At 71.0% G+C, this 45,345-nt stretch carries 41 protein-coding genes and 2 tRNA genes; 26 read left to right on the forward strand and 17 right to left on the reverse strand.

Features of this window, described 5'->3' with window-relative positions:
• Positions 1-159: 159 nt before the first annotated feature.
• The 3 genes from ACRWK8_RS22955 (at position 160) to ACRWK8_RS22965 (ending at position 2,909) form a co-directional block, all read left to right on the forward strand.
• Positions 160-825: a DUF6758 family protein gene (locus tag ACRWK8_RS22955; protein ID WP_378747881.1), complete on the forward strand. Its 666-nt coding sequence runs from the start codon at positions 160-162 to the stop codon at positions 823-825.
• A 56-nt stretch (positions 826-881) separates the two neighbouring features.
• Positions 882-1,757, forward strand: a complete 876-nt coding sequence (locus tag ACRWK8_RS22960) for a PHP domain-containing protein (RefSeq protein WP_431872825.1) — start codon at positions 882-884, stop codon at positions 1,755-1,757.
• Positions 1,758-1,862: 105 nt separating this feature from the next.
• A complete protein-coding gene (locus tag ACRWK8_RS22965; RefSeq protein ID WP_431872827.1) occupies positions 1,863-2,909 on the forward strand; it encodes an MBL fold metallo-hydrolase in 1,047 nt (348 codons plus the stop codon).
• 94 nt (positions 2,910-3,003) lie between these two features.
• On the opposite strand, the gene ACRWK8_RS22970 is transcribed toward ACRWK8_RS22965, so the two are convergent.
• Both ACRWK8_RS22970 and ACRWK8_RS22975 read right to left on the reverse strand, forming a co-directional pair.
• A complete protein-coding gene (locus ACRWK8_RS22970; protein WP_378747897.1) occupies positions 3,004-3,912 on the reverse strand; it encodes an alpha/beta fold hydrolase in 909 nt (302 codons plus the stop codon).
• A gap of 87 nt (positions 3,913-3,999) precedes the next feature.
• A complete protein-coding gene (locus ACRWK8_RS22975; RefSeq protein ID WP_378747900.1) occupies positions 4,000-5,550 on the reverse strand; it encodes a DEAD/DEAH box helicase in 1,551 nt (516 codons plus the stop codon).
• A 622-nt stretch (positions 5,551-6,172) separates the two neighbouring features.
• Here ACRWK8_RS22975 and ACRWK8_RS22980 point away from each other — a divergent pair.
• From ACRWK8_RS22980 to ACRWK8_RS22990, 3 genes are all read left to right on the forward strand, one after another.
• Entirely contained in the window at positions 6,173-6,871 is a 699-nt protein-coding gene (locus ACRWK8_RS22980; RefSeq protein WP_378747904.1) for a ferritin-like fold-containing protein, read from the forward strand.
• A 174-nt stretch (positions 6,872-7,045) separates the two neighbouring features.
• A complete protein-coding gene (locus ACRWK8_RS22985) occupies positions 7,046-7,357 on the forward strand; it encodes a DUF6401 family natural product biosynthesis protein (RefSeq protein ID WP_378747907.1) in 312 nt (103 codons plus the stop codon).
• A 268-nt stretch (positions 7,358-7,625) separates the two neighbouring features.
• Positions 7,626-7,868, forward strand: a complete 243-nt coding sequence (locus tag ACRWK8_RS22990) for a hypothetical protein (RefSeq protein WP_378747910.1) — start codon at positions 7,626-7,628, stop codon at positions 7,866-7,868.
• An 82-nt stretch (positions 7,869-7,950) separates the two neighbouring features.
• Here the strand turns inward: ACRWK8_RS22990 and ACRWK8_RS22995 are convergent, their stop codons facing one another.
• The 3 genes from ACRWK8_RS22995 to ACRWK8_RS23005 form a co-directional block, all read right to left on the reverse strand.
• Positions 7,951-8,748: a mechanosensitive ion channel family protein gene (locus ACRWK8_RS22995; protein WP_378747913.1), complete on the reverse strand. Its 798-nt coding sequence runs from the start codon at positions 8,746-8,748 to the stop codon at positions 7,951-7,953.
• 294 nt (positions 8,749-9,042) lie between these two features.
• Positions 9,043-9,690, reverse strand: coding sequence for a TetR/AcrR family transcriptional regulator (locus ACRWK8_RS23000; protein ID WP_378747920.1), 648 nt, complete (start codon positions 9,688-9,690; stop codon positions 9,043-9,045).
• Between the two features lie 171 nt (positions 9,691-9,861).
• Positions 9,862-10,086: an Rv3202a family protein gene (locus ACRWK8_RS23005; RefSeq protein ID WP_378747924.1), complete on the reverse strand. Its 225-nt coding sequence runs from the start codon at positions 10,084-10,086 to the stop codon at positions 9,862-9,864.
• A 272-nt stretch (positions 10,087-10,358) separates the two neighbouring features.
• Here ACRWK8_RS23005 and moeZ point away from each other — a divergent pair, with 272 nt between their 5' ends.
• The 5 genes from moeZ (at position 10,359) to ACRWK8_RS23030 (ending at position 19,708) form a co-directional block, all read left to right on the forward strand.
• Positions 10,359-11,522 carry an adenylyltransferase/sulfurtransferase MoeZ gene (moeZ, locus tag ACRWK8_RS23010; protein ID WP_378747928.1) on the forward strand — a complete coding sequence of 388 codons (1,164 nt, stop codon included), beginning with the start codon at positions 10,359-10,361 and terminating at the stop codon, positions 11,520-11,522.
• Positions 11,523-11,715: 193 nt separating this feature from the next.
• On the forward strand, positions 11,716-12,102 hold the full coding sequence (locus ACRWK8_RS23015) for an SPW repeat domain-containing protein (RefSeq protein WP_378747931.1): 387 nt from the start codon (positions 11,716-11,718) through the stop codon (positions 12,100-12,102).
• Positions 12,103-12,163: 61 nt separating this feature from the next.
• Entirely contained in the window at positions 12,164-12,514 is a 351-nt protein-coding gene (locus ACRWK8_RS23020) for an MGMT family protein (RefSeq protein ID WP_431872832.1), read from the forward strand.
• 86 nt (positions 12,515-12,600) lie between these two features.
• Complete coding sequence (locus ACRWK8_RS23025) at positions 12,601-16,038, forward strand: ATP-dependent helicase (RefSeq protein WP_431872857.1); 3,438 nt, start codon at positions 12,601-12,603, stop codon at positions 16,036-16,038.
• Complete coding sequence (locus ACRWK8_RS23030; protein WP_431872834.1) at positions 16,031-19,708, forward strand: ATP-dependent helicase; 3,678 nt, start codon at positions 16,031-16,033, stop codon at positions 19,706-19,708. The genes ACRWK8_RS23025 and ACRWK8_RS23030 overlap by 8 nt, the downstream gene beginning before the upstream one ends.
• Before the next feature lie 68 nt (positions 19,709-19,776).
• Here ACRWK8_RS23030 and ACRWK8_RS23035 read toward each other — a convergent pair whose 3' ends face one another.
• Positions 19,777-20,700: a helix-turn-helix transcriptional regulator gene (locus tag ACRWK8_RS23035; protein ID WP_431872836.1), complete on the reverse strand. Its 924-nt coding sequence runs from the start codon at positions 20,698-20,700 to the stop codon at positions 19,777-19,779.
• Positions 20,701-20,833: 133 nt separating this feature from the next.
• Here ACRWK8_RS23035 and ACRWK8_RS23040 point away from each other — a divergent pair, with 133 nt between their 5' ends.
• The gene (locus tag ACRWK8_RS23040) at positions 20,834-21,877 is read left to right on the forward strand and encodes a zinc-binding dehydrogenase (protein ID WP_431872838.1); all 1,044 of its coding nucleotides are present in this window, start codon (positions 20,834-20,836) and stop codon (positions 21,875-21,877) included.
• Positions 21,878-22,526: 649 nt separating this feature from the next.
• On the opposite strand, the gene ACRWK8_RS23045 is transcribed toward ACRWK8_RS23040, so the two are convergent.
• The 3 genes from ACRWK8_RS23045 to ACRWK8_RS23055 form a co-directional block, all read right to left on the reverse strand.
• Positions 22,527-23,840, reverse strand: a complete 1,314-nt coding sequence (locus tag ACRWK8_RS23045; RefSeq protein ID WP_431872840.1) for an HNH endonuclease signature motif containing protein — start codon at positions 23,838-23,840, stop codon at positions 22,527-22,529.
• A gap of 576 nt (positions 23,841-24,416) precedes the next feature.
• A complete protein-coding gene (locus tag ACRWK8_RS23050) occupies positions 24,417-24,953 on the reverse strand; it encodes an EF-hand domain-containing protein (RefSeq protein WP_378747963.1) in 537 nt (178 codons plus the stop codon).
• A gap of 190 nt (positions 24,954-25,143) precedes the next feature.
• Positions 25,144-25,626 carry an SRPBCC family protein gene (locus ACRWK8_RS23055; protein WP_378747967.1) on the reverse strand — a complete coding sequence of 161 codons (483 nt, stop codon included), beginning with the start codon at positions 25,624-25,626 and terminating at the stop codon, positions 25,144-25,146.
• A 342-nt stretch (positions 25,627-25,968) separates the two neighbouring features.
• Here ACRWK8_RS23055 and ACRWK8_RS23060 point away from each other — a divergent pair, with 342 nt between their 5' ends.
• Together ACRWK8_RS23060 and nudC are read left to right on the forward strand one after the other, a co-directional pair.
• Positions 25,969-27,351 (forward strand): dipeptidase, encoded by a 1,383-nt coding sequence (locus tag ACRWK8_RS23060; RefSeq protein ID WP_431872843.1) that lies wholly within the window; start codon positions 25,969-25,971, stop codon positions 27,349-27,351.
• 128 nt (positions 27,352-27,479) lie between these two features.
• The gene (gene nudC, locus ACRWK8_RS23065) at positions 27,480-28,430 is read left to right on the forward strand and encodes an NAD(+) diphosphatase (RefSeq protein WP_378747979.1); all 951 of its coding nucleotides are present in this window, start codon (positions 27,480-27,482) and stop codon (positions 28,428-28,430) included.
• Between the two features lie 194 nt (positions 28,431-28,624).
• On the opposite strand, the gene ACRWK8_RS23070 is transcribed toward nudC, so the two are convergent.
• Together ACRWK8_RS23070 and ACRWK8_RS23075 are read right to left on the reverse strand one after the other, a co-directional pair.
• On the reverse strand, positions 28,625-29,080 hold the full coding sequence (locus tag ACRWK8_RS23070) for an ANTAR domain-containing response regulator (RefSeq protein WP_378747982.1): 456 nt from the start codon (positions 29,078-29,080) through the stop codon (positions 28,625-28,627).
• A 143-nt stretch (positions 29,081-29,223) separates the two neighbouring features.
• Positions 29,224-29,484 (reverse strand): mycoredoxin, encoded by a 261-nt coding sequence (locus tag ACRWK8_RS23075; protein WP_431872859.1) that lies wholly within the window; start codon positions 29,482-29,484, stop codon positions 29,224-29,226.
• 298 nt (positions 29,485-29,782) lie between these two features.
• Between ACRWK8_RS23075 and ACRWK8_RS23080 the strand changes: the two genes are divergently transcribed.
• The 6 genes from ACRWK8_RS23080 (at position 29,783) to ACRWK8_RS23105 (ending at position 34,842) form a co-directional block, all read left to right on the forward strand.
• Positions 29,783-31,888 (forward strand): ATP-dependent DNA helicase UvrD2, encoded by a 2,106-nt coding sequence (locus tag ACRWK8_RS23080; protein WP_431872846.1) that lies wholly within the window; start codon positions 29,783-29,785, stop codon positions 31,886-31,888.
• A complete protein-coding gene (gene tesB / locus ACRWK8_RS23085; RefSeq protein ID WP_378748005.1) occupies positions 31,881-32,768 on the forward strand; it encodes an acyl-CoA thioesterase II in 888 nt (295 codons plus the stop codon). The genes ACRWK8_RS23080 and tesB overlap by 8 nt, the downstream gene beginning before the upstream one ends.
• Positions 32,769-32,973: 205 nt before the next feature.
• Positions 32,974-33,324 carry a hypothetical protein gene (locus ACRWK8_RS23090; RefSeq protein ID WP_378748009.1) on the forward strand — a complete coding sequence of 117 codons (351 nt, stop codon included), beginning with the start codon at positions 32,974-32,976 and terminating at the stop codon, positions 33,322-33,324.
• A gap of 204 nt (positions 33,325-33,528) precedes the next feature.
• Positions 33,529-33,807, forward strand: a complete 279-nt coding sequence (locus ACRWK8_RS23095) for a WhiB family transcriptional regulator (protein WP_378748014.1) — start codon at positions 33,529-33,531, stop codon at positions 33,805-33,807.
• A 38-nt stretch (positions 33,808-33,845) separates the two neighbouring features.
• Complete coding sequence (locus tag ACRWK8_RS23100; protein ID WP_378748017.1) at positions 33,846-34,004, forward strand: hypothetical protein; 159 nt, start codon at positions 33,846-33,848, stop codon at positions 34,002-34,004.
• 274 nt (positions 34,005-34,278) lie between these two features.
• Entirely contained in the window at positions 34,279-34,842 is a 564-nt protein-coding gene (locus tag ACRWK8_RS23105) for a M48 metallopeptidase family protein (protein WP_378748024.1), read from the forward strand.
• Positions 34,843-34,845: 3 nt separating this feature from the next.
• Here ACRWK8_RS23105 and ACRWK8_RS23110 read toward each other — a convergent pair whose 3' ends face one another.
• From ACRWK8_RS23110 to ACRWK8_RS23130, 5 genes are all read right to left on the reverse strand, one after another.
• Complete coding sequence (locus ACRWK8_RS23110; RefSeq protein ID WP_431872849.1) at positions 34,846-35,106, reverse strand: Txe/YoeB family addiction module toxin; 261 nt, start codon at positions 35,104-35,106, stop codon at positions 34,846-34,848.
• Positions 35,103-35,357 (reverse strand): type II toxin-antitoxin system Phd/YefM family antitoxin, encoded by a 255-nt coding sequence (locus ACRWK8_RS23115; protein WP_431872851.1) that lies wholly within the window; start codon positions 35,355-35,357, stop codon positions 35,103-35,105. Before ACRWK8_RS23115 ends, ACRWK8_RS23110 begins: the two co-directional genes overlap by 4 nt.
• A 76-nt stretch (positions 35,358-35,433) precedes the next feature.
• Positions 35,434-35,805, reverse strand: coding sequence for a hypothetical protein (locus ACRWK8_RS23120; RefSeq protein ID WP_378748027.1), 372 nt, complete (start codon positions 35,803-35,805; stop codon positions 35,434-35,436).
• Between the two features lie 112 nt (positions 35,806-35,917).
• Positions 35,918-36,475, reverse strand: a complete 558-nt coding sequence (locus ACRWK8_RS23125) for an NUDIX hydrolase (RefSeq protein ID WP_431872854.1) — start codon at positions 36,473-36,475, stop codon at positions 35,918-35,920.
• Positions 36,476-37,894, reverse strand: coding sequence for a zinc-dependent metalloprotease (locus tag ACRWK8_RS23130; protein ID WP_378748035.1), 1,419 nt, complete (start codon positions 37,892-37,894; stop codon positions 36,476-36,478).
• Positions 37,895-38,017: 123 nt separating this feature from the next.
• On the opposite strand from ACRWK8_RS23130, the gene ACRWK8_RS23135 reads away from it, so the two are divergent.
• From ACRWK8_RS23135 to ACRWK8_RS23145, 3 genes are read left to right on the forward strand one after another with little or no spacing between them, the layout of a single operon-like run.
• A complete protein-coding gene (locus ACRWK8_RS23135; protein ID WP_378748065.1) occupies positions 38,018-39,085 on the forward strand; it encodes an NAD-dependent epimerase/dehydratase family protein in 1,068 nt (355 codons plus the stop codon).
• 26 nt (positions 39,086-39,111) lie between these two features.
• Positions 39,112-39,549, forward strand: coding sequence for a molybdenum cofactor biosynthesis protein MoaE (locus tag ACRWK8_RS23140; protein ID WP_378748042.1), 438 nt, complete (start codon positions 39,112-39,114; stop codon positions 39,547-39,549).
• Between the two features lie 55 nt (positions 39,550-39,604).
• Complete coding sequence (locus tag ACRWK8_RS23145; protein ID WP_378748066.1) at positions 39,605-40,672, forward strand: YlbL family protein; 1,068 nt, start codon at positions 39,605-39,607, stop codon at positions 40,670-40,672.
• Positions 40,673-40,984: 312 nt separating this feature from the next.
• On the opposite strand, the gene ACRWK8_RS23150 is transcribed toward ACRWK8_RS23145, so the two are convergent.
• Positions 40,985-41,512, reverse strand: coding sequence for a PPA1309 family protein (locus tag ACRWK8_RS23150; protein WP_378748048.1), 528 nt, complete (start codon positions 41,510-41,512; stop codon positions 40,985-40,987).
• 296 nt (positions 41,513-41,808) lie between these two features.
• Between ACRWK8_RS23150 and ACRWK8_RS23155 the strand changes: the two genes are divergently transcribed.
• The 3 genes from ACRWK8_RS23155 (at position 41,809) to ACRWK8_RS23165 (ending at position 45,342) form a co-directional block, all read left to right on the forward strand.
• Positions 41,809-44,739, forward strand: coding sequence for a UPF0182 family membrane protein (locus ACRWK8_RS23155; protein ID WP_378748069.1), 2,931 nt, complete (start codon positions 41,809-41,811; stop codon positions 44,737-44,739).
• Positions 44,740-44,913: 174 nt separating this feature from the next.
• Positions 44,914-44,990, forward strand: a tRNA-Met gene (locus ACRWK8_RS23160).
• Positions 44,991-45,265: 275 nt separating this feature from the next.
• Positions 45,266-45,342: transfer RNA gene (locus ACRWK8_RS23165), tRNA-Met, on the forward strand.
• Positions 45,343-45,345: the final 3 nt, after the last annotated feature.

Here is a 45,345-nt window from a genome sequence, read left to right on the forward strand (position 1 = left end):
GGGGGGGGGGGGGGGGGGGGGGGGGAGGGGGGAGGGAGGGGGGGGGGGGGGGGGGGGGGGGGGGGGGTGTTTTGTGGGGGGGGGGGGGGGGGGGCTCCCCCCCCCCCCCCCCCCCGCTCCGCGTTTTCTCAGGACACCACTCGGGTAAACACGTAGGACATGAAAGCCCAGCCCTCGTGTCCACGTTGCGGACGCGCCGTACAACCCCCGGGGTTGTGGACCAGCGCGTGGAGGTGTGACGCCCACGGGGCGGTCGCACCCCTCCAGGGCGTACGGGCACCCGGCCCCGCCGTACTCGACACCCTCCTCGCACAGGCCGGGGTCCCCGTGTGGGTCCCGTGGCCGTTGCCGACCGGTTGGGTGGTCACCGGGTTCGCGGAGGTCGGTGACGAACGCAGCGGCGCGCTGGCGGTGGCCGTGGCCCTGTCCGGCCCCAACCCGCTCGGCGGCGTGGGTGAGGCGGTGATCGTCGCCGAGGACCCGGGGATCGGCCTGGGCGCGCGCATCGCCGGTCTGGAGGGGCCCGACCCCGGACAGGGCTTCGACTCCGGCCCGCCCGACGCCAAGGTGCGCTTCGACGGGCACGAGGTGGCACTGTGGAACCTCGACGTGGGGCGCGACCGTGCCGCCTACGCCGGTGAGGCGCTCTCCCACTGGCTGTGGCTGGTCTTCGCCTCCGCCGACACCGGGTTGCTGATGTGCGAGGTCAGCTCCCTGCGCGACCTGCGCGACCTCCGGGACGGCGGCGTCGCCCTGGAACCGCCGTTCGGGGCGCCCAGCCCGTTCCTCAGCCGAATCCTGAGGGCCGAGGGCGAACAGGACTGACCGGCCCCGGGCCCCCGTACCGAGCGGGAACGCCCGCGCTTACGTACAATCGCCCGGTGACACGTATCGACCTGCACTCCCACAGCTCGGTCTCCGACGGGACCGACGCCCCAGCCGAGGTCATCGCGTACGCGGTCGCCGCCGGACTCGACGTACTCGCTCTGACCGACCACGACACGGTCGGCGGGATCGCGGAGGCGGCGGAGCACCTGCCGTCCGGGTTCACCCTGGTCCCCGGGATGGAACTGTCCTGCGCCCACGAGGGTTCCAGTGTCCACCTGGTCTCCTACCTGTTCGATCCGGACTCCTCCGGTCTGGCCGCCGAACTCCGCCGTGTCCGGTCGGACCGGGCCTCCCGCGCCGAGGAGATGGTGGCAAAACTCCAGGAGCACGGTGTGGACGTGACCTGGGAGCGGGTGCTGGAGATCGCCGGGGCGGGCGTCGCGGAGTACGCCGACGCCAACACCATCGGCCGCCCCCACCTGGCCCGCGCGGTGGTGGAGGCGGGCGCGGCCCGCGACGTGCAGGACGCCTTCGACAAGTGGATCGGTTCGGGCGGCCCCGCCTACGCGTCCCGGTACGCGATCGACCCCGTCCGCGCCGTCGAGCTGGTCCGGGAGGCGGGCGGGGTCTGCTCGCTGGCCCACCCGGGCAGGGCCGAGGGCGCCACCAACGGCGCGGTGCCGGTGGAGCTGGCCGAGCGCATGGCAGCGGCCGGGCTGGGCGGGATCGAGGCCGATCACCCCTCGCACAACCGGACCCAGCGCAAGTTCTGGCGGGGCGTCGCCGCGGACCTGGGCGTGGTGGTGACCGGGTCCAGTGACGACCACGGATCCCTGACCGGGCGCCGTCTGGGCTGCCGCACCACGGCCCCGGAGGCGTTCGAGGAGCTCACCGCCCCGGCGACCGGGGTGCCGCTGATCGTGGGGTGACCTGCCGCCGGGGCCGGGTCTTCGGTACGGTACGGACCACTGCGCGGGGACGCGAGAATGGTCGCAGCGTTGTAGCACTTACCCCTGGATGAGAGGTCTGTAGCCGTGTTCTGGAAGCGGAAGCCGAAGAAGCAGGACGGCCAGGAGGCCACCGATTCCGCTGCGGAGGTCGCGGAGGACACCACCGAGGAGACCGAGGACGACGCGGTCGCGTCCAAGGACGCCGAGGCGGTGGAGAAGGACGTCACGGTCAAGGACGAGGCCGACGCCAAGGACGTCCCGGCCGACTCCGAGTCGGAGAAGGCCGACTCCGAGGACTCCGAGCCGGAGAAGGCTGACGCCGAGAGGTCCGTGGACGCGGACGCCAGGTCCGACGAGGCCGGTGGCTCCGAGGCCGACGCGGACCGGGACGACGCCAAGGCGGAGGACGGGACCGACGCCGAGGGCTCCGCGTCCGACTCCGACACCGAGTCCGCCGACGCGTCCGAGGACGAGGACGACGTGGTGGAGGTCGGAGTCACCGGCCCCGACTCCGACGGCATCACCCGTGTCCGCACCGCCGGGACCTTCGAGTTCGACGGCGAGAAGTACGACATCATCAGCAACACGTGGATCATCGAGGCCGACAAGGACGGAGTCGTGATCATCGACCCCGCCCACGACGCCGAGGCGATCATGAAGGCCGTCGGTGACCGCGAGGTCTACCTGGTGGCCTGCACCAACGGCTACAGCCCCCACATCAAGTCGGCCCTGGCCATCGCCCAGGAGACCGAGGCCGACATCGCCCTGCACCCCCGCGAGATGCGCGCCTGGCGCCGCCTCCACGGCGCGGAGCACCGCCCCGAGATCGACGTCGAGGGCGAGGGCGCCCTGGACATCGGAGACCTGCACATCGACGTCCTGGCCCTGCCCGGCACCACGAACGGTTCCGTCGGCTACTACGTGAGCCAGCTCGGCGCCGTGTTCAGCGGTGACACCCTCCGCAAGGGGGAGCCCGGCATGGTCGGCAACACCTACATCGACTACACGACCCAGCTCGCCTCCATCGGAGAGGGCCTGCTCTCCCTGCCGCCGGACACCCGCGTCCTCCCGGACCGCGGCCCGTCCACCACGGTCGAGGCCGAGGGCCGCAACTTCGACTCCTGGGTCTGATCCCTCCGGACCACGCACGGCCGGGTGACCGCTCCTCACAGGGGCGGCCACCCGGCCGTTTCCTTCCGGGCACACCGGTCGGGCGGACGCGGTCTCAGCGTCGGCCGACGGACTCGGTCTCGTTCCAGAAGCCCGTGAGCGCGCTCGACGTGGTCTCGGGGGCCTCCACGTTGGGGGAGTGGCCCGCACCGGGGACCACCAGCCGACGCGCGCCCAGGCGCTCGGCCATGCCGTCCTGCTCGGCCAGCGGCCAGGCGTCGTCGTTCTCGCCGTAGAGGACCAGGGCGGGAAGGTCGACTTCGGCCAGCTCGTCGATCCGGTCCCGGGCGCCCAGCAGGTCCTCGGCCATCCGGATGAAGGCCAGGGCGCTCGTGTTCAGGAACCGCTCGCGCAGGAAGTCCACGACCTCGGGCTTGACGGTGCGGGCGCGTGCCTCGGCGGCGAAGCGCTCGTCCCACAGCGTCAGGAGCCGTTCCGGGGACGGGTCCATCGACAGCGCGGCGATGAGGTTGCGTGCCCGGTCGGCGGCGGGGCCGCTCAGGGCGCCGGGGCCGGAGCACATCAGGGTGAGGGAGGCCAGCGGCGCGAGTTCGGTCAGCGCCGCCTCCTGGCAGACCAGACCGCCGAAGGAGTGCCCCACCAGGTGCACGGGGCCGCCGTCACCGACGACGTCGAGGACCTCGCCCACCACCGCGCCCAGGGAGGACAGGCGGTAGTCGGGCGGCTCGACCCCGGGCGGCGGGGTGAGGGTCTCGGGGCCGGGCGAACGGTACGTGCCGGGCAGGTCGATCGCGACCACCTCCCGCCCGGCCTGGGCCAGGCTCTGGAGGAGGGCGATGAAGTCCTCCTTGCTGCCGGTGAAACCGTGCACCAGGACAGCGGGGGCGAGGACGGTGCCGCCGGAGGTGGGCTGGGCCCGGAGTGCGGCCACCGGACCGTACGAAAGACGCAGGTCCGTGCGCCGCACACCCGGCGGCGGATCGAGGAACTCAGGTGTACTCACGTCGGGCCACCCTAGACGATGGGACTACCGGTCCGGGGCTACCCGACGCGGATTCGACCGTTCTCGGATCAGGTGATTCAGGTTGGTTCAGGTGTTCTCGGGGTCGCGGCGCACGGCGCCACGGGTACGACGACGGCGGCGGACCCGACGGGCCCCGTCACCCTCACCGGACTGCTCCGGGCCGCTGGCGGGGGCCTCCGCCCTGACCGTGGCCTTCACCGCGGCCTTCTCCGTCGTGCCCTCGGAGCGACCGACGTTCTCACCGCTGCGGGTGCGTCGGCGCGAACGGCTCCGGTCGCGGTCACGGGAGCCCTTGCGGCCTCCCTGCTCACCGCGCTCACCGCGCTCCTTGCGGTCCCCACGGCCCTTGCGGCCACCCCGGTCGCCGCCGCGCGGCTGCCCGGTGTCACCGATGTCCTCGACCTCCTCGGCCTCCAGACCGGCGTGCTCCCCGCGCTTGTCCATGGCCAGCTTGCCCTTGGTCCCCTTGGGGATGCGCAGCGCCTCGAAGAAGTGCGGCGAGGTGGAGTAGGTCTCCTCGGGCTCGTGGAAGTCGAGGTCGAGCGCGCCGTTGATCAGCTTCCAGCGCGGCATCTCCTGCCAGTCCACGAACGTGACGGCGGTACCGGTACGCCCAGCGCGGCCGGTGCGGCCGATGCGGTGCGTGTAGGTCTTCTCGTCCTCGGGCGTCTCGTAGTTGACCACGTGGGTCACGTCGTCGACGTCCAGTCCGCGGGCGGCCACGTCGGTGGCGACCAGGATGTTGATCTTGCCGTTGCGGAAGGCCCGCAGGGCGCGTTCGCGCTGGCTCTGGCCGAGGTCGCCGTGGACGGCCGCGGCGGCGAAGCCACGGTCCTTGAGCTCACCGGCGACCCGGTCGCAGGCCCGCTTGGTCTGGCAGAACACCATGCTCTGTCCGTGCTCCTCGGACTGGAGGAGACGGGCCAGCATCTCGGGCTTGTCCATCTGGTGGGTGCGGAACGCGTGCTGGGCGATCCGCTTGGTGATGGCCGAACCGTCGATCTCGTTGTCGTCACCGGCCCGCACGTGGGTGGGCTGGCGCAGGTAGTTCCGGGAGAGAGTGACGATCTCGCTCGGCATGGTGGCCGAGAAGAGCATCACCTGGCGCTCGGTCGGGATCTTCTTGAGGATGCGCTCGATGTCCGGGAGGAAACCGAGGTCGAGCATCTTGTCGGCCTCGTCCAGGACCACCGCCGCGACCTCGTCCAGACGCAGGTGCTTCTGGTTCTCCAGGTCGAGCAGACGGCCCGGGGTGCCGACGACGACGTCGACGCCCTCCTTGAGCCCGTTGATCTGCGGCTCGTAGGAGCGACCGCCGTAGACGGTCAGGATGCGTCCGCCGCTGCGCTTGCTCGCGGTGGTGAGGTCGGCGGCCACCTGGATGGCCAGCTCACGGGTGGGGACGACGACCAGGGCGCGGGGCCGCTTGGAGGTGCCCGGCTTGGCCTGCGCGCGCTGGAGCAGGGGAAGACCGAAGGCGAGGGTCTTGCCGGTACCGGTGCGCGCCTGGCCGATGATGTCGCTGCCGTTCAGCGCGATCGGCAGGGCCAGCTCCTGGATGGGGAACGGGGATATGATCCCCTCCGCCTCCAGGGCGTCCGCGATCTCCGGGCTCACGCCCAGGTCGCGGAAGGTGGTCGTGGGTGTCGTTGATTCTTCTGTGCTGCTCAGGGCTCAGGCCTCCATCTAGGCGGGCCGCAGCGTTGTTCGTGGCCGCGGCGGGGTGCGGTCGCGGGCGGCTTCTGACCGCCGCGGAGGGCGCGGCTCACCGGTTCCCGCTTCGGCGAGGGAGACCCGGTGGCGCTGCCGACTGGACCCGCGCGGCCCGGGGGGTTCCCTGGTCACGATGTCTCGGTTCCATCCGCTGGATTGTCGTGTGCGGTGCGTAGCTGGGCGCGTGGGCCGTTGCTCCCTCACGCCGCACTGCTCGTGAGGACACGTTGTGGTGTCCGGCTGACACGTCGCTGGGCGCCCGCGTCCGCGGCGCCGGAAGGCGCGCGGGAGGGCCCGCGTCGCGGGGGTGCGGGACGCGGCGCCGCGATCGTGCGCGCCGGTCATCACGCTGAGTCTAGCTGCTGGTTAGCCCGGTGCACATAGCTGGTCACTGTGCTGTGGACCCCGTCGTGTAGCCGGGCTCCGACGGCCGAGACCGTACCCGCTCCCAGCCGGTGCAACCGTTCCCAGGAGGCGTTTAGTCCCCGATTGGGTGGCGGAGGGGCCGAGCGATACCCTGGCGGGCATGACCCAAGGCTCCTCTGCGCAACCCGGCGTGATCGATCTGCTCGGCCTGCTCGCCTACGCCGAGCTCGGTTCCTTCTTCCGTCTGGCCGACGACGCCGGTCTCGCGCCCTCGCTGCGGACCAAGGGTCAGCTGGCCGGTCTGGCCGCCACCGAACAACAGCACTACCAGGCGCTCCACCGGCGCCTGGCGGAGCTCGGGGTGGACCCCGAGGAGGCCATGGCCCCGTTCGTGCGGCCGCTGGACGGCTGGCACGAGCGCACCGAACCGCAGAGCTGGCTGGAGAGCCTGGTCAAGACCTACGTCGGTGACGGCATCGCGGGCGACTTCTACCGCAGGGTCGCCGAACTGGCCGACGCCGACACCCGCGCCCTCGTCGAGGACGTGCTCGCCGAGACCGAGCGGGCCGAGTTCGTCGCCGAGCAGGTGCGCGCCGCCCTGGTGGAGGACCCCAGGCTGGCCGGACGCCTGTCCCTGTGGGCCCGTCGTCTGGTCGGGGAGGCGCTGAGCCAGGCGCAGGCGGTGGCCGTGGACCGGCCGCAGCTGGCCGCGCTGCTGGCGCGCGACCCGAAGGTCGCCGAGCGGGAGGAGAGAACGGGTGACTCGGGCCTGGGCGACCTCGCCGCCGTCAGCCGGATGTTCGCCTCGCTCACGGAGGGGCACGCGGCGCGACTCTCCGCCATGGGCCTGGCCGAATAGGCGCGCGGATCGCCCGTCCGGTCGTGGTTTCGGCCTTCTCGGGGCTTTGACCGGGACTTGGTCCCACTTGGTCAAGCGCGGGTAATTTCCAACACATTCGTTACGATCCATTGGTCCGGCGCACATAGAGTCGATGGAGTTTCCCGTCTCCTGACCACGCGAGTAGGTACTTCCATGCCCCGTGGGACCTCCGTGCGCCACCCGCTGGCCGGACTCACCCGTGACTTCCACAAGATCGGCCCCCTCGACGCGCCGGTGCCGCCCTGGATGAGCGCTGAGCTGGACCAGCACGCCGCACAGGTGTGCGAGGGCATCGTCTCCGGCGGCGCCGAACTCACCGCCAACACGCTCGGAACGTACCTCCACGGATTCCTCGACGGCTGCCTCGAGCGCGGCTGGGACTCCGAGGACGCCAGCTATGACTGGGAGACACTCCGCATTCTCGCGATCTGCCGACTGGCGAAGGACCGTGGTTTCGTCCGCTAGGTTGGTGACGTCCGCAGGCGGGTGTGATCTGCGACGCGATTCCTCTCGCTGTCATCGCCCTTCTGGTTCTCCGGCGGAAGCCGCCGCTTGGGCGTACGCTGAATTGACACCGGTGAACCACGACGGCCCCCGACCCGGATCGGCGCTCCGCGCCGGTTCCAGTGGCCTGCGGAATGCAACGTGGCATTCTCGGTGTTCCAGGGGCGAGGCGGTACCCGGGCACCGTGACCGGCGGAGCGGCCCGAAGAGCCGCGAGAAAGGAAAGCGAATGAGGAGCGGTCGGCATGGGGCGGCGCGCCCACCGGTCGGCGTCCTGATCCAACAGGATCGCGTCGACTTCGCGCTTTTCGCACTGATCTTCGTCGTCGCACTCGTGTCGATGGTGTTCACCGGGCCTGGAAGCGTCGTCTTCTGGCTGGCGTTCCTACCGATGATCGCCACGGGCGTGCTGGCGTTCCGACGTATCGAGAGTCTGTCCCGGCAGGAGCTGCGGGACTCCGAGTTCCTGTGACGGAGCGCCGCACCGGCGGCGTACACGCGACGAGGGCGAGGCCGTTGGCCCCGCCCTCTCCTGATGCTCCGTGCCCTCGCGGCTACGAGGTGGGCTCACCACCCCTCCCGCGCTGTCCCGGAAGGCTGGAGGCCTCCTCCTTGGAGCCCTGGTCCGCGGTGGCGCCCGGACGGCCCATGGCCGCCTCGCGCCCCGCCTCGTAGCTGCTCGCGCCGCCACTCACACGGGCGGTCTCGCGCTCGGCCGCCTCCAGCCAGTTCGTCCAGCGGGACTGCATCGGCCGGATGAGTCCGCCGCCGACGCCGACCACCAGGATGCCGCCCACGGTGGCGAGCACCGCGACCAGCACCGGCAGGGTGACGGTCGTGGCCACGCCCATCTGGTTCAGCGCGGCGATGACACCGAGGGCCAGCACGGCCACGGCGGCGACGTTGGCCAGGAAGCGGCCGTAGGACAGCGCTCCCAGAGCACCGGTGATCAGGTCCCGGACGGCCTTGGCGATCATGCCCGCCACCACGACGATCACCAGCGCCACGATGCCGTGCGGAATCCAGGCGATGACGTCGTTGAGCAGCGTGCTGATCGGGTTCGGCCCGAAGACGTTGAACGCGAGCGTCAGCACGAACAACAGGCCGACGTAGTAGATGATCTTCCCGCCCAGCTCGCTGGCGGTCCAGCGGCTGCGCTCGAAGTACTCGCCCACGCCTCCGCGGTGCAGTGCGCGGTCCAGACCGACGCTGTGCAGGCCCTTGGCGACGCCCTTCCCCACGAACCAGGCGATGATCCAGCCCAGTACCAGGATCACCAGGAAGCCCAGCAGCAACGGCACGAAGCCCGCCACCGTCTGCCAGGCGTCCATCAGGCCCTGACCGATGTCCATACGTCCTCACCCCCGAATCGCTGGTTCCGCCCGGTTGACCAGTTGCCGGTGCCGGGCGGATACGGCGAAGAGAAGCGCGTTACTTCTCAGTTCCGCGATACCCGTCGCAAGATAATTGAACCGTTCCGAATGCCGGTGTCGAGTTGATTGCCCAGACTTGACACAGGAATGGCTATTCTGTGGTTCTTTTTGGGTTGGATATTCGGGACAATACGCGACGAGAATTGCGGGAGAAGGAAAACGGCCCCCGGAACACGACCGTGTTCCGGGGGCCGCGACGTGTGCGGCCGGGGGTCAGTCCCCGGTCTCGTCCTCGTCCGCGGGCCGGGTGAGGTCCCATCCGCTGATCCCGCGCCAGGCCAGCCGGGCCACCAGCTGCTCGGCGGCGTCCTTGGGGACCGCGCCGTTCCTGTTCAGCCAGTAGCGGGCACTGGTCTCGGCCATGCCGACGAGCGCGATGCTCAGCAGGTGCGCCTCGTCGTCGGAGATGCTCGTGTCCTGGCGGATGACCTTGCCGATGAGTTCCGCGCAGCGCTGGAACGTGTGCTCGCTCTTCTCCCGGACGGCCGGGAGGTTGCGCAGGTCGGACTCGAAGACCAGCCGGAACGCCTCTCCGTCGCCCGCGACGAAGTCGAAGTAGGCCTGGAAGCTGGCGGTGACGCGCTGACGGTTGTCGTCGGTGCTCTCCAGCGCCTCCCGCTGCTTCTCGACCAAGGCCTCGGAGTGTTCCTCCAGAAGGGCCAGGTAGAGCTCCAGCTTCCCAGGGAAGTGCTGGTACAGGACCGGCTTGCTGACTCCCGCGCGGTCCGCGATCTCGTCCATCGCCGCGGCGTGGTACCCGCGGGCGACGAAGACCTCCTGAGCCGCTGCCAGGAGTTGGCGGCGGCGCCGGACCCGGGGCAGACGCGTGCCCCGGGCGCGGGCGTCTGATGGAGCTGTCACACCCACACCCTCCGAACTCGGCATTGCAGATGCACGCCGTTGACCGGACATCTGCGTGGCTGACGCTGTCGGACCCGGCCTCGGCTCTGTGACGCGGCCCGCAGCTCTTTTCGCCCATCCTACTCCGGCGTAGGTTCGGTGTGGGCAGTGAGGACGGAGGGACGCCCGTGGTCAGCGGCGCTCGTCCTCGTCCTGTCCGGCCTCGCGGACCTGCTCGATCACGTCGGCCTCGTCCGCCTGGTCGAAGCTCTCCTCCGAGGCCCGTTCGGTCCAGTCCTCGCGCGGTTCGCCTTCGTCAGCCCGTGTGCGCTGCTCGGCCGCGTCGGCCTCCGGCACGGCCGAGGCGGGGTCCTCCTCCACGGGGGCGGTGCGTCGGTTCCCACTGTCAGTTGCCACCGGGTCCTCCCAACATCGTCGCGGAGCGTACGAGTGACACTACCCGCGCCGGGTGCCAGGGCAAGGGGAGCCGCGCGGCCGACCGTCGCGCACCACGTGGAATGAACACCCGGGCCGTGGTGGTTGAGGGAGGTCAGGAAGCGACGAGTACCACCCCTCCCCGGGGTGGGAATGGAATACCCCACCCGTTAGGTTGGGTATAACTGCAAGCAGCTCCGCGCACCGCTCCCCAGGTGGACGCGGGGCGATCCGAACAGTCATGAGGAGTCACCGTGTCGCTGCCGCCGCTGGTCGAACCAGCCGCCGAGCTGACCGTGGACGAGGTGCGCCGCTACTCGCGCCACCTGATCATCCCCGACGTGGGCATGGACGGCCAGAAGCGCCTGAAGAACGCCAAGGTGCTGGTCGTCGGCGCGGGCGGCCTCGGTTCCCCGGCCCTGCTCTACCTGGCCGCCGCCGGCGTGGGCACGCTCGGCATCATCGACTTCGACGTCGTCGACGAGTCGAACCTCCAGCGCCAGATCATCCACGGGCAGAGCGACGTCGGCCGTCCGAAGGCCGAGTCCGCCCGGGACAGCATCAAGGACGTGAACCCCAACGTCGAGGTCATCCTGCACCAGGACCGCCTGGAGTCCGACAACGCGTTGGACATCCTGGCACCGTACGACCTGATCCTGGACGGCACGGACAACTTCGCCACCCGTTACCTGGTCAACGACGCCGCCGTCATCCTGAACAAGCCCTACGTGTGGGGTTCGATCTACCGGTTCGACGGTCAGGTCAGCGTCTTCTGGAACGAGTACGGGCCGCAGTACCGCGACCTCTACCCCGAGCCCCCGCCGCCCGGCATGGTCCCCTCCTGCGCCGAGGGCGGCGTGCTGGGCGTGCTCTGCGCGTCCATCGGCTCGGTGATGGTCAACGAGGCGATCAAGCTCATCACGGGCATCGGTGACCCGCTGGTCGGCCGTCTGCTCATCTTCGACGCCCTGGAGATGACCTGGCGTGAGGTCAAGGTCCGCAAGGACCCGGACACCGAGCCGGTCACGGAGCTCATCGACTACGAGGCCTTCTGTGGCGCGGTGTCCGAGGAGGCCACCCAGGCCGCCTCCGGCTCCACCATCACCGCTCCGGAGCTCAAGGAGCTGCTGGACAACAAGCCCGACGAGATCTTCCTCGTGGACGTGCGCGAGAAGAACGAGTACGAGATCGTCAGCATCCCGGGCGCCACGCTCATCCCCAAGGGCGAGTTCCTCAACGGCAAGGCCTTCGAGCGCCTGCCGCAGGACAAGCGCGTGGTCCTGCACTGCAAGTCCGGCGTGCGCTCCGCCGAGGCCCTGGCCGCAGTCCAGGCCGCCGGGTTCTCCGACGCCGTGCACGTGGGCGGCGGCGTCCTGGCCTGGATCAACCAGGTAGACCCGAGCCTGCCCGAGTACTAGCGAGCCGGCCCGCACTGCGGGCCGCGAGCGCCTCCCGCGGACGGCGCCGGGTGTTCCCGGCGCCGTCCGCCGCGTTCCGGGGTGGAGTTTTCCGAGGTCCTCGCCCCTATCGAGGTGGACAAGTGGGTACGAAACACCCACGGGGTGCGGTACCGACCTCCGGTGCGGGCCCCTGCCGCGAGGAGGTGGCGTGATGCGTGAGAAGGGACGCTGGGCGGACGTGGCCACGGTCGTCGTCGGACTGGCCGTGGGGCTGAGCTGGATCGTGCACGGGTTGTACGGCTTCTCCGGAGCCACGTTCCTCCTGGTGGGGCTGGCCGTCATCGTCATGGGCGTGATGTCCCTGACCCGCCCCGGCGCGCTGGTGACCGAACTCGCCGTGACGGCCGCCGGTGTGCTGCTGTTCGTCCTGCCCTGGGTGCTGGGCTACGCGCACGTCCTGCCCGCCGCGGTGACGGCGTGGGTCGGTGGTGTGGTCATCGCCGCCCTGGGCGTGAACGGGCTGGTCCAGGCCCGCGCGGCGCGCAGGCGCGATCCCGAACTGGCCTGGGGCAACCACATGAACGTGGTGCCCGAGTAGCCGGGGGAGCGTGAGCGGCCGGAGAAGGTTAAGTGTCGGCGGGGGTGGATAGGCTCGGCGCATGGTCGATCCCCACCCCCGAGAACCCGGCGAGGACGCGTCGGAGCCCGTCGACGAGTACACCGAGGAGGTCCTCTCGGTGGTCGAACGGATCCCGCCGGGCCGGGTCATGAGTTACGGCGACATCGCCGAGTACGTCGGCCAGGGCGGCCCACGGCAGGTGGGGTCGGTGATGTCCCGCTGGGGCGGGGCGGTGCCCTGGTGGCGGGTGGTGCGCTCGGACGGGCGCCCCGCCGAGGGGCACCTCGTACGTGCTCGATCCCACTACGCGGCGGAGGCCACCCCGATGCGTCCGAGCGGCGACCGGGTGGACATGCGGGAAGCCCGATGGGACGGGGGAAGCGGAGCCTGACGGGGATACCGGGCGCCGTCGCGGCGTCCGCGATGGTCGTCGACCTCTGGTGAACTGGAGGCGTGAACACATCCCCGTACCGTCTTGTGCGGCGCGCCCACCAGGTGCTGCCGCCTCCGGTGCTGGACGAGAACCAGCAGCGCGTGGTCGACCACCCGGGCGGCCCGCTCCTGGTCCTGGCGGGCCCCGGGACCGGCAAGACCACCACCATCGTCGAGGCCGTGGTGGACCGTATCGACAACCGGGGCGTGGACCCCTCCCGGATCCTGGTGCTCACCTTCAGCCGCAAGGCCGCCCAGGAGCTGCGCGAGCGCATCACCGCCCGACTGCGGCGCACCACCCGCGAGCCCCTGGCGCTCACCTTCCACAGCTACGCCTACGCCCTGATCCGCCGCGAGTTCCAGCGGATGGGCGACGCGCCGCCCCGGCTGCTGTCCGGGCCCGAGCAGCTCATGGAAGTACGTGAGCTGCTGAAGTGGGAGTTCGAGGACGGTGCGCGGGCGTGGCCCGAGCGGCTGCGCCCGGCCCTGGAGACACGCGGCTTCGCGGAGGAGCTGCGCGACTTCCTCATGCGCGCCCAGGAGCGCGGCCTCGGCCCCGCCGAGCTGGCCCGCGCCGCGGCCGAGCGCGACCGCGACGACTGGACCGCCGCCGCGGGGTTCCTCTCCCGGATGAACGGCCGGTTCGACATCGCGCCGGTCCCCACCCTCAACTACGCCGAGCTCGTGCGGGTGGCCGCGAACATGCTCTCCGACCCCGAGGTGCAGGAGCGCGAGCGCGCCGCCCACGAGGTGGTCTTCGTCGACGAGTACCAGGACACCGACCCCGCCCAGGAGGAGCTGCTGCGCGCCCTGGCCGGGGACGGCCGCGACCTCGTCGCGGTGGGCGACCCGGACCAGTCCATCTACGGTTTCCGTGGCGCCGAGGTGGACAACATCCTCGACTTCCCGCGCCGCTTCCCCACGCTGCGGCGCACCGACGCCCCGGTCGTGGCGCTGCGCACCTGCCGTCGCAGCGGCGCCACCCTGCTCGCGGCCTCACGGGGCCTCACCCGCCGCCTTCCCGCCGTGGCCTCCGCCCGGGGCCGGGTCAACTCCCACCGCGACCTCCTCCCGGCCGAGGGCGTCCCGGACGGCGAGGTGCAGGTCCTGATGGCGGACAGTTCCACGCAGGAGGCCGCGGTCATCGCGGACACGCTGCGCCGCGCCCACCTGGTGGACGGGGTGCCGTGGTCGGACATGGCCGTGCTGGTGCGCTCCTCCAGCCGCCAGCTCCCGGTGCTGCGGCGCGCGCTCGCCGCCGCCTCCGTGCCGGTGGTCGTGGGCTCCGACGACCTCCCGGTGGCGGCCGAGCCGATCGTCCGCCCCCTGCTCGGCCTGATCCGCTACGGCCTGCGCCCGGAGGAGCTGGACGACGACGCCGCCCGCGAGCTCCTGATGAGCCCCTTCGGGGAGGCGGACTCGGTGCGGCTGCGCCGACTGGTGCGCGCCCTGCGCCGCCTGGACCTGGACCGGGTCCGCGACGGTGGTGCCCCCGGGACGCCCGAGCCCGCAGGGGAGGGTGTGCCCACCGGGGAAGGAGTGCTTGCCGGGGAGGACGTAGCCGCTGGGGCTACTGGGACGGCCTGGATCGACGGGTCTGCCGTTGACACAGGGACCCCTGGGGACGTTGGGCCCGTTGTTGAGGGCCTGCCCGCTGGGGGTGCTGGGCCAAACGTGGCTATCGGGTCCGATGGGTCCGCTGGAGACACTGAGCCTGTTGGGGGTGCTGGGTCACCCGTGGCTAACGGGTCCGACGGGGCGTCAGGTGCCACCGAGAGTGCCGAAGAGCCTCGGGAGACCGGATACCGGCCCTCCTCACGGCTCCTCGTGGACGCCCTGCGCGACCCCGGTGAACTCACCCTGGTGGACCCGACCGTGGCCGCCCCGGCCCTGCGCGTGGCCAACGCCCTGCGCACCGTCAGGGAGCTGACCGCCAAGGGGGCCGACGCCGAACAGGTCCTCTGGGAGCTGTGGCGGGACAGCGGCCTCGCGGACCGCTTCATGCGCGCCAGCCTGGCCGGGGGCCGACGGGGCGCCGCCGCCGACCGCGACCTCGACGCCGTGGTGGCGCTCTTCGAGAGCGCCGCCCGCTACTGCGACCGTCTGCCCCCGGGCACCCCGGACGGGTTCCTGGAGGACCTGGCAGCCCAGGAGATCCCCGGCGACAGCCTCGCCGAGCGCGCCCCCGAGGGCGAGGCGGTGCGCATCCTCACCGCCCACCGCTCCAAGGGCCTGGAGTGGGGGCTGGTGGTCGTGGCCGGGGCCCAGGAGGGCGAGTGGCCGGACCTGCGGCTGCGCGGATCCCTGCTCGGCGTGGAGGAGTTGGTGGACTCCGGCAGCCACTCCGCCGACTCCTTCGGCGCCGCCCTGGCCTCCAAGCTCCTGGACGAGGAGCGCCGCCTGTTCTACGTGGCCCTCACCCGGGCCCGCCGCTCCCTGCACGTCACCTGCGTGGGCGGCGAGGACTCCGACGAACGCCCCTCCCGCTTCCTCAACGAGATGGGCCTGGGCGACCCGGAGCCGGTCAGCACCGGCCGTCGCTGGCTCTCCCTGCCCGCGCTCGTCGCGGACCTGCGCTCGGTGGTGACCGACCCCGAGGCGCCGGACCCCCTGCGCACCGCCGCGGCCGGGCATCTGGCCCGCCTGGCCGAGGAGGGCGTCCGGGGCGCCGACCCGGCGGAGTGGTACGCGCTCACCCCCTTCTCCGACGCCCGGCCCCTCTCCGACCCCGAGGACACCATCCGGGTGTCCCCCTCCCAGGTGGAGAGCTTCACCAACTGTCAGCTGCGGTGGCTCCTGGAGCGCGCCGCCGGGGCGTCCTCCGGCGACTCCGCCTCCGCGCTCGGCACCGTCGTGCACGCCGTCGCCGTCCTGGTGGCGGAGGGCGGCACCGCCGAGGAGGTCGGCGCCCGGATGGACGAGATCTGGGCCGACCTCGACTTCGGCGGCCCCTGGCAGTCCGACAAGCAGCGCGACCGCGCCGACGAGATGGTCCGCAAGTTCATCACCTGGGACGCCGCCAACGACCGCGAACTCGTCGTCACCGAGGAGGGCTTCAAGGTGGACGTGGGCGGGATCGAGATCACCGGCCGCGTGGACCGCCTCGAACGCGACTCCGAGGGCCGCGCCGTGGTCGTGGACATCAAGACCGGCGGCACCAAGGCCGACGACCTGGCCCGCCATCCCCAGCTCGGCGTCTACCAGATGGCCGTGCTCAGGGGCGCCTTCGCCAAGCTCGGCCTGGCCGAACCCGGCGGTGCCACCCTCGTCCAGGTCGGCAAGGCCGCACTCAGCAAGAAGGCGCGAGAACAGGTCCAGCCCCCGCTGGGCGAGGACCCCGACCCCGGATGGGCGGGGACCCTCGTCCGCGAGGTCGCCACCGGCATGGGCGGAGCCCGTTTCGCCGCCACCCGCAACACCGGGTGCAACGCGTGCGCCGTGCGCGCCTGCTGCCCGGTCCAGGACGAGGGCAGACATGTCTGAACCCATCCCCGCCCCCTCCGCCCCCGGTTCCCCCGATCCCCACAGGCCCCGCTTCAGCCCCGCCGAACTGGCCCGGCTCCTCAAGCGCCCCGAACCCACCGCCGAGCAGGCCCAGGTCATCTCGGCGCCGCTGGAGCCCGGAGTGGTGATCGCCGGTGCGGGATCGGGCAAGAGTGAGACCATGGCGGCCCGTGTCGTGTGGCTGGTCGCCAACGGCCACGTGCGCCCCGAGCAGGTCCTCGGGCTGACCTTCACCCGCAAGGCCACCGCCGAGCTGGCCGAGCGCGTGCGCAAGCGCCTGGAGCAGCTGCGCGCCACCGAGCAGTTCCCGGACGAACTGCTGGACGGTGAGCCCACCGTCTCCACCTACAACTCCTACGCCGGGCGCATCGTCGCCGACCACGCCCTGCGCGAGGCGGTCGAACCCACGTCGCGCCTGCTCAGCGAGGGTCAGGCCTGGCAGCTGGCCGCCCGGGTCGTCGGTGAGTACGACGGCCCCATGGAGCACGTGAACGTCGGCGCGGACACCGTCACCCGCAGGGTCCTCGACCTGTCCGGGCAGATCTCCGACCACCTCACCACCACCGACCAGGTGCGCGGCGTCGGCCGGTGGATCCAGGCGGGGGTGGACGCGATGTCGCGCAAGCCCACCCAGCCCACCCGGGACCTGGTGGACACCCAGCGCCGCCGCGAACAGCTGCTCCCGCTGGTGGACCGCTACAACCACGCCAAGCACGCCCGCGAGGCCATGGACTTCGGTGACCAGATGGCGCTGGCCGCGCGCATCGCCCAGAACCACGCCGAGGTCGGTCTGATCGAGCGCGGCCGGTTCCGCGTGGTGCTCCTGGACGAGTACCAGGACACCAGCCACGCCCAGCTCGTGCTGCTGCGGGCGCTGTTCGGCGAGGGGCACGCGGTGACCGCCGTGGGAGACCCCTGCCAGTCCATCTACGGATGGCGGGGAGCGATCGCCGCCAACCTCACCAGCTTCCCCACCGACTTCCCGGTCGCGCCCGGACGCCCCGCCCCCGTCCGCCGCCTCACCTTCAGCTTCCGCAACGGAGAACGGGTCCTGCGGGTGGCCGAACGCATCTCCGAACCGCTGCGCGCCGAGGCCGCCGAGGTCCCGGTGCTGCACCCCAGCCAGGCACGGCAGGGGCGCGGCACGGCACGCGCGGGGCTGTTCGCCACGGAGACCGAGGAGGCCGAGTGGATCGCCGACCACGTACGGGACCTGCTCGGAGCCGACGCCGAGCGGCCCGGTGGCCAGGTGTTCGCGCCCGACGGGCTGGTGTGGCCCGAGAGCGAGTCCGGCGGAGACCCCGACGGCGGTGTCAGCCCCGGCGACGTCGCGGTGCTGTGCCGCAAGAGGTCCCAGTTCCCGCCGCTGCGCGACGCCCTGGAGGCGCGCGGCATCCCCGTGGAGGTGGTCGGACTGGGCGGGCTCATGCTCGTGCCCGAGGTCCGCGACATCATCGCCACCCTGCGCGTGGTGCACGACGCCTCCGCGGGGAACGAGCTGGCCCGCCTGCTCACCGGCCCGCGCTGGCGGTTGGGCCCCCGCGACCTCGCCGCTCTGGGCTCCCGTGCCACGGAGCTGGCCCGGCACACCCGCCGCGACCTCACCGGTCCGGCGGCCGAGGAGGGCGCGCACGAGGAGTCGGAGGACCTCCTGCGCCGCACCGTCCTGGACCTGACCGCGGAGAGCGGCAGCCTCGTGGACGCCGTGGACGACCCCGGGCCCGCCGAGAACTACTCGGAGACCGCCCACGAGCGCCTCGGCCGTCTCGCGGAGGAGCTGCGCACCCTGCGCAGACTCGTGGGCCAGCCGCTGCCGGACCTCATCACCGAGATCGAGCGGATGCTGGGCCTGGACATCGAGGTGGGCGCGCGCACCAACCGCGACCCCCTCTCGGCCCGCGCCGACCTGGACGCCTTCGTCGACCACGCCGTCCGTTTCGTCGGCAACTCCGAGGACCCCACCCTGGGGAGCTTCCTCGGCTACCTGAACGCGGCCGAAGAGAACGAGAGCGCGCTCAGCCCAGGGGAGCGGGTGGGCGGCTCGGACAGCGTGAAGCTCATGACCATGCACGGCGCCAAGGGCCTGGAGTGGCCCGTGGTGATCGTGCCCGGGGTGAGCGCGGGCGCCCGCGCCCCGCTGTTCCCCGCCAAGGCGCGCGACTCCCTGGCCTGGGTGAAGGCCGATCACATGCTGCCGTACCCGCTGCGCGGCGACCGCTCCAGCCTGCCCACGCTGCGCGGGGTGGAGAAGGAGGACATCGCCGCGTTCAAGGAGGCGGAGGAAGCCCGCCACCTGATGGAGGAACGACGCCTGGCGTACGTGGCGGTCACCCGGGCCTCCTACGAGCTGGTGTGCACCGGGCACTGGTGGGGGCGGACCGGAAGCACCCCGCGCGGGCCCTCGGAGTTTTTGGAGGAGATCCGGGAGGCCTGCGAGCGGGGCGCCGGGGGAGTGGTGCGCTGGGACCCGCCGCCGGACCCGGAGGACACCAACCCGCACGACGAGGAGGAGTCCTCGGCGGTGTGGCCCCCCGAGGACGTGCCCGCCGTCTCGGGTTCCGCCGAGCCCGCCGCGACGCCGCTGCCGGTCCCGACCGTGCCGGAGCCCGTGCCCGACTTCGAGTTCGGGCCGGAACCGGACTTCGAGTACGAGCCGGAGTACGATCCCGAGTTCGACGACGTGCCGGAGCCCGACTTCGACGCGGCCGTCGACGCCGTGCCCGAGCTTGCTCCCGCTTCCGACCCGGCCCCGGACGCGGACCCGGCCCCGGACGCGGACCCGGGCGCGGCACCGGGCGCGGCACCGGAGCCCGACGCGAATGCGGAGCGGCCCCCCGCCGACTCCCGCCGGGCCCAGGTCCTGGCCGGTGCCGACCTGGTCGAGCGGGCCCGCGCGCGTCTGCGCGAGGGGAAGCCGACCGGACCGAGCAAGACCCCGGAGGGCCTGCGCCGCAGGCTCCAGGGCTGGGAACGCGACACCGAGCTGCTGCTCGCCCACCGCGACCGGGCCGCCGTCGGGCCGGGGGACGGGCCGGTGCAGGTGGAACTGCCCGACCACCTCTCCGTGTCCTCCATGGTCTGGCTGGCGCGCGACCCCTCGGCGCTGGCCCGGCAGATCCGCCGCCCCCTGCCACGGCCGCCCGCGCCGCACACACGCCGGGGCACGGCCTTCCACACGTGGTTGGAGCGGCGGTTCGGCCACAACGCCACGTTGCTCGACGAGCTGCCGGGGGCCGCCGACGAGACCGCCGGTGAGGACGAGGACCTGGCCGAACTCCAGCGCAGGTTCGAGGAGAGCGAGTGGGGCGCGCGGATTCCGGCCGAGGTCGAGGTGCCGTTCGAGACGGTCATCGGTGACCGGCTGATCCGGGGACGCATGGACGCGGTGTTCCATGACGCCGACACCGGCCGGTACGACGTCGTGGACTGGAAGACCGGGCGGCCGCCGGGGAACGACGTGGAGCGCAGGGCCGTCGGCGTGCAGCTGGCCGCCTACCGCCTGGCCTGGGCCGACCTGGCCGGGGTGGAGCTGGAGGAGGTCCGCGCCGCGTTCCACTACGTGCGGGCCGGGGAGACCGTGCGCCCCGCCGACCTGCTGGACGCGGACGGGTTGGCCGCCCTGATCACCACCATCCCCGAACCCGACTGAGGACCGGGGAGCCGGGCCGACGGCCGGGCCCGGCGTGGGCTGGTCGTGGTGGGCGCGGCCGGGGCGTGTCAGTTCCCGCCCGGCCCGTTCTCGGGCGTGGTCAGCGGACCCTGCTGGTCGCGTTCGTGGAAGGCGTCCGGCGCGGCCCAGCTCGCGAGGAGCCTGAGCCGTTCCTCGTCCGAGGTGCCCGGCTCGGCGGTGTACAGGGAGAGGTCGTGCACCGCCCTCGGGGACGTGGGCAGGTCCAGGGACCGGAAGGTCAGCTCCAGGTCGCCCGCCTGTGGGTGGTGGAGGCGCTTGACCCCGCCGTGCAGGATGCGCACGTCGTGCGAGGCCCACAGCGTACGGAACTCGTCGCTGAGAGTGGACAGCTCACCGATGAGTTCCCGCAGCCCCTGGTCGTGGGGCTCACGTCCGGCCTCGGCGCGCAGCAGCGCCACGGTCATCGCCGCCCCCGCCCTCCAGTCGACGAGGAAGTCACGGGAGGCCGGGTCGAGGAAGTGGTAGCGGGCGAAGTTGGCCCGCCCGTGGGCGGCCGTCGTCGGGCTGTCGAACATCGGCGCGTACAACGCCCTCGCCAGGGCGTTGGTCGCGACCACGTCCAGTCGGCCGTTGCGCACGAACGCCGCCGACATCGTGATGGAGTCCAGCATCCACTGGACCGGCGGGGCGAGCGCGACCTCACGGCGGCGGGTGGCCCTGCGGTGCGCCGGGCGCGCGGCGCGGGCCAGGTCGAACAGGTGGGTGCGCTCCTCCTCGTCCAGACGCAGCGCGTGGGCGACGGCGTCGAGAACCTCCTCGGACACGCCCGCGATGTGCCCCTTCTCCAGCCGGGTGTACCACTCGATGCTCACCCCGGCCAGGACGGCGACCTCCTCGCGGCGCAGCCCCGGGACCCGGCGGCGCGAGCCCGGAGGGAGCCCGACCTGTTCCGGGGACAGCTTGGCCCGTCGGCTGGCGAGAAAGCCCCTGATGTCCGCGCGGTTGTCCATGCCGTTCACGATAGGCGCAGGTGAGCGTGTCAGGGGGGTTGAGGTTGTACCCCCACTGACACGACCTTCTCCGTGACGGCCGAGACGGGTGGAGTGGGGGTGACAGCGAGAGCACCACCGAAAGAGACCGATCATGCGCGCCACACTCATGTACCAAGCAGGAGACGTTCGGGTCGAGAACGTGCCCGACTCCCGGATCAAGCACCCCACCGACGCCCTGGTCCGTATCACCGCCTCCTGCGTCTGCGGCAGTGACCTGCATCCGTACCACTCCATGTCCGCCGCCGAGGGCCCCGCCCGGATGGGGCACGAACTCATCGGCGTCGTGGAGGACACCGGGTCCGAGGTCACCACGCTCACCAGGGGAGACCTGGTCGTCTCGCCGTTCGCGATCTCCGACAACACGTGCGCGTTCTGCCGGGAGAACCTCCAGACCTCCTGCGCCCACCACGAGGCCGGGTTCTGGGACGGCATCGCGGACGAGGGCGGCCAGGCCGAGGCGGTCCGTGTGCCGCTGGCCGACGGCACCCTGGTGAAGCTGCCGGTCGCGCCCGACTCGGCGCTCATCCCCTCCCTGCTCACCCTGGCCGACGTACTCGGCACCGGCTACCACGCGGCCAGGGCCGCGCACGTGGCTCCTGGTCAGAGCGTCACCGTGATCGGAGACGGCGCGGTGGGCCTGATGGCCGTGCTCTCGGCCAAGCGCCTGGGGGCCGAGCAGATCGTGCTCATGGGCCGCCACACCGACCGCACCGACCTGGGGCGGGAGTTCGGCGCCACCGATGTCGTCGCCGAGCGCGGTGAGGAGGGTATCGCCCGGGTCCGCGAGCTCACCGGCGGCCACGGATCGCATGCCGTCCTCGAAGCGGTCGGACACATGCCCGCCTACGAACAGGCCGTCGGCGTCGTCCGCCCCGGCGGCGTGGTCAGCCGCGTGGGCGTCCCGCAGTACGAGCAGGCACCCGTCGGCTTCGCCAGCCTGTTCCGGCACAACATCCGCCTGGCGGGCGGGCCCGCTCCCGTGCGCGCCTACATCGAGGAGCTGCTGCCCGACATCCTGGACGGGACCATCGAGCCGGGCAGGGTCTTCGACGCCACCACCGACCTGGACGGCGTGCCCGCCGGCTACCGGGACATGGACGACCGCAGGAGCCTGAAGGTCCTCATCCGGCCCTGACCCCGGCCGCCGTGCCAGAGGGGTTCGCTTCCGTCGTGGTGGTGTGGGCGATCGTCGCATGGTCACCCGCACTACTGGGGTTGGCCCTGCTGGCCTGCTGACTTCTCTGTCCGCCTGGCGGAGGTGGAGAGACGGATTCGATGAGGGTCGGTGGGCCTCGAGCTCTGTGTGGAGCGTGTTTCGTGTCGCGGCCGGTCATTCGCCCGAACGGAACCGCGGCGGCGATGGTGGGTGGGTCCCCAGGTCTGTGCCGAGCGTGTTTCGTGTCGCGGCTGGTCGCTCAGGATGACGGAACTGCGGCGGCGATGGTGGGCGTGTACCCGAGCTCTGTGTGGAGCGTGTTTCGTGTCGCGGCTGGTCATTCGGGCTGACGGAACTGCGGCGGCGATGGTGGGTGGGTCCCCAGGTCTGTGCCGAGCGTGTTTCGTGTCGCGGCTGGTCGCTCAGGATGACGGAACTGCGGCGGCGAAGGTGGGAGTGTACCCGAGTCGGCGCTTCGGCCCCCTTGCCGTGAGTGGAGGTCGGGGCGGGGATGTGGGGTGTGGGCATGACGGGACTCCCTCTCGGCCAAGGGTGTGCGGGCGTGCCAGGGTCGGGCCCCGTGTGCTTCGGGGCGGGGACCCATGGCGGTGGAGTCCGGTGCCGGGGGCTATTCGCGGGGCGGGCGTGGTGCCGGTATCGGGCCTGCTGGGCTGGGTGATCGGCCTCGCTGGCGGCCGGCCCACATCCTCTTGTCCCTGCGTAGCCCCCACCGGTGCTTCAACCGGTTGTGGGTCGAGCACAGCGGCTGGATGTTCTCGACGCTGGTACGTCCGCCCTGCCACCACTCCACGATGTGATCGGCCTGCGTCCACTTCAACGGGACGTCACACCCGTGCTGCCACGCACAGGTGGTGTGTCCCACGAACGCGGCCACCTTGATCTGCGGGGTGGCGATCCGGTACTCGTGTCCCACGTCCAGCACCGCACCCGTGCGGTGCTCCACCATCAGGTGGCGCACCACGCTCTCGCCCAGCAGCTCGCGCACCGCGCTGGTGGGGACCACCCGCCCGTCCTGGGTGGTGGCCGGGTCCTGACCCACACACCCGGCCAGGGTGGTCGCGGGGATCAGGATGTTGATGAGCGCCGCCGGGGAGGAGGGCTTCTCACACTCCTGGTGGGTCTGCGCCCGCCCCACCGCGTTCATGAACCCGTCATAGTCACGCTGGGCCCGGGAGAGCCCGTCGTCGGTGTCGTGGGGGTTGGCGTAGCTCTCCAGGACCGCTTCCAACCGCAGCGCGTCAGCGGCCGATCCCCAGGCCTGGAACAGGAAGCTCCCACCGAAGGTCCGCGACAGGGTGGCGCCTCGCTGGGCGTGGGCGGCCTCGTGGTCGCGTTCGACCCGGTTCGGGTCCAGGCGGGCACCCATCTGGTGGGCGGCCCGGCCCAGACCCGCCACGGAGGTGTTGGGGCGTTCCTGTTTGAAGGCGAGCAGCCCGTGTTCCATTTTCGCGGCGAACAGAACGGGGTCGGGGTTGTCAGTGGAATTCCTTTTCTCCACCGCCCGCTCCACTCCGGCCACCACCGCTGCGGCTTCCCCGAAGGAAAGCTCACCCTCTTCCAGGGCTCGGGTGGTGTCCGGGAAAGTCCCGCGCATCGCGGTGCGCCCCACGGTCGCCATTTCGTTGGCCTGCGTGGCGCTGATGGCGAAGGAGTGTCGCATCCACGTGGCCAGGTCGCGCTGGCCACCCTCGCCGAGGAGCTGCCCGTTGGCCTCGATACGGGCCAGAGCCGTGGCCATGTGGTGCTTGATCTGGTCCAGGTGTTCCCACAGGCGGGTGGCCTGGTCGAGTACCTCACCCTCACACCCGGGCGCCAGCTCGCGGGAGAAGAAGGCGGTGGCCTCTTCCCGGGCAGCGAGCACGGCCACCTCCACCGGGGACAACCCGGTGGAAGAAGCGGGCACTGCGGGAAGGAGGTTCATAATTCCATAGTAAGCCATTCGCTCTTTCGTGGGCTATGGCCAAGTGGTCATAAAAGCCTTTCCGATGGCAAGCATGAATCGCTGATCTGTCATTGTGTATAACCCTGAAAAGGCCGCACAAGTGTGCTACATAGTCCCCGCGCTCACCCTCGCCGCCGCTTTTCGTTACGCACCTTGACCGGCCGCGACACGGTCAGCCGTTCCACACAGACCTGGGGACACCGCTTCTCTCGCTGCCGCTTTTCGTTACGTACCTTGATCGGCCGCGACACGGGCGACCGTTCGCCTCAGACCTGGGGACACCGCTCACCATCGCTGCCGCTTTTTCGTCACGCGCCTTGTCCGGCCGCGACACGGTCAACCGTTCATCGCAGACCCGAGGACATCGCTCACCCTCGCTGCCGCTTTTCGTTACGCACCTTGACCGGCCGCGACACGTGGCCCGTTCCACACCTGACCAGGAGGGAACACCCACCAGGAGTGTCAGAGGGAACCCCCGGAGCAGATCGCGCCCCGCTCGGGTGGCGCGGACCACCCGACCGGACCACCTGACCGGGGCGCGCGCCCGCCGACGAACTAGACCACGCCGAAGACGAACCCGCCGGGGGAGTCGACGTCGTCACCGAACAGGTACAGGCGGGCCGACTGCACGAACTCCTCGCGGCTCATGTCGCCGTCCCCGTCGGTGTCCACGTGCGCGAACCGCTGGAGGGCGTCCTCCTCCCGGGCGCCCAGGGCCTTGGCGTACACGAGGAACTCCTCCTGGCTGATGGTGCCGTCGGCGTCCCCGTCCAGCAGGTCGAACACGGCCTCCGCGACGGCCTCGGCCGTGTTCCACCGGCTCCGGTCCTCCGTGGCCTCCCGCATGGCGTCCACGAACTGTTCGCGGTTCAGGCGCACCTCGGCGGAGGTCCGCACCAGCGTGCCCCACAGGGACTCGTACGCCTCCTGGATCGCCACGGCCCGGGGCGCGGACGCCTCCATGCCGTAGCCGGTCAGGTACCGGTTCACGAGCCGCTGGTAGTCCGCCCAGGTCACGGCCTGGTCGCCGTCGGTGTCCAGGGTGTCGAAGAGGTCCTCGAACCTGGCGGTGATCTGCGGGTCGTTGCTCACGGGGCCTCCTGTGCGAGTGGGACGGGCCTCTCCCGCCCCTTGACTCAGAGTCCCGGTCAGCGTAGAAGGTTCCCCTGTTCACCGGGGGTGTTCCCGCGAGGATCGCTGACCGGGCCGGAGTTCGGGGTCCCGGGCACGGAACGCCCCCGCGCCGTCGTGGCGCGGGGGCGGCCGGTACGAATCCGTGCGGTCAGGAGGCCAGGACGTCCTCGATCTGGCCCATGGCCTCCTGCATGCCCTCGGCCATGCCCATGTCCAGCATCCGCTCCATCGCCTCCGTGGACGCGAAGGTGGTGCGCACGACCATGCGGACGCCGTCCCCCCGTTCGCTGATGTCCAACCGCATGGTGGCGACGGGCAGGTCGCCGGGGTCGCCCGGCGTCTCCCCGAAACCGTCCGTGATCTCCAGCGAGCGGGGCGCGCCCACCGTCTTCACCTGCCACCAACCATGGTGCTCGTCACCCTCGGGGCCGGTCATGTGGTAGGTGACCACACCTCCGGGCGTCAGGTCGTGCCGGTCCACCGTGGCCGGGTAGGTCGGCGGCCCCCACCAGCGCTCCAGCTGGCGCGGGTCCGACCACAGCTCCCACGCGCGGTCCACTGAGGTGGTCAGGTCGCAGGTGACGGCGAGTGTCAGGTTCTCGAAGTCCTTGTCAACACTGGTCACAGCCATCGGTCGATCCCTTCGTGGTGGTGCGCTCCACCACGCGCCGGGCGCCTCGGCCTCGTCGGAGCGCTCCGCCCCGGGCCCCTCCGTGCTCGGCGGGCCCGGACCGGCACCGACGGCTCCCCCTCCACCGGGCGGTGTGCTCCACCGAGCGGTGCGGAATGTCGCGGCGCGTGGTGTCCGACGGAGCGTGGAAGAGCGGTCCACGCGCTCGTCCTCGTCGGACGCACTGTCTACGACCATCGTCCGTCCGGTGCGCTCCCCGTGACAAGGAGTCGCGGGGTCAAGTCCTCTTTGTCCAGGTCCTAAGGTCGATCCTGACAAGGATGTCTAGGACAAGGACGACTGATGGACGCGCGCGCCCACATCGAGGCCCACCGGGACGAGTTCCTCTCCTCGCTCAAGGAGTGGCTGGCGATCCCCTCGATCTCCGCGGACCCCGAGCACCACGACGACGTGCGCCGCTCGGCCCGCTGGCTGGCCGACCACCTCACCGCCACCGGGTTCCCCACCGTCGAGGTCTGGGAGACCCCCGGCCTGCCCGCCGTGTACGCCGAGTGGCCCGCCGCCGACCCCGCCGCGCCGACCGTGCTCGTCTACGGCCACCACGACGTGCAGCCGGTGGACCCCCTCGACGAGTGGGAGACCGAGCCCTTCGTCCCCACCGAACGCGGCACCTCCCTGTACGCGCGCGGCGCCTCCGACGACAAGGGCCAGGTCCTCTTCCACGCCCTCGGCGTGCGCGCCGCCCTGGCCGCCTCCGGCGCGCAGGCCCCGCCGGTCACCCTCAAGTTCCTCGTCGAGGGTGAGGAGGAGTCCGGCTCCGTCCACTTCGCCGACCTCATGAAGGCCAACCGTGAGCGTCTGGACTGCGACGTCGCGGTCATCTCCGACACCACGATGTGGGCGGCGGACACCCCCTCCATGTGCGTGGGCATGCGCGGCGTCACCGACGTCGAGATCAGCCTGTACGGCCCCGAGCGCGACCTGCACAGCGGCTCCTTCGGCGGCGCCGTCCCCAACCCGCTCAAGATCATGAGCGACCTGCTCTCCGGCCTGCACGACGCCGACAACCGGGTCGCGATCCCCGGCTTCTACGAGGGCGTCGTCGAGGCCAGCGCCGAGGAGCGCGAGCTCATCGCCAGGCTGCCCTTCGACGAGGCCGAGTGGCTGGCCACCGCCGCCTCCACCGCCGCGCGCGGAGAGAAGGGGTACAGCACCCTGGAGCGCGTCTGGCTGCGGCCCACCGCCGAGATCAACGGCATGTGGGGCGGGCACACCGGCGCGGGCGGCAAGACCATCGTCCCCCGCTCCGCCCACGCCAAGATCAGCTTCCGTCTGGTCCCCGGCCAGGAGCCCCTGGAGATCCAGGACCGCGTCCGCGCGTACGTGGAGGCCGCCACCCCCGAGGGCGTCCGCGCCGAACTGGAGTTCGGCGGCCCGGGCGTGCGCGCCTGCGCCTCGGACCTGTCCTCCACCGCGCTGCGGGCCGCCCGCTCCGCCATGGGGCGCGCCTTCGGCAAGGAGGTCCTCTTCACCCGTGAGGGCGGCAGCGGACCCGAGGCCGACATCGCGGACATCCTCGACGCGCCCTTGGTGTTCGTGGCCGTGGGCCTCAACGAGGACCGGATCCACGCCCCCAACGAGAAGGTCGAGACGCCGCTCCTGCTCAAGGGCGCGGAGAGCGTCGCCTACCTGTGGGAGGAGCTCGGCGCCGCCCGGAACGCCTGAGCCCCCGCGCCCGTCTCCGTCCGCGGCCGCCGCGGCCACGCGGCGGCCGCGCGGGTTTGCCCAACGGGAGTGCGCGGACCCCCCGAAGGCGTTACACCTGGGGGAGAACCACCACGTCGGAAGGTCCCATGGAAACCGAAGCCACACCCCTGCTCGCCCGATCGACCGTCGACCCCGCCGGACACCGGCGTGGGGACGACGCCTGGCTCGCGGCCGCCTGGGCCGATCCCGGCACCCGCGTGCTCGTCCTGGAGGGCGGTGAACCGGGCAGCTACGGCTGGCACGCGCTCATGGCCAAGCAGTCCCGGGCCCTCGTCACGACCGGTGAGACCCGGGAACTGGTCCTGACCGACCCCCACCACGCGCCCCCGGGCGAGCGCTACCTCCTGGGCAGCGACGGTCACCGCGCCTACTTCGCGGTCCGCTCCCACCAGGAGCTGTCCGCCAACCCCGTCGCGGAACCTGCTTCCCTGCGCGAGGTCGGCGCGATCCTCAGCGACCACGACACCGGCCTCTTCACCAGGGCCATCGCCCTCGCCAACTGGAACGCCAGCCACGGCTTCTGCCCCCGCTGTGGTTCCCGCACACGCATCGAGAAGGCCGGGCACGTCCGCGTCTGCGAGGAGGAGGGGACCGAGCAGTTCCCCCGGATGGACCCGGCCGTGATCATGCTGGTGCACCGCGAACGCGACGGTCAGGAGGAGTGCCTGCTGGGCAACAACCCCCACTGGGACGCGAACCGCTTCTCCGTCCTGGCCGGGTTCGTCGACGCGGGCGAGTCCCTGGAACAGGCCGTGATCCGCGAGGTCGCGGAGGAGGCGGGCGTGGTCGTGGAGTCGCCGCGTTACGTGACCTCCCAGCCCTGGCCGTTCCCGCGCAGCCTCATGATGGGGTACACCGCACGCGCGGTGGGTGAGACCGAGCGCACCGACGACGAGATCGCGGAGACGCGCTGGTTCAGCCGGGCCGCCCTGGCCGAGGCCGTGCACTCCGAGGAGGTCAGCCTTCCCGGGCGGGTCTCCATCGCCCGCACGCTGATCGAGCACTGGTACGGCGCGGAGCTGCCCGGAGGCTGGTGAGCGGGGGAGGCGGAACCGTCACGGCGTCCGACGGGCGGACCGGTACCGCGGGCCGTCCGTCCCCCCGCACCGGACGCCCGCGGCCCGTACCCGCGATCCGCACCCGCGGCCCGTACCCGCGACTCGCACCCTCGGGTCCGCGCCCTCGGACCCCGATCCGGGGGACCCGCGCGACCGCACTCACCCGGAGCCGTTCAACCGGTCCCCGTCAGCTCGTCCGGAAGGACGGTCAGCGGACTCGTACTGCTGTCCACCACGTCCTGCGCCAGGTCGGCGACCTTCCTGCCACGTGACCTCGCCGACGAACGCAGTCTCTCGAACGCCTCGCGCGGCGGCATCGTGTGCCGCTCGGCGAGCACGCCGATGGCCTGCTCCACCACGACCCGCGAGTGCAGCGCGTGCTCCAGCTGCGTGATCGTGTGCCGCAGCCGCTCCACCTCGGTGGCCCCCTCCGGGGCCCGACCGGGCGCCTGCGTGCGGGGACGCCCGGTCCCCGCCTCGGAGGTGAGGAGATCCGCCAGGACCATGGCGCTGACCAGGTCAGGCGCATCGTGCCCGTGCTGTTCGGTACCCACGCGCCACCCGTTCGGGGTGCGCCGCACCACTTCGACGGTCACCGTGTCGGTGACCGCCACGTCATGAGGCCTCATATCGTCCCCCAACTCAACACTCCCCGTCATCGTCCGCGCTACGGTGCCGGCCTCGCCGCCGTAGGGAACTCGGGGGTGTCCGCCCCCTGGGGGAGGGGGTCCCGCCGCGCGGGCCGCACCAGGGCGGCCCGCGCCGTTCGTCCTCAGGACAGCTCGGCCAACTTCTTCTTCACCTGAGCGAGGGACGGGTTGGTCATCGCGGTCTCGTCGCTGAAGACCACCGTCGGGACCGTCTGGTTCCCGTTGTTGACCTTCATGACGTACTCCGCGGCCTCCGGATTCTCCTCGATGTTCACCTCGCGCACCGCGATGCCCTCACGGGAGAGCTGGCTCTTGAGGCGCCTGCAGTACCCGCACCAGGGGGTGCTGTACATCGTGAATCGTTCGGTGCCCGTACTCGTCATCTCGCTCACGTCTTCCTGGTCGACGGTCATGTTCGGGGATCAGTACCCCCATTCCAACACCAAGGGGGTCCCGCCACTTCCCATGACCGATCGACACAACGTGGGACGCCTCACAGGGCCTCCTGGTTCTGGAATGTGTCACCCGGACTGTTCGCGCAGCTCCGGAGAGCGTCGCCGCCGACACCCGGGAGCCCGGCCCATCCGCTCCCGGTGACGACCGATACTTGAGAGACTGTGCGCCCACGGCGAGTCAGCCGCCCCGGCGGACGCAGCCTCCCCAACCAGATTCAGGAGCACCATGGACCCCGACCGCGTCCTGGAGGGACTGGACCCGGAACAGACCGAGGCGGCGCGCGCACTGCGCGGCCCCGTGTGCATCCTCGCCGGTGCCGGAACGGGGAAGACCAGGGCCGTCACCCACCGGATCGCGCACGCCGTGGCCAGCGGGGTCGTCTCCGAACAGCAGATCCTGGCGGTCACCTTCACCGCCCGCGCCGCCGGGGAGATGCGCGGTCGGCTCCGCTCCCTGGGCGCCCCCCGGGTCCAGGCCCGCACCTTCCACGCGGCCGCCCTGCGTCAGCTCGGGTTCTTCTGGCCGCAGGTGATCGGCGGGGAGAAGCCCAAGCTCATCGAGAGCAAGCTCTCCGTGGTGGCACGCGCCGCCAACTCGGTGGGCCAGCAGCCGGACCGGCTCGGACTGCGCGACCTCGCCAGCGAGATCGAGTGGGCCAAGGTCACCCAGGTGCGGCCCAGCGACTACGACAAGGCCGTGGCCAAGTCCGGACGGCAGGCCCCCATGAACGCCGGCGAGGTCGCCCGGGTCTTCGAGGCCTACGAGGAGCTGTGCCGCGAGCACAACCTCCTCGACTTCGAGTCCATGCTGGAACTCACCGCCGGGATGATCACCGAGTACCCGGCCATCGCCCAGCGGGTCCGCGACCAGTACCGGTACTTCGTCGTGGACGAGTTCCAGGATGTCAACCCCCTCCAGAAACTCCTCCTGGACGCCTGGCTGGGTGACCGCGACGACCTGTGCGTGGTGGGCGACCCGAGCCAGACCATCTACTCGTTCGCCGGGGCCACCCCCAGCTACCTCACCGGGTTCGCCAACCGGTACCCGCACGCCACCGTCGTCCGGCTGGTCCGCGACTACCGCTCCACGCCCCAGGTGGTCCGGGTGGCCAACCACGTCATCGCGCAGGCCAGGGACACCACGTCCGCCAACCACCTCACCCTCCAGGCACAGCGCCCCGAGGGGCCGGACCCCCTGTACCAGGAGTACGACGACGAGCCCGCCGAGGCGACCGGGGTCGCCCGCAAGATCAGCGTCCTGCTGGAGGACGGCACCCCGGCCAGCCAGATCGCGGTGCTCGTACGCACCAACTCGCAGTCGGCCTCCTACGAGCAGGCGCTGGCGGACGAGGGCGTCCCGTTCACCGTGCGCGGCACCACCCGCTTCTTCGAGCGCCCCGAGATCAAACAGGCCGTGCACACCCTGCGCGGGGCCCGGCACGCCGCCGCCGACGAGGTGGCCGAACCCCTGGTCGCGACGGTGCGCGGCCTGCTCGCCCAGATGGGCCTCACCGACAGCGCGCCCGAGGGCCGCCAGGCCCGGGAGCGCTGGGAGTCGCTGTCCGCGCTCGCCCAGCTGGCGGAGGACATGGCGGCCACACCGGGACCCGACGGACGCGCCGCCACCATGGGCACGTTCGTCGAGGAGCTGGAGACGCGCATGGCCACCGAACACGCTCCCGGGTTCGAGGGCGTGACCATCGCCTCCCTGCACTCCGCCAAGGGCCTGGAGTGGGACGCGGTCTTCCTCGTGGGCCTCACCGAGGGCATGATCCCGATCATCTACGCGGAGACCGACGAACAGGTGGAGGAGGAGCGCCGACTCTTCTACGTGGGGGTCACCCGCGCCCGCGAGCACCTGGCCATGTCCTGGTCCCTGTCGCGCTCCCCGGGCGGCCGCAAGTCCCGCAAGCCCTCCCGTTTCCTCGACGGCCTGCGCCCGGCCTCGCCCTCCACCGCCAACCGCCGCGACCGCCGGAAGGGAGGGACGGCGCGCTGCCGGGTCTGCTCGAACGTGCTCTCCGACGCCACCGAACGCAAGCTGGGCCGGTGCGTGGACTGCCCCTCCACCTACGACGAGGCCCTCCTGGAGCGGTTGCGTGACTGGCGCAAACGCACCTGCCAGGAGCAGAAGGTGCCCGCCTACGTGATCTTCACCGACGCCACCCTCCAGGCGATCGCGGAGCAGGAACCCTCCAGCGTCTCCCAGCTCACGGCTGTGTCCGGAGTGGGTCCCGCCAAACTCGACCGCTACGGTGAGGCGGTGCTCGCGCTGGTCGCGGGGAGGGAACCGGCGGGGGAGGCCGGGGACGGAGAGGACGAGGATGAGTGAACACGACGCCGAACTCAGGGGCCAGTCGCTGGCCGATCTGCTGAGGGTCCTGGACCTGGAGCGGATCGAGGTCAACATCTTCCGGGGGATCAGCCCGGCGGAGGGACCGCAGCGGGTCTTCGGAGGACTGGTCGCCGGGCAGGCGCTCGTGGCCGCGGGCCGGACCGTGCCCGCCGAACGGTACGTGCACTCCCTGCACGCCTACTTCATACGGCCCGGCGACCCCACCGTGCCGATCGTCTACGAGGTGGACCGGGTCCGCGACGGGCGCTCGTTCACCACCCGCCGGGTCGTGGCCGTCCAGCACGGCAAGGCGATATTCACGCTCTCCGCCTCCTTCCACAAGGAGGAGCCGGGCCTGGACCACCAGATCCCGATGCCGGACGTCCCGCCGCCGGAGGACCTGCTCAGCACGCGTGAGCGGCTGCGCGAGGCGTTCGGGAAGGTGCCCAACTTCGTGCAGTGGCACCCCATCGAGATGCGTCCCGTGGGCGCGATGTCGTTCGAGGCCGAGCGCGACCCCGACCTGCGCACGGCGACCAACCCGGTGTGGTTCAAGGTGGACGGCGAGCTGCCGGACGACCGCCTCACCCAGGTGTGCCTCATGACCTACGCCTCGGACATGACGCTGCTGGACACCGTGCTGCTCCGGCACGGGAGGTCGTTCGCGGGGATCGCCATGGCCAGCCTCGACCACGCGATGTGGTTCCACCGGCCGTTCCGCGCCGACGAGTGGCTGCTGTACGCGCAGGAGTCCCCGACCGCCCAGGGCGCCCGGGGCCTGGCGCGCGGCCTGGTCTACACGCGCGACGGCCACCTCGTCTGCTCCGTGGTGCAGGAGGGCATGATCCGCGTCGTGGACGCGGAGGGCTGGGCCTAGACGGAGGCGGTTCACGGGGCTCGGGGGCAACGCTTCCGGGCCCTTCGTCATTCCCGGCGACCTCTGGCCGGATGCGGACGTTTTCCCAGGTCAAAAATAGGTTGCCGATCTTTGTGGGCGGCCCGTAGTGTGTACACGTCGAACCAACCGCTCTCGGTACAGGTGCGAGACCCTGTACCCGACTTTGAAGGAGGTGCCCGATCAAATGACCACCACGGAGATGAACTCGATGACCACGTTGTCCCTCGCTGCCGAGGCCGCTTGGCGTCCGTTCCCGACAGGAGTCGTGTCGGGCATCGGCCTGAGCGGTAGCACCATCGGCGGTCGTCCGAGCGCCCAGAACGGCATCCAGTCCCTCGGCATGGTCCAGCTCATTGGATCCGGCCTGGCTTTCCAGGGGACCGGTGTGTCCGAGTCCGGCGTCATCGGCGAGCCGCGCCACGAGTCCGAGCCTGCCCTTGATCGCGGCAAGTTCACCGTTGGCGTCAACGAGGCATCGCACGAAACCCCGCGCTATGGCGCATCGGGAGAGTGTCCACGGAAGATTCCGGCCTAGAGCAGCACAGGCCGAGATCCTCGACCGTGGCCGCGGACCCCGACACAGGGGCCGCGGCTTTCTTTGTATCTCCGTTCGTTCTCCGTCCCCCAGGGACGCGGGAGCAGGCGGCGGCATCGCAAGTCCAGGTCCCTCACCGGATTCGTTCCGGTGACCGAACACCGACCGCGTTGTACGAACGATCAAAGATCTTGGAGGGCACCGATGCTCGCGTCGGTCCTGGAAACGCCCCAGTTGGGCGAGGTCGAAATCCCCTGCCGTAGGGAGCCGGACCTGTTCTTCGCGGAGTCGCCCGCGGAGGTCGAGGCGGCCAAGGCGATCTGTGGTTCCTGCCCCATTCGGGAGCAGTGCCTGGCGGACGCGCTCGAGCGGCGTGAGCCGTGGGGCGTCTGGGGCGGGCAGCTGCTCGTCTCCGGCCAGGTGGTGGCGCGCAAGCGCCCCCGTGGCCGTCCCCGCAAGAACCCCGCGCCCGTCGCGGCCTGAACACCCCAAGCACCCACGAACCCGAAGGACTCGAAACGATGATGCAGGAACTCATGCGGATGGTGGAGCGCACCGACGAGGAGCCCCGCGACCGTCAGATCAGACGACTCGGCGCCCGGCAGTTGCGCGCCCGGCAGCGCGAGGAGCGTCGTGCGGAGCAGGCGATCATGGAAATCGCGTGGTCAAGGCTATGTTGACGCGGACTGACGAGTGAGTGAACGAACGAGACCGAAGGGCGCCTGGAGCGCGCCGTTCGGTCTCGTTTGTGTAACCAAAACCAGCAGGAGGTCCCGGAGCCGGTCCACGTGTGTCCTGTCTCACCAGCTCCGAAGGCCCCTGGTCAGAGGGGAATCCGTGTCGGGGGCCCGAATCCGCCCCCGAACGCCCGGGTCGGACACGGCGCGAAAGAAATCACATATCCGGACAACTCACACCTGTTCGAGAAGGCCCACCTCGGATACCGTAAACACTGTGCCCTCGAACACCAAAGTCGAGGTACGACGCAGTCCTCGTCGCCGCCGCACCGTGTCGGCCTACAGGGACGGGGACACCACGGTCGTCCTCGTGCCCGCGACGTTCTCCCGCGCAGAGGAAAAGCGCTGGGTGGACCAGATGCTGCAAAAGCTCCGGGCCCGGGAGGGCCGCAGACACCCCGGTGACCGCGAGCTCCAGGAGCGCGCCGTCGAGCTGGCCGAACGCTACCTGGACGGCACCCACCTCCCGGACAGCGTCCGCTGGGTCGACAACCAGAACTCCCGCTGGGGTTCCTGCACGCCGGACACCCGCACCATCCGCATCTCCCGTCGCGTCGCGGGGATGCCCTCGTGGGTGGTGGACTACGTCCTCGTCCACGAACTCGCCCACCTGCGTATCCCGCACCACGGCCGCGACTTCTGGGACCTGGTCCGGCGCTACCCCAAGGCCGACCGCGCCCGCGGCTACCTGGAGGGGTTCAGCGCCGGCAGCCGCTCCGACCACGACGACGAGGACCCGGACGAGGTCCTCGAAGCCGATGAGGTCGCCTTCGAGGAGTAGGGGCTACTTGCCGTAGTGGTATCGGCAGGCGACGACGCGGATCTCGTCCTCGTGCAGGCGGTAGACGAGACGGTGCTCGTCGGTGATGCGGCGCGACCAGTAGCCGTGGAACCCGTGGCGCAGGGGTTCGGGTTTCCCCATGCCCTCGTTGCCGTTCCGGTCGATGTCCTTGATGAGGGCGTTGATGCGTTTCAGGACCTTGCGATCCTGGCCCTGCCACCAGACGTAGTCCTCCCAGGCGTTCTCCGCCCAGACGAGCTTCATTCGGCCAGGCCCCGCTCTATTCCGTGCCCGGACTCCACCTGCTCGATGGCGTCGATCAGGCGGCGGGCGTTCTCGGGGCTGCGGAGGAGGTAGGCGGTCTCTCTGAGTGACTCGTACTCGGACAGGGCCATCATCACGACCGGCTCGTGTCCGGCTCTGGTGATGATGACCTCCTCACGGTCGTTGACGACCGCGTCCATGGTGGCCGCGTAGTGGGCACGGGACTCGGAGTAGGTGATCGTCTTGGTCACGGTTCCTCCTGGGCGCCAGAGCGAAGATCTCACTTTAATGTACAGGAAGTTGTACATCGGCGGCGCGGGCGCGCCCTCAGCCGCCGGGAGCGTCGAGCTCGCGTTCGGCGGCCCTGACGTCCGCGGCGACACGGGCCAGCACCACGGCGCTCACCACGAGCAGCACCCCGAACACGGCGGCGTAGTAGGTGGTGGTCCCGCCCCACTCGCCGGAGACGGCGGCACGGCCCAGGACCGCGACCAGCAGGATCCCCATGAACCCGCAGACGCCCTGCCCCAGCCGCAGCGAGCGCCGCTTCTGCTCCACCCGGGCGCGGGCCACCTCCTGCGGACCGACCAGCCCGGCGCGTTCGTCGGCCAGCAGCCGTTCGGCCGCCTTGCGGACCCGTTTGGCCAGCAGCACCAGGACCAGCCCGCCCAGCATGCCGACCACGGTGATCAGGGACACGGCGAACGCCTCACAGGGGGCCGGTGGTTCATGGTCATCCGTTCCGTCGGGCCGTGGGGGACGCACACCACGAGAGGCCCGGCCGGATCTCCTCCGGCGGGCCTCTCGTGGTTCAGTTCGCGGCGGTGGCCCGCCGGTGCGCGTGGACGGCGGCGTCCACCAGGGCCCGGACGGAGTCGTCACTGGGCTCGGGGAGGGACCCCACCGGGAACCAGTCCAGTCCCGCGGACTCGTCCGGGTCCCGGACCAGCACGGCGTCGGCCGGAGCCACCGCGGCGTACTGCACGTCCAGGTGGAGACTGCCCCCGCCGCACGGCACCGCGTGGCGGTCCAGCCGCACCGGCTCCGGAAGCAGGGCCAGATCCCGGATCCCGGACTCCTCGGTGGCCTCCCGCAGCGCCGCGCCGCCCAGGGTGGTGTCCTCGGTCTCGCAGTGGCCGCCGGTCTGCAACCACATCCGGTGGACCCGGTGCAGCACCAGGGCCACACGGGAACCGTCGGCGGAGACGATCGCGGCGCTCGCGGTCAGGTGCCCGGGCAGGCAGGTACGCCACATGGCGTCACCATGGGCGTCCAGGTGGTCCAGGTAGGAGCGGCGCAGCTCCTCCTGGCCGGTGTCGGGCGCGGTCCACGCGTCCAGCACCGCCCGCGCGTCGGCGTGCAGAGTCACCTACTTGCCGTCCTCGTCCTCGTCGTCGCCGGGCCGGGGCCGCTCGGAGCCGTCCGGGTCGGTCAGCGACGAGATGTCGAAGTCCGTGCCCTCGAACTCGCCGCGCCCGTGCACGAAGGCGTCCGGGTCGTCCAGGTCGTCGGCGGTGGGCATGAGGTCCGGGTGCTGCCACACGGCGTCCCGGCCCTCCACGCCACGCGCCTCCTCCAGGGCCGTCCACAGGGCTCCGGCCTCGCGCAGACGGCGCGGACGCAGCTCCAGGCCGACCAGGGCGGCGAAGGTGTGCTCGGCGGGCCCACCGGTGGCGCGGCGGCGCCGGGTGGTCTCCGCGAGCGCACCCGACTGCGGCAGGCGCTCGGACACGGCCGACGACACCACGGTCGCCACCCAGCCCTCGATCAGGGCGAGAGTGGTCTCCAGCCGCTTGAGCGCGGCCTTCTGCTGGGGGGTGTCCTCCGGCTGGAGCAGCCCCTCGGCGCCCAGCCCGCCGGACATGGCCTCCTGGAGCGCCTCCGGGTTCGAGAGGTCGATCCCGCCGAGCTTGTCCTCCAGGCCGCTGACGTCGAACGACATCCCGGCCGCGTACTCCTCGACCAGCCGGGACACGTGGGAACGCAGCCACGGCACGTGCGAGTACAGGCGGTGCACGGCCGCCTCACGGGCGGCGAGGTACAGGCGCACCTCGTCCTCGGGGATCTCCAGGCCCTCACTGAAGCGGGCCACCCCCGAGGGAAGCAGGGCGGCGTTGCCCTCACCGGCCAGCGGCAGGCCGATGTCGGTGGTTCCGATCACTTCCTGGGCCAGCTCACCGATGGCCTGACCGGCCTGCTGGCCGACCATCATGCCGCCCATCTGCTGGATCATCCCCAGCAGCGGACCTGCCATGGAAGCCATCTCCTCGGGGAGGTTCTGCCCCATGGCCTGGACCGTCTTGGCGGTCAGTGGGTCGCACAGCTGCGCCCACGAGTCCATCGTCTTCTCGATCCACTCCGACCTGCTCCAGGCCTGGGCGGTCTGGAGCCCCGAGGGGAGGTCGGTAGCCTGGTCGAGCCACAGGTCGGCGAGGCGCAGCGCCTCCTCGATCCGGGCGTAGTCGGCGGGCGGCACGCTCGGGTCCCCCTTCTGGGAGACCGCGTGCCGCGCGATGTTCTTGGCCATGTCCCAGTTGATGCCGGACGTCGGGGACGTCTGACCGGCCTCCGGCGCACCGGGGGCGGGCTGGGACGACATCATGTCCGCGAACTGGCGGAGCATGTTGGCCATCTGTTGCGGGTCGCCGAACGGGAATCCGTCCGGTGTTCCGGGGTTCCCCCCGCCCGGGCCGCCGCTGCCGGCACCCGAGCCGGAGTCGCCTGAACGGCGTCCGGACTCGTCATCGGGATCGTTCGGCATGCTGAAACCGAAAGGCAGGTCGCTCACAATCAGACCTCAGGCAGGATTAGGTTTGGTCTCCACTGTCACGTTAGCTGGGAGTCGCCCGGAGTGAATACCGAAAGCAGCCAGGTTCGCCCACAGCACAGCCCCTCGGATCGGGCGGGCATGGTGGTGGCGGTCACCGGTGCCGCCTCCGGAGTGGGCCGACTCCTCGTGCAACGCCTGGCCGCCCCAGAAGGTTCCGTCTCGGCGCGTGAGGTCGTGGCGATCGACGACGAGTTCGCCGACCTGCGCGGGGTGACCTGGCGCATCGCGGACGTCCAGGACCCGGGGCTGGTCTCCCGGCTGCACGGGATCGACGTGCTCGTGCACACCGCCGACGACCGTTCCCTGGAGACCAGGCCGTCGGCGCGCCGGGCGCACAACATCCGGGCCGCGCAGACCGTCCTGACGGCGGCGGCCGCCGCCGGAGTGCCGCGCGTCCTCCTCATCACCAGCACGATGGTCTACGGCGCCGCCCCCGACAACCCCGTGCCGCTGCCCGAGAACGCCACCCGCGTCTCGGACAACAGCGAGGGCCTCATGGGCGACTTCGCAGAGGTCGAGGAGTTGGCCGAGCGCGCCCGCCGGGCCCACCCGGGCCTGAGCGTCACCGTGGTGCGCCCCGCCCCGCTCGTCGGCCCCGAACTGGACACCCTCCTCAGCCGCCACTTCTCCGCGCCCCGCCTCCTCACCGTCAAGGGTCACGAACAGCACTGGCAGTTCTGCCACGAGGACGACCTCGCCTCCGCGCTCGCCTTCTGCGCCCTGCACGAGGTGACCGGGACCGACGGGGTGGTCGCCGTGGCCAGCGAGGGATCGCTCACCCAGGGGGAGGTGGAGGAGATCGCGGGGATGAAGCACTTCGAGGTGCCCGCCAACCTCGCCTTCGGTGCCGTCCGCCGCCTGCACCAGGCCCGCATCACCCCGGCCGCGGCCGGAGAGATCAAGTTCCTCGTCTACCCCTGCGTGGTGGACGGCGTCTCCCTGCGCCAGGCCGGGTGGAAGCCCGCCCACGACAACGAGTCGGCGCTGGCCGCCCTGCTGAAGTCCAAGACCGGCAAGCACGCCATCGCCGGGCGCAGCCTCGGCCGCAAGGAGGTCACCATCACGGCCGCCGGAGCGGCCGGAGCGGCGGCCGCGGCCATCGGAACGGCCGCCGCCATCCGCCACCTGCGCAAGCGAGGGAAGTCCTGATCCGTGCCGCTTGATACGGTTCTCCGGTGGATCAGATCACTCTCGCGGCCGTACGCGACACGCCCCTGTCCGTCGACGAGGTCCTGGCGGCGGTGGCCGACCCCAGGGCTGGCGGCACGGCCGTCTTCATCGGGACCGTGCGCGACCACGACCACGGACGCGACGTCGCCGCCCTCTCGTACTCGGCCCACCCGACCGTCGAGGCGCAGCTGCGCGTCGTCATGGAGAAGGTGCTGAGCGACACCACCGCCCCCGACCGCCCGGTCGTGCGGATGGCCGCCACGCACCGCGTCGGGGACCTGGAGATCGGTGACCTCGCCGTGGTCGTCGCGGCCTCCGCGGCCCACCGCGAGGAGGCCTTCGCGGCCTGTCGCAGACTCATCGACGACCTCAAGGCCCAGGTGCCCATCTGGAAGAACCAGGCCTTCGAGGACGGCGGGACGGAGTGGGTCGGCTCGCCCTGAGTCCTCCCGTCCAGGTCCCGAAGGGCTCTAAGGTGTCAGCATGGTTCGTCGTGTCATGACCCTTGTCGCCGCTCTCGTCCTGCTTGCCGGGCTCGGGTACGGCAGTCTCCACCTGCCCATGCCCTACCTCGTCGCGGCCCCGGGCGTCACTGTGGACACCCTGGGACAGCAGGAGGACGGAGCGCCCGTCATCGGTGTCGAGGGCGCCGAGAACTACGAGCACGACGGATCGCTGTCGATGGTGACCGTCCAGTACGCGGGCGGACCCGACCACCGGCTCAACCTCTTCACACTGGTGACCGCCTGGCTCTCACCGAGCCAGGCCGTCCTGCCGGAGGAACTGCTGTTCCCGGCCGGACGCTCCCAGGAGGAGGTCACCGAACGGCAGACCGTCCAGATGAACGACTCGCAGACCGACGCCACCGCCGCCGCCCTCAACCAGCTCAACATCGACTACGAGGCGATCCCGCTGGTCGCGGACACCGTCGCGGACATGCCCGCCGACGGCGTCGTCGAGCCCGGCGACCGCATCATCGAGGTGGACGGCGAGAAGGTACCCACCCACACCACCGGAGCCGACACCGAGGAACTCGTCGGCAGCTCCTACGTGGTCGAGCGGGTCGGTGACCGCGAGCCCGGCGAACCGGTCGCGCTCGTCCTGGACCGCGACGGCGAGGAGGTCGAGGTCGACATGGACACCGTCGCCGGGGAGGAGGGCAACGCCGCCGTGGGCGTCCTCATCGCGGACGACATGGACTTCCCCGTCGACGTCTCCATCTCCGTGGGCGAGATCGGCGGTCCCAGCGCGGGCATGATGTTCTCCCTGGGCATCATCGACCGCCTCAGCGAGGAGGGCGTCACCGGCGGCGCCAGGATCGCCGGTTCCGGCACCATCACCTCCGACGGCCAGGTCGGCGGGGTCAGCGGCATCCCGCAGAAGATGGTGAGCGCCAAGCGCGACGGCGCGGAGTACTTCTTCGTCGCCGCCGACAGCTGCTCCCAGATCTCCCAGTCCGCCGCCTACGGAGAGCTCGACGTCGTCCGTGTCGAGACCCTCACCGACGCCATGGACGCCCTGGAGGTCATTCGCGGGGGAGAGGGCGAACTGCCGCGCTGTGAATAGTGGTGTTTCTTGGCACCTCCGCTTCGCTTCGGTGCGTGTTCGGGCGCCCTGAGAGCCAGGGATTCTTCATCCTCGTCTACGCCTGGCTCGTTCCTCGCTGGCGGCTTGACTCCTCTTGCAGAACCCTGGCGGCGCCCGAACGAAAGCACCCCCCTGGTGGTGACGGGACTCGGGTGGGGCTCAGGGGGCTGTGGCCGGGACCCAGGGCGGGTCACACAGCTGGGGACGAGGTGTTCTCACACCCCTGTTGAGGGGCTGGACATGAGAGGACCCCCGGGCCGTGTGGTCCGGGGGTCCTTCGTACGGGTGGGGTCAGCTCTCCTTCGTGGGGAGCTCCTCGTCCAGGTCGAGGGTGAGGGCGAGCGCGGAGGTCAGGGCCGGGATCAGGTCCGGACCGTTGAGCACCTCGGACTCGCTGTCGTGGCTGCGCATCCGCATGGCGCAGTGCCGCGAACCGTCCCGCAGCACGCCCGCGACCATGCGGATCTCCTCGGTCTCCTTGCCGGAGGCGGAGGGGTCCTCACCGGCGGCCAGGGTCTCGTCCGACCCCTTCACCACCAGGCGCTCCATGACCAGCGCGCACCCGGCCACGCCCTCGGGCCACAGGATGCGCCCCAGCGCCTCCTCCAACGGCACGTCCGGGGACAGCGCCTCCTGCTCGACCGGGGTCAGCTCGTCCGGGTCGGCCGGGGAGGCGATCCCCAGCATGCTCGCCAGAGCGGGCTCCGCCGCCAGCAGCTCCGAGGTGGGGACCAGGGCGTACAGGCCCAACGGGCGGTCCCACCCCTGTTCGGCGGCGTGGCGTTCCAGGTCCATGACTGCTTCGCGAATGTTCGACACGTTTCCATGGTCCCCGATGTGGGAACCTCGCCGGGCCCGTTCGGCGGCAGTAGGGTCGCAAGGTGCCCTCCGGATGCGACTCCGATACACCAACGATGCAGCCTTGTCACCGGGTGGAGGGTGATTTCGGGAACCTGACGGCCACCGATTAAGTTTTCAGTAATGAAGGCGCCACACGCGCAACCAACGCACCTACCAAGCCAGAACGAGGGGGAGGCGTGAGCTTCCGATCGCCCGGCGCACCACCTGCGCGTATGCCTCGCCGATCAAGGTTGCTCGCGCCAGTCGCGGCGACCGTGGTCGTCATCATCGCGGCGTTGATGTTCGCCGCGAACTTCTGGACCGACTACAAGTGGTTCAGCTCCATCGGCTACACCTCGGTCTTCCTGACCGAGCTGTGGACACGGGTCCTGCTCTTCGCCGTAGCGGCACTCGTGATGGCCGTCATCGTCGGCGCGAGCATCTTCTTCGCCTACCGGGCCCGGCCCGGTATCAGACCGATGAGTCTGGAACAGCAGGGCCTGGACCGCTACCGGCAGTCCATCGACCCGCACCGCAAGCTCTTCTTCTGGATCGCCGTCGGCGCCCTGGCGCTGCTGGCCGGCGCGGCCGCCAGCGGTGACTGGCGCAGCTACCTCCAGTTCGTCAACGGTGTCGACTTCGGGGTGAACGACCCCGAGTTCGGCATGGACATCGCGTTCTTCGCGTTCACCTACCCGTTCCTGCGCATCCTGCTCGGCTACCTGTACGCGGCCGTCATCCTGGCGTTCATCGCCGCGGTGATCGTGCACTACCTGTACGGCGGGGTCCGCCTCCAGAACGACTCCGGGCAGCGCGCCACCCCCGCCGCCCGCGTGCACCTGTCGGTGCTGCTGGGTCTGTTCGTGCTCCTGCGCGCGGGCTCCTACTGGCTGGACCGCTACGGGCTGGTGTTCTCCGACCGGGGCTACACCTTCGGTGCCTCCTACACGGACGTGAACGCGGTCAAGACCGCCCTGACCATCCTCACCGTCATCTCGGTGATCTGCGCGGTCCTGTTCTTCGCCAACATCGTCTTCAAGAACACGATGATCCCGGTGGCCTCCCTCGGGCTGCTGGTCCTCTCCGGCGTGGTCGTCGGCGTGGCCTACCCCGAGATCGTCCAGCGCTTCCAGGTCAGCCCGAACGAGCAGCGCCTGGAGAGCCCGTACATCGAGCGCAACATCGAGAGCACGCGCGAGGCGTACGGGATCGCGAACGCCGAGGTGGAGACCTACGACGCCACCACGGAGCTCACGCCGCAGGAGCTGGCGGCCGAGGCCGACACCATCCCCAGCGTGCGACTGGCCGACCCGGCCGTGGTCTCGCAGACCTTCCAGCAGATGCAGCAGGTCCGAGGCTTCTACCAGTTCCCGGACGTGCTGGAGGTCGACCGCTACCCGGACGCCGACGGCAACCTGATCGACACGATCGTCGCGGTTCGTGAACTCGACGGTCCGCCCGCCGACCAGGACAACTGGCTCAACCGGCACCTGATCTACACCCACGGCTTCGGCATGGTCGCCGCCGCTGGCAACCTGATCGACGACGAGGGCCGCCCGGTCTTCACCGAGTACAACATCCCGCCGCGCGGTGAGCTGAGCGAGGTCGCGGGCGAGTACGAGCCGAGGATCTACTACGGCCGCGAGGGCGCCGACTACGTCATCGTCCAGGCGGAGGAGGAGTACGACTACCCGGTCGACCCCGCCGCCGACGAGCCCGACGTCCCCACCCTGGAGGACGCGGTCGACGCCAGCCCGAGCCCGGACGAGGCGCGCGCGCCCTCCGACGGCCAGGAGGGCGGCGAGGAGGCCCCGGCTGAGGACGCCGAGGCCACCGAGGAGGGCGCCGAGGAGGACCCCGCTGGGGGTTCGCAGGCCTACAACCGTTACGACGGTGACGGCGGCGTCCCGCTGAACAACTTCTTCGACCGCATCCTGTACGCGATCAAGTACCAGGAAACGAGCATCCTGCTCAACAGCGCCATCACCAGCGACTCGCGCATCCTCTACGAGCGCGACCCGCTGGACCGCGTGGAGAAGGTCGCGCCCTTCCTCACCGTCGACAGCCGCCCCTACCCGGCGGTGGTCGACGGCAAGGTCGTGTGGATCGTGGACGGGTACACCACCTCGGACGGCTACCCGTACGCCAACCGGGTCGACTTCACCCAGGCGGTGACCGACACCTTCACCGACGGTTCGGCGCAGCAGGTCGGCGCGCTGCCCGGCAACGAGGTCAACTACATCCGGAACTCGGTGAAGGCCACCGTCGACGCCTACGACGGCAGCGTCACCCTGTACGGCTGGGACGAGGAGGACCCCGTCCTGAAGACCTGGGAGGGCGCCTTCCCGGGCACCGTGGTGGACAGGGACGAGATGAGCGACGAGCTCATCCAGCACCTGCGCTACCCGGACGACCTGTTCAAGGTGCAGCGCGAGATCATGCGCGAGTACCACGTGACGGACGCGGCGTCCTACTACGGTGGTCAGGACTTCTGGTCGGTTCCCAACGACCCGACCCGGGAGGGCGAGGTCTCCGAGCCGCCCTACCGCCAGACCATCAACTTCCCCGGTTCCGACGAGCCCAGCTTCTCGCTGACCACCACGTTCGTTCCGAACAACCGTGAGAACCTGGCCGCGTTCATGGCCGTGGACAGCAACCCGGCGTCGGACGAGTACGGCAAGCTCAAGCTGCTGGAACTGCCCCGGAGCACGGTGATCTTCGGTCCAGGCCAGGTGCAGAACGCGTTCGACTCGGACGCCGACGTGCGTGAGGTCCTGCTCCCGCTGGAGCAGTCCAACGCCGAGGTGACCCGGGGCAACCTGCTGACCCTGCCGTTCGCCGGCGGTCTGCTCTACGTGGAGCCCCTCTACGTGCAGGCCGGTGGCGGCGGAGCGGCGTCCTTCCCGCTGCTCCAGCAGGTCATGGTCGGCTTCGGTGAGGAGGTCGCCATCGGCAGCAACCTCCAGGACGCCCTGAACAACCTGTTCGAGGGCGGCGAGGGTCCGCTGCCCGACCCGGACGCGGAGGCGGGCACCCCCGAGGAGGAGACCTCGGAGGGCGGCTCGGGCGGAGGCGACCCGAGTGACCTCACCGAGGCCCTCAACGAGGCCGTCGAGGCCTGGGAGGAGGCCCAGGAGTCGAACGACGAGGCCAACGAGCGCCTGCGTGAGGCTCTTGAGGCCCTGGAGGAGGCCGCGGGCGACTAGTCCGTAGCCGCCGGCTCCCAGGGGCGCCGCGTACGACGGGGCGGGACCTTCCGGGTCCCGCCCCGTTCGCGTTGCCGCTTTCGTGTCGGAGCCCGGGAGGCGGGGCGGTTGAAGGCCCGCGCGCAGGTCGATTTGGCTTTGTCGCCGGGGCGCGCTAATCTGAAGACACAACGACGCGGGGTGGAGCAGTTCGGTAGCTCGCTGGGCTCATAACCCAGAGGTCGCAGGTTCAAATCCTGTCCCCGCTACCAAGATCGGACCCGGGAGAAATCCCGGGTCCGGTGCTTTTCTCGGACTTCTGTTTCGACGGTTGATTCGGGAGGCGCATATTGGCGGCTCTTTCGGCCCCATGTGCGTGCGCGGCGAGAATGCCGGTGCGGACCGTGAGGAAAGCCTGGTAGAGTAGCCAACAGGGCCGGTCGGGAAGCTGACCGGACCAACGGGTGGATCTCCGGATCGGGTTCAGTTTCACGAAGAGCCGATTTGCCACCTGGGGCCAAGGGCCCTAAAATAGGGATCACAACGACGCGGGGTGGAGCAGTTCGGTAGCTCGCTGGGCTCATAACCCAGAGGTCGCAGGTTCAAATCCTGTCCCCGCTACCAAGA

Origin of the sequence: Nocardiopsis eucommiae (assembly GCF_965344335.1) — a bacterium.
Taxonomy (GTDB): domain Bacteria; phylum Actinomycetota; class Actinomycetes; order Streptosporangiales; family Streptosporangiaceae; genus Nocardiopsis; species Nocardiopsis eucommiae.

Coding starts and splice junctions, on each gene's coding strand:
- ACRWK8_RS22955 (WP_378747881.1), top strand. CDS start 160: ATGAAAGCCCAGCCCTCGTGTCCACGTTGCGGACGCGCCGTACAACCC.
- ACRWK8_RS22980 (WP_378747904.1), top strand. CDS start 6,173: ATGACCCAAGGCTCCTCTGCGCAACCCGGCGTGATCGATCTGCTCGGC.
- ACRWK8_RS22985 (WP_378747907.1), top strand. CDS start 7,046: ATGCCCCGTGGGACCTCCGTGCGCCACCCGCTGGCCGGACTCACCCGT.
- ACRWK8_RS22990 (WP_378747910.1), top strand. CDS start 7,626: ATGAGGAGCGGTCGGCATGGGGCGGCGCGCCCACCGGTCGGCGTCCTG.
- ACRWK8_RS22995 (WP_378747913.1), bottom strand. CDS start 8,748: ATGGACATCGGTCAGGGCCTGATGGACGCCTGGCAGACGGTGGCGGGC.
- ACRWK8_RS23015 (WP_378747931.1), top strand. CDS start 11,716: ATGCGTGAGAAGGGACGCTGGGCGGACGTGGCCACGGTCGTCGTCGGA.
- ACRWK8_RS23020 (WP_431872832.1), top strand. CDS start 12,164: ATGGTCGATCCCCACCCCCGAGAACCCGGCGAGGACGCGTCGGAGCCC.
- ACRWK8_RS23030 (WP_431872834.1), top strand. CDS start 16,031: ATGTCTGAACCCATCCCCGCCCCCTCCGCCCCCGGTTCCCCCGATCCC.
- ACRWK8_RS23035 (WP_431872836.1), bottom strand. CDS start 20,700: ATGGACAACCGCGCGGACATCAGGGGCTTTCTCGCCAGCCGACGGGCC.
- ACRWK8_RS23040 (WP_431872838.1), top strand. CDS start 20,834: ATGCGCGCCACACTCATGTACCAAGCAGGAGACGTTCGGGTCGAGAAC.
- ACRWK8_RS23045 (WP_431872840.1), bottom strand. CDS start 23,840: ATGAACCTCCTTCCCGCAGTGCCCGCTTCTTCCACCGGGTTGTCCCCG.
- ACRWK8_RS23055 (WP_378747967.1), bottom strand. CDS start 25,626: ATGGCTGTGACCAGTGTTGACAAGGACTTCGAGAACCTGACACTCGCC.
- ACRWK8_RS23060 (WP_431872843.1), top strand. CDS start 25,969: ATGGACGCGCGCGCCCACATCGAGGCCCACCGGGACGAGTTCCTCTCC.
- nudC (WP_378747979.1), top strand. CDS start 27,480: ATGGAAACCGAAGCCACACCCCTGCTCGCCCGATCGACCGTCGACCCC.
- ACRWK8_RS23070 (WP_378747982.1), bottom strand. CDS start 29,080: ATGAGGCCTCATGACGTGGCGGTCACCGACACGGTGACCGTCGAAGTG.
- ACRWK8_RS23075 (WP_431872859.1), bottom strand. CDS start 29,484: ATGACGAGTACGGGCACCGAACGATTCACGATGTACAGCACCCCCTGG.
- ACRWK8_RS23080 (WP_431872846.1), top strand. CDS start 29,783: ATGGACCCCGACCGCGTCCTGGAGGGACTGGACCCGGAACAGACCGAG.
- tesB (WP_378748005.1), top strand. CDS start 31,881: ATGAGTGAACACGACGCCGAACTCAGGGGCCAGTCGCTGGCCGATCTG.
- ACRWK8_RS23090 (WP_378748009.1), top strand. CDS start 32,974: ATGACCACCACGGAGATGAACTCGATGACCACGTTGTCCCTCGCTGCC.
- ACRWK8_RS23095 (WP_378748014.1), top strand. CDS start 33,529: ATGCTCGCGTCGGTCCTGGAAACGCCCCAGTTGGGCGAGGTCGAAATC.
- ACRWK8_RS23100 (WP_378748017.1), top strand. CDS start 33,846: ATGATGCAGGAACTCATGCGGATGGTGGAGCGCACCGACGAGGAGCCC.
- ACRWK8_RS23110 (WP_431872849.1), bottom strand. CDS start 35,106: ATGAAGCTCGTCTGGGCGGAGAACGCCTGGGAGGACTACGTCTGGTGG.
- ACRWK8_RS23145 (WP_378748066.1), top strand. CDS start 39,605: ATGACCCTTGTCGCCGCTCTCGTCCTGCTTGCCGGGCTCGGGTACGGC.